This is a genomic window from Marinobacter sp. LM1, assembly GCF_042763285.1.
GTDB lineage: Bacteria > Pseudomonadota > Gammaproteobacteria > Pseudomonadales > Oleiphilaceae > Marinobacter > Marinobacter nauticus.
This window is the reverse complement of the sequence record NZ_CP114373.1, coordinates 2,528,816-2,586,486: the sequence shown is the minus strand read 5'-3', so window position 1 is coordinate 2,586,486 and position 57,671 is coordinate 2,528,816. Positions and strand designations below refer to the sequence as shown.

The window sequence follows — 57,671 nt, the reverse complement described above, 5'->3', positions numbered from 1 at the left end:
ACGGCCAGGGCGAAGCCGGCGGTAACAGCGGCATCAATGGCGTTGCCCCCGTTTTGCAATACCTTCAGGGCAACCTCTGTGGCCAGGGTGTGGCTGGTGGCAACCATTCCCTGGGAGCCCTGTACCGGATGGAAACGTTCCCCTTCCAGAATGGCCTGTTCGTTGGCGCTTGTGTTGAAGGCAAACAGGAAAAGCATCAGCGCGGTTGTCGCTCTCCAGAGCGGTCTGTGGCTGATTTTCGAAGCGGGGCTGTAGATCACTCTGTCCATGGTTGGATTCCTCGTTTCTGGCTGTCAGATAGGCTATCATAGCCGGTCATTTTTACCGGTGCGTACCGACCATCGCCGTGAATGTCCGGTTTGTGGTTTCCTATCGCGCCCGCTTTCCCCGGATTCAAGTTAAGGAAAGGCTTCATGGAGCATACCTATCGTCTTGTTATTTCCTGCCCGGACAGGGTCGGGATTGTTGCCAAGGTGAGTAATTTTCTGTCCACCTATAACGGCTGGATTACCGAGGCGAGCCACCACTCCGATACCCAGGCCGGCTGGTTTTTCATGCGGCATGAAATCAAGGCCGAATCGATACCGTTCGGGCTGGATCAGTTCCGTGCCGCCTTTGAGCCGATTGCCCGCGAGTTCAACATGAACTGGCACATTGCTGATTCCGCGCGCCCCAAGCGGGTTATCCTGATGTGCAGCAAGGAATCACACTGCCTCGCCGATCTGTTGCACCGCTGGCACAGCAAAGAGCTCAACTGCGAGATCGTTGCGGTGATTTCCAACCACGATGATCTGCGCCGCATGGTGGAGTGGCACGAGATTCCTTACCACCATGTGCCGGTGAGCAAAGAGAACAAGGCTGAGGCCTTCGCCCATATCGACGAGCTGTTCCAGCAATACGAAACCGACGTGGTGGTGCTGGCCCGTTACATGCAGATTCTGCCTGCCGAGCTGTGCGGAAAGTACTCCGGCAAGGTGATCAATATTCACCACAGCTTCCTGCCGTCGTTTGCGGGTGCCCGCCCATACCATCAGGCCTACAGCCGGGGTGTGAAGCTGATTGGTGCCACCTGCCACTATGTCACCCAGGATCTGGACGAGGGCCCGATCATCGAGCAGGACGTCATCCGGATCAGTCACAGTGACTCCATCGAAGACATGGTTCGCCTGGGTAAGGATGTGGAGAAAAATGTTCTGGCCCGGGGCCTGCGGTCCCACATTGAAGACCGCGTGATTACCTACGAAAACAAGACCGTGGTGTTTGATTAAGGCTTTACCACAGTTGCCCCCGGTGGGGGCGGTCTGTGGTATGCTTGGCGGCTTGTTGAAGAATAAAGACGGGGCCCGGAAACGGCCCCGGAACGACTTCCAGATAACGCAAAGGAACCTTTCTCGATGGGTGAGTTAGCCAAAGAGATCCTGCCGGTCAATATTGAAGACGAGTTGAAACAGTCCTACCTCGATTACGCCATGAGCGTTATCGTTGGCCGGGCATTACCCGATGTCCGGGACGGCCTGAAGCCGGTACACCGCCGGGTGCTGTTCGCCATGTCCGAGTTGGGTAACGACTGGAACAAGGCCTACAAGAAGTCTGCCCGTGTGGTGGGTGACGTTATCGGTAAATATCACCCCCACGGTGACTCTGCGGTATACGACACCATCGTTCGAATGGCCCAGCCATTCTCCCTGCGCTATCCGCTGGTAGACGGCCAGGGTAACTTCGGTTCCATCGACGGCGACAATGCCGCCGCCATGCGTTACACCGAAATCCGCATGGAGAAGATCGCCCATTCGCTGCTGGCGGATCTCGACAAGGAAACCGTCGATTACGTTGATAACTACGACGGCACCGAGCGTATCCCGGAAGTTCTGCCGACCCGTGTGCCCAATTTGCTGGTAAACGGTTCCTCCGGTATTGCCGTGGGTATGGCCACCAATATTCCGCCCCACAACCTGACGGAAGTGGTGAACGGCTGCCTGGCACTGATCGATAACCCGGATCTCACGGTCGATGAGCTGATGGAATTCATCCCGGGCCCGGACTTCCCCACCCAGGGCATCATCAATGGCCGTGCCGGTATCGTGGAAGCATACCGCACAGGACGTGGCCGCATTTATATCCGTGCCCGCCACGAGATTGAGCAGGACAAGAAGACCGGCCGCGAATCCATCATCATCACCGAGCTGCCTTACCAGCTGAACAAGGCCCGTCTGATCGAGAAGATCGCGGAACTGGTGAAGGAAAAGCGCCTGGAGGGTATCTCCGAGCTGCGTGATGAATCGAACAAGGAAGGTATCCGGGTTGTGATCGAATTGCGCCGGGGCGAGAACCCGGATGTGATCATCAACAATCTGTTCGCCCAGACTCAGCTGGAAACCGTGTTCGGTATCAACATGGTGGCGCTGATCAACGGCGAGCCCAAGACCCTGAACCTGAAAGAAATGCTCGATGCGTTTGTGCGTCATCGTCGGGAGGTGGTCACCCGCCGCACCATTTATGAGCTGCGCAAGGCTCGTGAGCGGGGCCATATTCTGGAAGGTCTCACCGTTGCCCTGGCCAACATTGATGAAATCATCGAGTTGATCAAACAGTCGCCCTCCGCCGCAGAAGCGAAAGAAAAGCTGATGGACAAGGGCTGGGCACCTGGTGACGTACTGGCCATGCTGGAGCGTGCCGGTGAGGATGCTTGTCGTCCGGACGACCTGCCCGAGATCTATGGCCTGCGAGACGGCCTGTACCACCTGTCGCCGGAGCAGGCCCAGGCGATTCTGGATCTGCGACTGCACCGCCTGACCGGTCTGGAAACCGAAAAGCTCCAGAACGAGTACAAGGAAATCCTGGAGAAGATTGCCGATCTGCTGGATATCCTGGGTGATCCCGAGCGTCTGATGCAGGTGATTCGTGACGAACTGGCAGAGATTGTCAGCCAGTATGGCGATGAGCGCCGCACTGAGATCACCAGCTCTCGTCGCGACCTGACCATTGCAGACCTGATCGACGAAGAAGATCTGGTGGTGACTATTTCCCACAGTGGCTATGCCAAGACCCAGGCCGTTGAGGATTACCAGGCCCAGCGCCGTGGTGGCCGGGGTAAAGCGGCAACGTCGATGAAGGACGAAGACTTTATCGAGAAGCTGCTGGTGGCGAATTCCCACGACACCATTCTGTGCTTCTCCAACAAGGGTAAGGTGTACTGGCTGCGGGTGTTCGAGATTCCCCGTGGCAGCCGCGGCTCCCGTGGCCGGCCCATGGTCAACATCCTGCCGCTGGACGAAGGAGAGCGCATTACTACCTTCCTGCCGGTACGTGACTACCCGGAAGACCAGTTTGTGCTGATGGCCACCTCGGCCGGTGTGGTCAAGAAGACACCGCTGCCGAACTTCTCGCGCCCGCGCAGCAGTGGCCTGATTGCCCTGAATCTCGATGAGGGTGACACCCTGATTGGTGCCGCCATTACCGATGGTTCTGCCGAAGTGATGCTGTTTTCCAGTGCCGGTAAAGCGGTGCGCTTCCAGGAAGAGCAGGTTCGCCCGATGAGCCGGACGGCTCGTGGTGTCCGCGGTATCAAAATGCCGGAAGGCCACCATGTCGTGTCCCTGATCATTCCGCAGGAAGGCGGTGTGATTCTGACCGCCAGTGAGCATGGTTACGGCAAGCGCACGGCCATTGATGAATTCCCGGCCTACAGCCGTGGTAGCCAGGGCGTTATCGCCATGCAGTGCTCCGAGCGTAACGGTAATCTGGTGACCGCACTGCAACTGTTTGAAGGCGATCAGATGATGCTGATCTCCGACAAGGGCACCCTGGTGCGAACCCGCACTGATGAGGTGTCGGTGCTGAGCCGGAACACTCAGGGCGTGCGTCTGATCCGTCTGGCCCAGGAAGATGAGCGCCTGGTGGGTGTGGAGCGGATTGCAGAATCCGATGATGAAGAAGAAGTGGAAGGCGAGGAAACAGAAGAATGAGCAGGGCGTTCAATTTCTGTGCTGGTCCGGCCACCTTGCCGGAAGCTGTGCTGAAGCAGGCCCAGAGCGAAATGCTCGATTGGCGTGGCACTGGCATGTCAGTGATGGAGATGAGCCATCGCAGCGATGAGTTTGTTGCCATCGCAGAAGCGGCTGAGAAGGATCTCCGTGAATTGGCCGGTATTTCAGATGATTACGCCGTACTCTTCATGCAGGGTGGAGCTTCCAGCCAGTTCTCGACCATCCCGCTGAATCTGCTTGGTGACAAGACCTCGGCCGATTATGTGAACACCGGTATCTGGTCGAAAAAGGCCATTGCCGAAGCCAAGCGCTACGGTAATGTGAATGTGGTTGCGAGCTCTGAAGATAGCGGGTTTACCACCATTCCGGATCAGTCCGCCTGGAACACCAGCGCCGATGCCGCTTACCTGCATTACACGCCGAACGAAACCATCGGTGGTCTGGAATACGATTTTATTCCGGACAGTGGCAATGTGCCGCTGGTGGCGGATATGTCTTCCACCATGCTATCCCGGCCGCTGGATATCAGCAAATTCGGTCTGATCTATGCCGGCGCCCAGAAGAACATCGGCCCCTCGGGCCTGGTGGTGGTAATTATCCGTAAGGATCTCCTGGGTAAGGCCCGGAAAGAGACGCCGACCATGATGAACTATCAGGTCATCTCCGATAACGGCTCCATGTACAACACCCCGGCGACCTATTCCTGGTACCTGTCCGGGCTGGTGTTCAAGTGGCTGAAAGAGCAGGGCGGTGTTCAAGCCATGGGCGAGATGAACGCCCGGAAAGCAAAGAAGCTGTATGGTTTCATTGATGGCAACGATTTCTACGCCAACCCCATTGAACCACGCTTCCGCTCCTGGATGAACGTACCGTTCACTCTGGCCGATGATGCGCTTAATGCTGAATTTCTGAAAGGCGCTGAAGCCCGGCATCTGCTCAACCTGCAGGGCCACCGTTCGGTCGGTGGTATGCGTGCCAGCATCTACAACGCCATGCCGGAAGAAGGTGTCGACGCACTGATCGACTACATGGCGGAATTTGCGAAGGAGCGCGGCTGATCATGACGGATGAGAAGACCCGCCTGGGGGAGCTAAGGGAAGAGATCGACGCCCTCGATCAGCAGATCATGGAGCTGATCAGTGCGCGGGCGAAATGTGCGCAGGAAGTGGCCCATGTCAAAATGGCGGCCAATCCCGGTGAAGATGTGTTCTTTTACCGGCCTGAGCGGGAAGCTCAGGTGCTGCGCCGGATCAAGGAAAAGAACCCGGGGCCTTTGCCCGCTGAAGAAATGGCGCGGCTGTTCCGTGAGATCATGTCGGCTTGCCTGGCGCTGGAAAAGCCCATGCATATTGCCTTCCTGGGCCCGGTTGGCACCTTCACCCAGGCGGCGGCGCTCAAACACTTCGGCCACTCTGTCGTCAGCGTGCCGCTGCCTGCGATTGATGCGGTATTCCGCGAGGTGGAGTCCGGTGCGGCGCATTACGGTGTGGTGCCGGTGGAGAATTCCACTGAGGGTATGATCAATCACACCCTGGATATGTTCATGTCTTCGCCGTTGAAAATCTGCGGTGAGGTTCAGCTTCGCATTCATCATCATCTGCTGGTATCGCCGAAGCACAAAGATGAGGAAATTACCCGCATCTATTCCCATCAACAGTCGTTCGCCCAGTGCAGGCAGTGGCTGGATACACACCGCTATGGCATTGAGCGGATTACCGTTTCCAGCAATGCCGAGGCGGCGCGCCGCGCGGCAGAGGAGCCAGGTGCTGCGGCGATTGCAGGGGATATGGCGGCGGAGCTGTACGGCCTGGAAAAGCTGGCTAACAGCATCGAGGATCGCCCGGACAATACCACCCGCTTCCTGATCATTGGGCGGGAAGAAGTGCCGGCCAGTGGCCATGACAAGTCCTCGATTCTGGTCTCCATGCGCAACAAGCCGGGCGCTCTGTATCAGCTGCTTGAGCCGTTCCATCGCCATGGCATCAGTCTGACACGGATTGAAACGCGGCCTTCGCCCAGTGGCACCTGGGCTTATGTTTTCTACATTGATTTCGAAGGTCACATGCAGGATGACAGGATCAGCAAGGTGCTGGCTGAAATTGATGAAGAGGCCGTGGAGCTGAAGCGCCTGGGGTCCTATCCCATCGGCGTACTTTGATTTCGAATGTCGATCCTGAGGAGAGTTCAATGGCAGTGGATTACCAGAGTCTTGCGGTAAAAGGTGTTCAGGCTCTGTCTCCGTACCAGCCCGGCAAGCCTATTGATGAACTGGCCCGGGAGCTGGGATTGAATGCGTCGGAGATCATCAAGCTGGCCAGCAATGAGAACCCGCTGGGGCCCAGTGAGAAGGCGTTGTCCGCCGCCCGAAATGCCCTCGATGAAATGTGCCTGTACCCGGATGGCAATGGCTTTGATTTGAAGCAGGCTCTGGCCCGTCGCTTTGGCGTAGACATGAGCCAGATTACCCTCGGTAATGGTTCCAACGATGTGCTGGAAGTCATTGCCCGGTGTTTCGCCGACGCTGATAGTGAAGTGGTATTCTCCCAGTATGCCTTCGCGGTTTACCCGCTGGTAACCCAGGCGATTGGCGCCCGAGGTGTGGCGGTGCCTGCAAAAGATTGGGGGCACGATCTGGATGCCATGGCCGATGCGGTGACCGAGCGCACCAAGCTGGTGTTTGTTGCTAATCCGAATAATCCCACCGGTACCGTGCACACCGCCGATGCGATTGAAGCGTTTCTGGATCGTATCCCTGAACAGGTTTTGGTTGTTCTGGATGAAGCCTACTGCGAATACCTTGTTGGTGACGAGTACCCGGATGGTATTCGGCTGCTGGACAAATACCCGAACCTGATTGTCTGCCGCACCTTTTCCAAGGCGTGGGGGCTTGCAGCGTTGCGAGTGGGTTACAGCATCAGTTCTCCCGCCATTGCGGACATCCTGAACCGGGTTCGCCAGCCATTCAATGTCGATACCGTTGCCCTGGCGGCGGCCACAGCAGTTCTTGAGGACGAGGCCTATCTGCAGAAATCCCGGGAGGTGAACGAAGCCGGCCTGCGGCAACTGGCGGAAGGCTTCGATCGCATGGGACTTTCTTACATCCCCTCGGCCGGCAACTTTATTGCCGTGGAAGTGGGTGAGCCCGCCGCCGGTATCTATCAGGCCTTGTTGGCCCATGGCGTGATTGTGCGCCCGGTTGCCGGTTATGGCATGCCCCGCCACCTGCGCGTTTCGGTTGGCCTTCCGCAAGAGAATGAACGTTTTCTCGAGGCGCTGGCTGAGGCATTGGCGTCAGCAGGGTTGGGGGCGTGAAGTGACAGTTCCGAGTGCGCCTTTTCGTAGGGTTGCGGTTATCGGGTTGGGGCTGATCGGTGGATCTCTGGCCAGCGCCATCCGCACGCAACGGCTTGCGGGTACGGTGAGCGGCTTTGATACCCGACAGGATGAACTGGCTCTCGGCGTTGAACTGGGTGTAATTGACGAGGCTGCGGATTCCATTGAGCAGGCCGTAAAGGGCAGTGATCTGGTGGTGTTGGCCGTTCCGGTGCGGGCCACCCGTGCGGTGCTGGAACAAATTCGGCCCGTCATCGAAGAGGGCGCCATTCTTTCTGATGTGGGCAGTACCAAGTCCAGTTTTGTTGCCGATGTGGAGGCGGTATTCGGAGAACTGCCGCCCTGGGTGATACCCGGCCATCCCATCGCCGGTTCCGAAAAGAGCGGTATCCGTGCGGCCCGGCCCGATCTCTTTGCCAATCACAAGGTAATCCTGACGCCGGCGCAAAATGCCGACCAGGACGGCCTGAAGCGTTTGCGGACCGTCTGGGAAGGTGCCGGTGCGACCGTGCTTACCATGTCGGTGGGGTATCACGATGAGGTGCTCGCGGCCACCAGCCATTTACCCCATCTGATCGCTTTTTCGCTGGTAGACACTCTGGCGGGCGAAGATGAGAATATGGATATCTTCCGCTATGCCGCAGGTGGGTTCCGTGATTTTACCCGGATTGCCGCGAGCGATCCGGTGATGTGGCACGACATTTTTCTCTCCAATCGGGATGCCGTGCTCCGGGTAATTGATCATTTTACCGAAGATCTGGATCAGCTCCGTACTGCCATTGCCAATGGTGATGGTCCTACGTTGCTCCGGGTTTTCAGCCGCGCCAAGGCGGCGCGGGAACATTTTTCCAAAATGCTTTCAGGACAGGCGTACGTGACTAACAACAGCGATAAACAGGTGACTTTCCAAATGCAGCCGGGCGGCACCGTGAAAGGTGACATCCGGGTTCCGGGCGACAAATCCATGTCTCACCGTTCCATCATGCTCGGTGCCCTGGCTGAGGGGACAACCGAAGTGAAGGGCTTCCTGGAGGGGGAGGACAGTCTTGCCACCCTGCAGGCGTTCCGGGATATGGGCGTCACCATCGAAGGTCCGGATGACGGTTTTGTGCGCATTCACGGCGTCGGTATGAAAGGCCTGCAGGCGCCCCGTGGCCCGTTGTATCTGGGTAACTCGGGTACGGCCATGCGCCTGTTTGCCGGATTGCTGGCCGCTCAGCCCTTCGATTCTGAGCTCACGGGCGATGCCAGTTTGTCGAAGCGGCCTATGGGGCGCGTGGCAGATCCACTGCGTGCCATGGGAGCGGTCATCGACACCGGTGAGGGTGGTCGGCCGCCGTTGAAGATTCGGGGTGGACATGCACTCACGGGCATTCATTACGAAATGCCGGTGGCCAGTGCCCAGGTGAAATCCTGCCTGCTGCTGGCGGGACTCTACGCTGAGGGTGTTACCTCGGTGACCGAGCCGGCGCCAACCCGGGATCATACCGAGCGCATGCTGGAGGGTTTCGGTTACCACGTTCATCGGGACGGAGCGACCGCCAGTGTCACCGGTGGAGGCAAACTGTCCGCCTGCGCCATTGATGTGCCGGCTGATATTTCCTCCGCGGCGTTTTTCCTGGTGGCGGCCAGTATTGCCGAAGATTCTGACCTGACGCTTCGCCATGTGGGCATGAACCCCACCCGTGTCGGCGTGATCAATATCCTGAACCAGATGGGGGCCAACATTGAAGTGCTCAATGAGAAGGTCATCGGTGGAGAGCCGGTAGCCGATCTTCGGGTGCAGTCAGCCCGTCTGAAGGGCATCGACATTCCGGAAGAGCAGGTGCCGCTGGCCATTGACGAGTTCCCGGTACTGTTTATCGCCGCTGCCTGCGCGGAAGGGCGCACTGTTTTGCGCGGCGCGGAGGAGCTTCGGGTGAAAGAGAGTGACCGTATCCAGGTTATGGCGGACGGTCTTGCCGCTCTGGGTGTGGAAACCACCGTAACACCGGATGGCATCATCATCGATGGCGGCCAGGAAATCGGTGGCGGTACCGTGGAAAGCCATGGTGATCATCGCATTTCCATGTCGTTTGCGGTGGCATCATTGCGCGCAACCGGAGACATCCGGATCAACGATTGCGCCAACGTGGCCACATCGTTCCCGGGCTTTGTTGATCTGGCATTGCAGACAGGTATTCGAATTAACGCAGAAGGTAGTGATTGATGAGTGATAGCAAGGCACCGGTAATTACGGTTGACGGCCCGGGCGGTTCTGGCAAGGGTACCGTTACCCAGATGTTGGCCCGCAAACTGGGCTGGCATCTGCTCGACAGTGGTGCCTTGTATCGGCTGACGGCCCTGGCGGCTGCCCGCCAGGGGGTTGCGCTGGACGACGAGCCGGCACTGGTTCGGGTTGCCGCAGGGCTCGATGTTGCGTTCATGCCGACGCCTCCGGGTGAGCCTGCGAAGGTTCTGTTGGCCGGGGAAGATGTTACCTCCGAAATCCGCACCGAGACCTGCGGTGATAACGCGTCAAAAGTCGCCGTCATGCAACCGGTACGCGATGCCTTGTTGCAGCGCCAGCGGGATTTCCGGGTGGCGCCCGGGCTGGTGGCCGATGGCCGCGATATGGGTACGGTGGTCTTTCCGGATGCACCGGTCAAAATCTTCCTGACCGCCAGTGCCGAGGAGCGGGCCCGCAGGCGCTACAATCAGTTGAAGGAAGCAGGTGTCGATGTTAACATTGACGCCCTTTTAGAGGAGATACGGGTACGTGACGAGCGGGATATGAACCGTTCTGCGGCCCCCCTCAAGCCTGCAGATGATGCGCAAGTCATTGATTCTACGGGTTTGAGTATCGAAGAGGTGTTAGACAGGTGTATGGCCGCAGCAGGTCAGGCCTGACTACACCTTTTTGTCGTTGAAATGCCGGAACAGCGTACTCTGCCAGCCGCTGGCTGATTCCGGACATCGTTAACAGACCGTGTTGCTGGTGACACGGAGCACACTTGCGTTGATCATATAGGGCACATAATGAGCGAGAGCTTTGCGGATCTTTTTGAAGAAAGTCTAAAAGAAATTGACATGCAACCGGGTTCCATCGTCCAGGGAACCGTAGTTGACGTCGACAACGACTGGGTCACCGTTAACGCCGGACTGAAGTCCGAAGGCGTTATCCCCGCCTCCCAGTTCCTGAACGAAAAAGGCGAGTTGGAAGTAGCTGTCGGCGATGTTGTCGATGTGGCTCTCGATGCAGTTGAAGACGGTTTCGGTGAAACCCGTCTGTCCCGTGAAAAGGCCAAGCGCGCTGAAGCGTGGAAGGTTCTCGAGAAGTCCTTCGAAGCTGAAGAAGTGGTCAAGGGTATTATCAATGGCAAGGTCAAAGGTGGTTTCACTGTTGATCTGGCCGGCATCCGTGCCTTCCTGCCGGGTTCCCTGGTAGACGTTCGTCCGGTTCGCGACACTGCGCACCTGGAGAACAAAGAGCTTGAATTCAAGGTTATCAAGCTGGACCAGAAGCGTAACAACGTGGTTGTTTCCCGCCGCGCCGTTCTGGAAGCTGAAAACAGCGAGCAGCGTGAAGCTCTGCTGGAAACCTTGACCGAAGGTCTGGAAATCAAGGGTATCGTCAAGAACCTGACCGACTACGGTGCATTCGTAGACCTGGGCGGTGTTGACGGCCTGCTGCACATCACTGATATGGCCTGGAAGCGCATCAAGCATCCGAGCGAAATCGTGAATGTGGGCGACGAAATCAATGTTAAAGTCCTGAAGTTTGACCGTGAGCGCAACCGTGTGTCTCTGGGTCTGAAGCAGCTGGGCGAAGATCCCTGGGTCGACATCAAAGGTCGTTACCCGGAAGGTTCCAAGGTTACTGCTCGCGTAACCAACCTGACCGACTACGGCTGCTTTGCCGAGCTGGAAGAGGGTGTTGAAGGTCTGGTCCACGTATCCGAAATGGATTGGACCAACAAGAACATCCATCCGTCCAAGGTTGTTCAGGTAGGTGACGAAGTAGAAGTGATGATCCTGGATATTGACGAAGAGCGTCGTCGTATCTCTCTGGGCATCAAGCAGTGCGTTGCCAACCCGTGGGAAGATTTCTCCAGCAACTTCAACAAGGGCGACCGTATCTCCGGCAAGATCAAGTCCATCACGGACTTCGGTATCTTCATCGGCCTGGACGGTGGCATCGATGGTCTGGTTCACCTGTCTGACATCAGCTGGAACGAGACTGGCGAAGAAGCCGTTCGCGAATACAAGAAGGGCGACGAAGTTGAAACCGTTATCCTGTCTGTTGATCCAGAGCGTGAGCGCATCTCCCTGGGCATCAAACAGCTGGAAAGCGATCCGTTTGCCGAGTTCGTTCAGCTGAACGACAAGGGCTCCATCGTTAAGGGCACCGTATCTGCGGTTGACGCTAAAGGCGCCACCATTGCCCTGAACGAAGAAGTTGAAGCGGTACTGAAAGCCTCTGAAATCAGCCGTGACCGCGTAGAAGACGCGCGTAACGTTCTGAAGGAAGGCGAAGAAGTTGAAGCGAAGATCATCAGCATCGATCGCAAAAACCGCGTGATCAACCTGTCTGTCAAGTCCAAAGACGTTGAGGACGACAAACAGGCCCTGGAAAACGTACGCAGTAAGGCTGCAGAATCCTCAGGTGCCACCACTATCGGTGACCTGATCAAGGAGCAGATGCAGCAGCAGAACGCTAACAAGGACTAAGTTTCCGGTTGGTATCAAAAAAACGGGCTCTAAGAGCCCGTTTTTTTTGTGTTTTTTTCTGGTTTGGCTAAACTAGAGGCATTGGAACCCGGTAATTTGCTGCGGAATAATAATGACAGAGGGAAAAGCCTCATGACGAAGTCCGAACTGGTTGAACTGATCGCGTCGAAGCAGACTCAGCTCTCCGTAAAGGATGTTGAGCTCGCGGTGAAAAGCATCATCGAGCATATGTCTCAATCCCTTGCCGATGGCCAGCGAATTGAGATCCGTGGATTTGGCAGTTTTTCCCTGCATCATCGGGCTGCCCGCACCGGTCGTAACCCGAAAACCGGAGACGCCGTGCAACTGCCAGCCAAGTTTGTGCCGCACTTCAAGCCCGGCAAAGAGCTGCGAGAGCAGGTCAACGACAGCATGAAAAAAGGTTTCTGAGGCCCCGAGAAGGCAATTAACACACGAAACCTCACATACCGGGCATCTGACCCGTTGGGAGCGCTTAAGACATGGCAGGACTGCGGAAGATCCTAATTACCTTGCTGGTTCTGGTTCTGATTCTTCTGGCGCTGGTGTTTTCCCTGAATAATCAGATGGCGGTCTCGCTCAACTTCCTGTTGTTCGAAACCCAGCCCCATGGCGTTGCTGTCTGGATCATCATGGCGTTTGTGATTGGTGCGCTGGTTGGGGTGCTTGTGACTACCATGGCTACCGTCCGGACGTCTGTATCGCGCCGTCATCTGCAGAAGCGTCTTGAGCGGACAGAGCACGCACTCGAAAAATCCAGGGCACAAAACGACCGGGCACTTTGATGGACATGCTGTTTCAGTGGCTGCTTCTGACGGCGGCCGTTGCCGCTGGCTGGGCTGTAGGTCGATACGGAAACCGCTCTGGCCGCGCCTCCCGAGCCATTATGGACGAGGATTCCGTTCGGGACCGTCTGCAGTTTCTCTTTACCAACTACTCTGATCAGGCCGTCGATAACTTCGTTCAATCCCTTGCCGTCAACAAAGACACCGTCAGCTTGCATCTCTCCATTGGCAGCCATTTCCGGAACAAGGGAGAGACAGACCGCGCCATTCTGATTCACCAGAATCTTCTTGCCAGGCCTGAGCTGCCGGCCCGTTATTCGCCCCAGGTTACCCAGGAACTGGCAATGGACTATCTGAATGCCGGATTGCTCGACCGGGCCGAAGCACTGTTTCACCAGCTGATGGGCGATCGTGAGTACGGGCGCCGCTCAGCCATTGCGTTGATCGAGCTCTATCAGCAGGAGAGAGAGTGGGAGAAAGCGGCCCAGGTCGCAAAAACCCTCACTCGTAGTGATGCGGATCCTGCTACCTTCAAGGCGCTGGCCTACATTACCTGCGAATTGTCTGATGGCGCCCTGAGCCGTAACGACGACCGCTGGACAGCGCAGAAGCTGGCGAAAGAAGCGCTGGATTACGACCGCTCCTGTGTGCGGGCAACCCTGCTGCTGATGAAGCTCCAGATTCGGCAGGGCAATTTTCGGGAGGCGGCAAACCAGTCCCTGAAAATTTTCGATCAGAATCCGGAGTTCGGTCCGGAAGCGATAGACCGATTGATGAAGCTGGAGCGTGAGCATGGTGATGTTTCACGCCTTTATAAAAAGCTTCGCAAGCTCTATGAGCAGTATCCCAGTACCAGCCTGCTGCTGGCCCTGGTGGAGTCAGTTGAGCGTTCCTCCGGCCGGCCGGCGGCCATTGATCTACTGCGCATGGAGCTGGAGACCAGGCCCTCCGTGCGAGGGCTTTTGCGGTTGGTGGAGATGGCGGGCTATGAAAAAGGCATGACCACTGATGAAGGGCGCCTTGTCAGCAGAATAGGGCACCTGATTCTCGCCAACCGCCCGGTCTATCGTTGCGTAAGCTGCGGATTCTCCGGCCAACAGTTACACTGGCTGTGCCCAAGCTGCAAACAGTGGGAAACCGTGCGTCCCATTCAGGGCGTAGAGGCGGAATAACCTCGCTTTGACCCATCCCGATTACCTTTCTACCCAGGAACCTGAACGTGCAAAACCTGAACGACCCGAAAATCATCGTCGCGCTCGACTTTCCTTCCCAGAATCCCGCCTTGGCCCTGGCAGATCAGCTTGATCCGGCAAAATGCCGCCTGAAAGTGGGCAAGGAACTGTTTACGCGCTCAGGCCCGGATCTGGTAAAAGCGCTCCAGAGTCGCGGGTTTGATATCTTCCTGGATCTGAAGTTTCACGATATTCCCAATACCACCTCGGCTGCTGTGGCTGCCGCTGCAGAGCTGGGCGTGTGGATGGTGAATGTGCATGCCTCAGGGGGCGAGAAGATGATGGTAGCCTGCCGAGAGCGCCTGGAATCGTTCGGCAATGATCGCCCGCTCCTGATCGCGGTTACCGTGTTGACCAGCATGTCTGACGAGGACCTTGCTGGTATCGGTATAGCAAGTTCGGCAGAAGCCCATGTTTCCCGTCTGGCAACCCTGACCAAAAACAGCGGCCTGGACGGCGTGGTTTGCTCGGCTCAGGAAGCCCCGCGTCTGAAAGCGGAGCAGGGCAGTGACTTCCAACTGATCACGCCGGGAATCCGGCCACTAACCGCCGACAAAGGCGACCAGCAACGCATTATGACCCCGACCGATGCCCTTAAGGCTGGATCTGACTACCTGGTGATTGGTCGCCCGATTACCCAGGCGCCGGATCCCTTGGCTGCATTGGAATCCATTCACGCTGAGGTCGTAGCGGTCTAAGTTTCTCCCCCGTTTCGGGTCCTGTCCCTAGCTTTCCGGTTTGGCGGGTAGGGCACGGACGGGTGTCGCTCCCGAAAACCGCTACAAGCACATCCATGTGCGCTTCTCTCCGGCCATCCATGGCCTCCGACATTTTCGGGAGCGACACCCGTCCGTGCCCGGCAGGCGATTATACGAATACGAGGTCTAACGAAAAAAGCCCGCTAATTCAGAGAACTAGCGGGCTTTCGAAATAGTGGCTCCCCGAGCTGGGCTCGAACCAGCGACAAACGGATTAACAGTCCGTTGCTCTACCAACTGAGCTATCGGGGAACGTCGTCGTGTGACGAGGCGCGTATATTATGTTGGCCATACCGCCCCGTCAACCCCTCAGCTTAAAATTTTAGCCAAGAGCCTTCTGCAAACGCTCGACCGCCTTCTGCAGGTTATCCATGCTGGTGGCAAAGCTCAGCCGCATGTGCCCCGGGCAGCCAAACGCAGAGCCCGGAACCAGCGCAACGCCGGCTTCGGTCAGCAGCTTCTCGGCGAATTCCACATCGGTGCTCACGCCGTCAGTGGCATCGATTGCACCCTGGAAGCTCGGGAAGACATAAAACGTGCCGTCGCCGTTCAGGCAGTCCACACCAGGCAGCTTGTTCAGGGCCGCTACCAGCCAGTCGTGGCGTTCCCTGAAAGCCTTGACCATCTCGCCCACGCACGCCTGATCTCCATCCAGAGCGGCTGTTGCGGCGGCCTGGGAGATAGAGCAGGGGTTCGAGGTGCTCTGGGACTGGATCTTCTTCATGGCACCGATGATTTTTGTCGGGCCAGCGGCATAGCCGATGCGCCAGCCAGTCATGGAGTAGGCCTTGGAGACACCGTTCAGTACGAAGGTGCGGTCATACAGCTCCGGGCAGGCGTTCAGGATGTTGCAGAACGGCTTGCCAGTCCACAGGATCGGCTCGTACATGTCGTCGGTGGCAATCATGATGTTCGGGTGCTTCTTCAGCACCTCACCAATGGCCTGCAGCTCTTCGATGGTGTATGCCATGCCGCTGGGGTTGGACGGGCTGTTGATCACGAACAGACGGGTGCGCTCGGTAATGGCGCTTTCCAACTGATCCGGAGTGATCTTGAAGCGGGTCTCTGCGGTGGTTTCGATGATCACCGGCTTGCCTTCGGCCACCAATACCATATCCGGGTAGGAAACCCAGTAGGGCGCGGGAATGATGGCCTCGTCACCTTCGTTCAATGTTGCCAGAGCGAGGTTGAAAAAGCTCTGTTTGCCACCACTGCTTACCAGTATCTGGTTGGCTTCGTATTCCAGGCCGTTGTCCCGTTTGAACTTCGCAATAATCGCTTTCTTCAGTGCGGGCGTACCATCCACGGCGGTGTACTTGGTCTGGCCGTTGTTGATGGCGTCGATAGCCGCCTGTTTGATGTGATCGGGGGTGTCGAAGTCAGGCTCGCCAGCACCGAGGCCAATAATGTCCTGGCCGGCCGCACGGAGTTCAGCGGCTTTATTGGTAACTGCGAGGGTGGGGGAAGGCTTGATCGCCTGTACTCGGCTGGAAAGTTGAAGGTCCAAACTTGAGCTCCTTAAAGCTGCGTCTTATTGGGCTGCGATCGGCCGGGCAACTGGAGCCAAAGTTACTGGCTGATTTTTCACCCAGCCGTCGATCGCACAGATGGTATCATGAAGCTGCCAGAACGCTAAATTTCTTGAGGATGCGACGCAAATATTCCGTCGTTTCCGGTGTCCGGAGGTTAAAACGCCAGATATGGCCAACAAAGCATCCAGTGCGAGGGAAGGGGCTTTTCGCGTCGATTCGCCCTACCAACCTGCAGGTGACCAGCCCAAAGCGATTGCGGGACTGGTTGACGGCATTGAATCCGGGCTTGCCCATCAAACCCTGCTCGGGGTAACCGGTTCTGGCAAGACTTTCACCATTGCCAATGTGGTTCAGCAGGTCCAGCGGCCAACCATCATCATGGCCCATAACAAGACCCTGGCGGCGCAGCTCTATGGCGAGTTCAAGGAGTTCTTCCCCGATAACGCGGTGGAGTACTTCGTCTCCTACTACGATTACTACCAGCCGGAGGCCTACGTACCGTCTTCCGATACCTTTATCGAAAAAGACGCCTCCATCAATGAGCACATTGAGCAGATGCGGCTGTCGGCCACCAAGGCTTTGCTGGAGCGGCCGGATGCCATCATTGTCGCGACGGTTTCTTCCATCTACGGTCTGGGTGATCCGCAATCCTATCTGAAAATGATGCTGCACCTGGACCGGGGTGACCAGATGGATCAACGGTATATCCTGCGGCGGCTGGCCGAACTGCAGTACACCCGCAATGACATCGAGTTCCATCGCGCCAATTATCGGGTGCGGGGCGATGTCATTGATGTCTTCCCGGCAGAATCCCAGAAGGAAGCCATTCGCATCGAACTGTTCGATGATGAAGTGGAGAACCTGAGCTATTTTGACCCGCTTACCGGAGAGGTGCTCAGGCGGGTGCCGCGCGTGACCATTTACCCGAAGTCCCACTATGTCACCCCCCGGCAGACCGTGCTGGATGCGGTCGAGGACATCAAGCAGGAGCTTGATGTTCGGCTGCAGCAGTTGAGGGATAACAACCGGCTGGTGGAAGCTCAGCGGCTGGAGGAGCGTACCCGCTACGACATCGAGATGATGCTGGAGCTCGGTTACTGCAATGGTATCGAGAACTACTCCCGCTATCTCTCCGGGCGTAACCCCGGTGAAGCGCCACCCACGCTGTATGACTACCTGCCACCCAACGCTTTGCTGGTAGTGGACGAGTCCCACGTGACCATTCCGCAGATTGGCGCCATGTACAAAGGGGACCGGTCCCGTAAGGAAACCCTGGTGGAGTACGGTTTCCGTCTGCCATCAGCACTGGATAACCGCCCCATGCGGTTTGAGGAGTGGGAGCGAATTGCGCCCCAGATGATCTTTGTCTCGGCCACCCCGGGGAATTATGAGGCCGAGCATGCTGGCCAGGTGGTGGAGCAGGTGGTACGACCGACCGGACTGCTGGACCCGGAGATTGAGGTTCGGCCCGCGTCTACCCAGGTGGATGATCTGCTGTCTGAGATTCACCAGCGCGTCGGGGTGAATGAGCGGGTGCTGGTCACAACGCTTACCAAGCGTATGGCAGAGGATCTGACCGACTTCCTGATGGAGCACGACATCCGAGTGCGTTATCTGCATTCAGATATCGATACCGTGGAGCGAGTTGAGATTATTCGGGATCTGCGGCGGGGCGAGTTTGACGTGCTGGTGGGCATCAACCTGCTCCGGGAGGGGCTGGATATGCCGGAAGTGTCACTGGTGGCAATACTGGATGCGGATAAAGAAGGCTTCCTGCGCTCAGAGCGTTCGCTCATACAGACCATTGGTCGGGCCGCCCGTAACGTGAACGGCAAGGCCATTCTGTATGGCGACAGGATCACCGGTTCCATGCAGCGGGCCATTGATGAGACCGAGCGTCGTCGTGCCAAGCAGATGGCACACAACGAGGAGCATGGTATTACCCCCATCGGTCTTAACAAGAAGATCGCGGATATTATGGAGGGTGCCGCGGGCGGCGGGGGTCGTGGCCGGCGCAAAGCGGAGCGTCCCGGGCAGAAGGCTGCTGAAGAAGCCGAGGATTATCGCGTAAAGGTAGGCAATCGCTCGCCGGAAGATGTCCTCAAGGAAGTGGCGAAACTGGAAGACGAGATGTACAAAGCCGCCGCGGATCTGGATTTCGAGACCGCGGCGCGCCTGCGGGATCAGATTTCGGAACTGAAGGAAGCGGCCCTGCGGACCGGCTGATCAGTGGCGTTTGGGGCCGACAATCACTGCCGCCTGCAGGGGCTGGTTGCGGCCATAGCGCGACATCTTGTCGAATACCCGTCGGTCGATGGGCAGGTATTGCTTGTCGGCCACGGTTTCCCCTTCCTCGGTATCGATTTCCGGGTCATGCAGGTACACGAAATCCTCGTCGATGGCACATACGGTTACCCAGTGCGGCACCCGGCTCCGGTTCAGTTGCCAGGTGCTGATCAGGATGACAGGGATGCGCCCGTCATGCAGGGCCTTCTCCATTGCCTCCAGGGTTAGCGGGTCGTGATGCAGCTGGATTTCAGTCTGCCCGATATCGTGCAGGAACCCCTCGTGCACCAGTTCCAGTACCCGCTTTTTATCTTCGTTGCGGACCGTATCTTTGAACAGCGCGCCTTCCTGGCTGATCCAGGCACTGGCCTCGAAGCCCCGGTGCCAGGCAGATAGCGCAAGCCCATGGGGGCCACAACCGCCATGCCCGGCCAGCATGAAGATGGTGGTGGCTTCACGCCAGATTTTCAGCTCCTCCAGCGTGCTTACTGGTTGCTGTTCGTCAAGGGCCGCCATCGCCATGATTAATGCAGACGGACCGCAGGTGAACTCGGTGGTCTGGGGGTAATAGGGCACCGGAAGAAATTCGCGAGAGGGCTCGTAGTAGAGAATCCGTCGCTCGAACCGCAAGGCATCGCCGTGATCTTCGTAGTAGTCCCGGTAGGTGCCAAACTGCCGATATCCCAGCCGACGATACAGGGAAATGGCCCCGATGTTGTCTTCACGCACTTCCAGCCGCATGATGATACGGTCTGCCTCAACCGCTTCCTTCTCCGCCTCACGGACCAGTCTTTCACCCACACCGCGGCCGCGGGCAACGGGTGAGACTGCAATCGAGTAAATCCGAGCCAGCCGGGTGGCTGCATTCATCAGCACCAGGCAGTAGCCCACCAGTTCGCCGTTCAATTCGGCGATAACCAGTCGGTCCCTGGGCATCTCCAGAAAGCGGCGGAAGCTGCGCCGGGATATTCTGTCCTCGGTAAAACAGCGGTTCTCCAGCTGAACGAGGGCATCCAGATCACTGGCATGGGCTTGGCGGAGCATTACATCGGTCATGGTCTGGTAAACCCGGTCAACGAGAAAAAGGTAGCGCCTGGCGGGCACGCTCATTGCCGCTATTATGGTAGACAGATGCCATCCCGTCATAGCAGCGGATGATGCGTAAAAGCACGCATCTTCAGGCGATTGTCTGGCAAGGTGATGGGGCGTATTGTTGCCGGAATTATCAGGCTTTACCTTCAGGGAGGAATGCCGCTTTATGTCCCGATTGCTCATCGTTGTAGACCGCGCCAAAGACTGGGCACCGTACTACCCCAGCGACGACGTGCTTACCTTCGATCAATACCTTCAGTTTACCGCCCCGGTTAACAGCCGCGTGCGGGTGATAAACCTGTGTCAGAGTGCCAGGTATCTGAGCCGGGGCTACTACTGTTCGTTGCTTGCGGAAGCGCGCGGGCACCACGTGGTGCCATCGGTTATGACGCTCAACGACCTGAGCCGGAAGGGACTGTTTTCGCTTGAACTCGAAGAGCTGGACAGCAGTGTCATCCAGTGGCTGGAAAAATCAGCCTCCGAAATCGATCCCGCCACCGATGACCGGGACGCCACCCATGAAGTACGAATCCGAACCTATTTTGGCCAGGCCGAACATCCAGACCTGAAGCCCGTGGCCCGTGCCCTGTTCGAGCGGTTTCCGTGCCCGATTCTGGAAGTGGTGTTCCGTCACCGCAAACAATGGCAGATCGAAACCATGAAGCCGGCGGCACCGGCGGATCTTGACGAGCGTGAGCAGGATTTGTTTGCGGCCGCCCTGGATCGCTTCAGCAGCATGATCTGGCGCAAACCGCGCACCCGTCGCCGCTACCGTTTTGATCTGGCTATGCTGGTGAACCCCGAGGAAGAGTTGCCTCCGAGCGATGAGATGGCCCTGAAGCGTTTTGAGCGTGCCGGCAGAAAGCTGGGAATTAACGTGGAGCGCATTACCCGCCGGGATTACATGCGCCTGCCGGAATATGATGGTCTGTTTATTCGTGAAACCACCGCTATTGATCACCACACCTATCGGTTTGCTCGCAAGGCAGAGGCCGAGGGGATGGTGGTAATTGACGACCCGGTGTCGATTCTGCGTTGCACCAACAAGGTGTTTCTGGCGGACCTGCTGAAAAACAACAAGGTGCCAACACCGAAAACGCTGATCCTTTCAAAGGATCAGAAGGATGCGGTACAGCAGGTGAGTAATGAACTGGGCTTTCCTGTGGTCATCAAAATTCCGGATGGCGCCTTTTCCCGTGGTGTGATCAAAGCCAAGGACGAAAAGGAACTTCGGGCAGGGCTGAAAGACCTGTTCAAACAGTCTGCGTTGGTATTGGCTCAGGAGTACTTCTACACGGATTACGATTGGCGCATTGGTGTGCTTGGCGGCCGGGCCATCTATGCCTGTAAATATCTGATGGTGAAAGGTCACTGGCAGATTTACCAGCACGGTGGTGCCACAGTGGAAAGTGGCGGTTTTGAAACCATGCCCACCTACGAGGTGCCTCGCAATGTCATCCAGGCGGCATTGAATTCGACCCGGTTGATCGGTAATGGGCTTTACGGTGTCGACATCAAACAAGCCGGGAATCGGGTGGCGGTGATTGAAGTGAATGACAACCCGAGTATCGACTCGGGTGTGGAAGACAAGTTCCTGGGCGGAGAGCTGTATACCCTGGTGATGCAGGAATTCCTGTCGCGCATGGAGGAGAACCGGCGCCGTTAAACCGGCGCGTCAGTTGGCAGCGACCCAGACCCGGACGCTGCCAAACCAGGGGTAGTCTGCCAGAATCGCTCGAACCTGTTCCGTGGTCAGGTGTGGCCCGGAATGGTTTTCATCCAGGAAGATTTCCAGGTGGATGCGATTCTTGAGGTAATGAAGCCGGAGCCGGCTTTGTGGTGGTAGCTCGCCCAGCTTCTCCGTCAGCAGGCGACGAAGTGCTTCGCGATCGGGTAGCCCCGGGTCTGTGGCGTGGGGCACTTTTTCATCGTTCTCGGCGTCGATATGGAAGTTGATGTCCCGAATGTTCTCCAGGGCATCCCGCATGCCCGTGACCACCTTCATACCAATCTGATGCCCTTCGGAAACGCTGATTTCCGGGCGAACTACCAGGTGTACGTCCAGCAGGATGTCGTGCCCCATCCGCCGGCTGCGCAGTTCATGAACATTTCGCACGCCATCCGTTTCCAGGGCAATGGTTTTCAACATCCGGGTATCATCTTCGGACAGACCTGTATCGACCAGTTCTTTCACGCTGTCCCAGGTGAATTTCCAGCCGATGTGCACAATGATGGCTGCAATGAGGACGGCGGCTACCACGTCGAGCCAGACGAAACCCAGCATGGCACCGATGGTAGATACCAGAACGACCACTGACGAAAATGCATCGGTACGGCTGTGCCAGGCGTTGGCAATGATCAGGTCTGAGCGGATTTTCATGCCAACATGGCGAGTATAACGGTAGATCCATTCCTTGCCTGCTACCGAGGCCGCGGCCGCTACCAGCACTGGCCAGCCCGGAACCAGCTGCGCTTCACCGGAAAGGAGCCTGAGAATGTTCTCCCAGGCCAGGGCCGCGCCCACGGCAATAAGAATGCTGCCCAGTACCAGAGTGCCGAGGGTTTCGATTCGCTGGTGTCCGTATGGGTAATCCGCATCTGGCTCCTTACGGGACAGACGCATGACCGCCAGAACCACCCAATCCGATGCCACATCGGTAAAGGAATGGATACCATCCACCAGTAGCGCCTGGGAATTAAAAAGAGTGCCGCCAATGACTTTTATGATGCCCAGAACGGCATCGAGAATCATGCCAATGATCGTGACCCGGGTCGCCGCATGCTTCTCGGATTCGAGATTATTCTGGCGCTGATGGCTGGGTTGATCAGGCTGTTCCATTGGATTCACTCCGGGCTTTTCGCGATGAGGGCAGTATAACGGGAATAAACGTAGAAATGGGTGGAATTAATGGCCTGGCTGTGATCGATTTATGCACATCATGACGAATTGGTTACCCGTTAGCATTTTGTTACCAAAGCCGTCAAATGTTAATTTTATCTATTTAAGCTATTGATAAATAAAGTGAAAATAACTGATCAAAAAATGATCAATTTGTAGGCTGGCGCAGTTATCAAGGGGTCGGGGCGCTTGCTCGGCAATTTTCAACAGGGTTATCCACAGATTCCGTGGAAAAGCGTCGGGAGGCTATACAGGGCGGGGTTTTCGGGACTAATTGGGGTTTACACAAGATGGTGTGGAAAACTTTCGGTATACTCCTGCCACCCGGAGAAAGGAGTTTGACGATGTACGGCCTTCTGAGAAACCTGCTGTTCCGATTGCCACCGGAGCGGGCCCATAATGTTGCCCTTGGCAGCCTGGATGTTGCTCAAAAACTGGGCATCCTGAATACATTTACCCGACAGCCGGAGCCTTGCCCGGTAAACGTGATGGGCCTGGAATTCCCGAATCCGGTTGGATTGGCTGCTGGGCTGGACAAAAACGCCGACCACATTGATGCTCTTGGTGCTCTCGGTTTCGGGTTTATCGAAGTGGGCACTGTTACGCCTCTGGCACAGCCCGGCAATCCAAAACCCCGAATGTTCCGGTTGCCGGAGCACCAGGCCATCATTAACCGCATGGGGTTCAATAATGAAGGCCTGGAACACCTCATTACCAATGTCCGCCACCGTCGTTACCGGGGCGTACTGGGCATTAATGTCGGTAAGAACAAAGACACCCCGAATGAACAGTCGGAACAGGACTACCGTAAAGGAATAGCGGCTGTTTACCCCTATGCCGACTACATCACGGTCAATGTGTCGTCTCCCAATACGCCGGGCCTCCGGGATCTGCAGTTTGGCGATTCGCTCAAGCAGCTTTTGCACGCCATAAAGGAAGAGCAGGCGGCGTGTGAGCAAAAACATGGCCGCTATGTGCCGGTGGCAGTAAAGATCGCACCGGATATGGACGAGCAGGGCATTCGCTTTGTGGCTGCTGCATTGCTGGAGGCTGGCCTGGATGGAGTGATTGCCACCAACACCACGATCAGCCGGGAGGCGGTGAAGGGGCACGTTCACGAGCAGGAGGCGGGCGGTCTCAGTGGTGCACCGGTACGGGAAGCCTCTGTGAAGGTGATTCAGGGGCTGTATGCGGAGCTGGGCGATCGGCTGCCGATTATTGGCGTGGGCGGCATCACGGATGGCGACAGTGCGGCAGAGAAGATTCGGGCAGGCGCAAAGCTGGTGCAGATCTATACCGGGTTTATTTATCGAGGCCCGTCGTTGATCAACGAAGCTGTGGAAGCAATCCGGAAAGAAATCAGCTGAGGCCAGAAAGAAGGTGGGCCCGCTGAGCGGGCCCTTGCGGGGAATAAACCCCGTAGCGCTTCTTCGCATGGTACGGGGCGGGAGGCCCCGTTTGGGTTGCTCTGGTTACTGCTCTGATTGTGATTTGTGCGTAAAAATTGAAAAAAACAGATCAGGGTTAAACGGGGTTGGCCATTACGTTGCGGTTACGTTGGCCAGTTTATGGATGCCGGAGACGCCGGTCATGCCCTCCCAGTTATCTGTGCGGCCTTCTCGCCACCCGTTCAGCCATTCCTGGCGGACTTCCGGTTGTTCTAACGGGCAGCTGTCTTTGGATTTGCCGGACACGCCAGCGAGATAACCCCGCTTGAATGCACGAGCGTACATGTCTCTCTTCTGTCTTTTCATGCCGTTCCTCACTGATGGATTAACAGAACAAGCGTGTACACATCTGCAGTGACCTTGGCAGTCGGGAGCCTCTCCGGGACAACCCACTATTGCCAGCTCCGGTCAGAGCAGTCAGGATCCTGTTAACGGAGACTTTTATTCGGCCTCCGGAACGACGCGTCAACTACAAGGTAAGACGAACCTCGCGCCGGTGTACACTATTTATTTCATCTATATGGCGCTTCTTTTATATTTTTGTGAAATAACGATGACAGTCGCTAAAAGGCTTTTACTGCCATTCCGGAAACTTACCGGCCCTATTCAGAAAACCAGGAGTTGATCTTGTCCAAGCATGTCTTTTTCGTAACCTGCCCCAAAGGCGTCGAGTACCTCCTGGCCGATGAATTGAAAGAATTCGGCCTGAACCTTGTGCGGAATGCACCCGCTGGTGTCTGGGTTGAGGGCGAGCTGGAGAGTGGCTATCGGGCCTGCCTGTGGTCCCGTCTGGCGAACAGGGTGATTCTGAATGTGGCGGATGTGGATGCCCGGAGCGCCGACGAACTTTATGCCGGTGTCGTGGATCTTGACTGGCAGGCCCATATACCCGCGGGGGGGAGCTTCCGGGTAACGTTTCTTGGCCAGAACGAAGCCATCCGGAACACTCAGTTTGGCGCCCAGAAAGTGAAAGATGGCATTGTTGACAGCATTCGGGGTGCCGGTGCACCCAGGCCCTCGGTTGCGCCGAAAGACCCGGATGTCACGGTATCGGCGCGGTTGAACCGGGGCCGCTTGTCGTTGGGGATTGATCTGAGTGGTCACAGCCTTCATATGCGGGGCTACCGAACCGAAAAGGGTATCGCGCCCTTGAAAGAAAACCTTGCAGCGGCTTTGCTGCTGCGGGCAGGGTGGCCAGAGATTGCCGCTAACGGTGGTGACTTTGTGGACCTGATGTGCGGTTCCGGTACGCTGGTGGTTGAAGCTGCGTTGATGGCGCTGGACATTGCGCCGGGGCGGAAGCAGGAGCGGTTCGGGTTCGAAAAGTGGCCAGGACACCAGCCCGAGCTTTGGCTGTCGCTGCGCCAGGAAGCGGAGCGTCGGGCCCATGAGGGCAAGCAGGGGCGCATTCCCACTTTTTATGGTTTTGATCGGGATGGTCGCGTGATTGCGACTGCGGAGAAGAACATCCTGCGAGCTGGCCTGGAAGGTATCGTTCGTGTAGAAGCCAGGCCGATCTCCGAATTCACTCGCAAGAATGACTGGAGCGATACTGGCCTGGTGCTGACCAACCCGCCCTACGGTGAGCGGTTGAGTGAGCGCAAGGAACTGGCGGCCCTGTACCAGGCCCTTGGAGAGGTTGTGGCCCGGGAGCTCACCGGATGGCGCCTGGGGGTGTTCACCGGTGCGCCGGAGTTCGGAAAATCCCTCGGTTTGCGAAGCTTCAAGCAGTACAAGTTGTTCAATGGCAAGCTGCCGGCGCAGCTGTTGCTGTTCGATGTACAGCCGGAGAATGCCCGCACGCCCCGTGATCCGGCCGCGCCGGGGCAGATTATGCCTCGCATCGCCAACGCCGAACGGGCAGACATGCTGCGTAACCGTCTCAAGAAGAATCTGAAAACGATTGGCCAGTGGGCCAGGAAGCAGAACATTGGCTGTTACCGCCTATACGATGCCGATATGCCGGAATATGCCTTGGCGATCGATATCTACGAGGGGCGGGTGCATGTTCAGGAATACCTGGCCCCGAAATCCGTCGACGAAAAGGCAGCCAGAGAGCGCCTTGCCGAAGCCATGGCGGTGATCCCGGAAGTGCTTGAGGTCGCGCCGGAGGATCTGGTGTGCAAGCAACGTCAGCGCCAGACCGGTACCCGGCAATATGAAAAACAGGCGGCGACCGGCGAGTACTTTAACGTGCACGAGCACGGCTGCGCCCTGAAGGTGAACCTGAAAGACTATCTGGATACCGGCCTGTTCCTGGATCATCGCCCGGTACGTTACTGGATCCAGCAACATGCCAGGGGCAAGCGTTTTCTGAACCTGTTCTGTTATACCGGCGCAGCGACCGTGCACGCAGCGGTTGGCGGAGCCAGCCGCACCCTGAGCCTGGACATGTCCAAAACCTACGTCAGCTGGGCTCAGGATAACCTGGCTCTCAACTCGGCAGATCCGCGCAAGCATGTCGTCGAACAGGCAGACTGTCTGGCCTGGCTGGCAGACCGAAAAACCGCGAATCAGACCTTTGATCTGATTTTCATGGACCCGCCCACCTTCTCAAACTCAGCCCGGATGGCTGGCGTTCTCGATATTCAGCGCGATCATGCCGATCTGGTGCGGCAGTGCATGGCACGACTGTCCAGTGATGGCCTGCTGATTTTCTCCAATAACTTCCGTAAGTTCAGGCTGGATGAGGCGCTGGAGTCAGAGTTTGAAGTGAAAGAGGTGAGTGCCAGCACTCTGGACAAGGATTTTCAGCGCAACCCGAAAATCCATCGGTGCTGGCATATCCGGCATCAGAACTCGTAACGGATACCTGAGGAGAACTGGAAGGCATTGGCGCTGGTGTCCGTGTCTTCAAACAGCTTGCCGCCCTCGAAAACCAGGTAGGTGTTATCCATCAGTTCCAGGTCCAGGCCGGCCAGCCAGCTGAAGCTGAAGCTGCTGCTCGGGTAATCGCCCTCGATATCCCGAAACTGGGCATTGGCGTCGGCATCCCGGTTGTCGAGGGTTGCCTCCCCGCTGACATGGGTAAAGCCAGCCTGGGCATAGACATTGCCAAGCTCACCGATGGGGTAGTGCAGGCCCATGTACCAGCTGCCGAAGTAGTCGACGGCCAGGCTCAGGTCGCCACGGGAAATCTCGGCGTCTGCCAAGCCGCCCCCCAGCCTCACCTCTGCATGAATCAGGTCGCTCAGGTGGCCGCCAATCACCAGTGTCGCTGCCTGGCCCCAGCCATCCTCGTCGGATTGCCCGATGGAGCGGTGTTCAATGGCTGTCGCCAACAGTCCGACATAGTGTTTATCGGAGCGAGGGGTCTCCTGGCCAAAGGCGGCGCAAGAAAACAGGCCAAGCGCTATCAGGCTGGATGTGAGGAAACGGGGTGTGACCTTGTTCATTATTATCAGGCTTCCTGTCAGTAACGGTACTGACGCCCGATTCTGCCTTGTGTAACGCAATGTTACGCGGACTCATGTCACAGTTCCCCGTGATCAGGGGCCGGACCTCAATCCTCCAGGTAGCCTTCCTCACGGGCCAGCAACAGCAGGGAATATACGCCGTTTTCCGGCAGCTGCGGTTCAAGCCCTTCATCAAAGAGCAACTGCCGGCGGCGGTCTTCCAGTGCTTCGCTGTCCAGGCCGGTAATCAGCTCGGAAATGGGGGCGATTTCAAACGGGGCCTCCTGGCGAACGGCACTGAAGATCAGGTCTATCAGGATTTCGTCCGGATCCAGTCCATCCACGTATACGGTCTGGTCCGGCAGATCCTCGTGCAGCTCCCTGGCCAGTTCCAGCAGGGGTACCCCCTGTTCTTCCAGATACAGCAGGTCTACATCGCCCAGGTCGCCATCTTCGGGCAACCAGGCATCCTCCGGTGCAATTACCACGGTTTTCATCTGGCCGTCTGCAAGGGACCAGGCGATGGCCGTGGGAAACAGGGCGTCGTCGGTCTGGCAGTATTCGATATCCAGAAAGCGGGGTAGTGACACAGTGAACTCCGGAATCTTCGGTGAGTGCTTATGGCGGTGCGCAGCGTACCCGGTAGGAGCCGGCGCGGCTTCATGCCATACTGTAGCCGCCATTATCATGCAATCAGGAAGATCATGGAACACACTGAATTCAATAAAGACTTGATTGAGTTTTTGAATGCCTCGCCGACTCCGTGGCATGCGGTCAATACCATGAAAACGCGTCTTGAAGCAGCGGGATTTCAACCGCTGGACGAGCGCGAAGAATGGTCGTTGCAGCCAGGGCAGGGCTACTACGTAACCCGTAATGGCTCGTCTATTGTTGCCTTTCGTACCGGCACCAAGGATGTGGTCAGTTCCGGCATCCGGATGGTGGGAGCCCATACCGACAGCCCCTGCCTGAAGGCCAAACCGAACCCTGAGATTCGCCGCAAGGGCTTTTTCCAGTTGGGCGTGGAAGTGTATGGGGGCGTATTGCTGAATCCCTGGTTTGACCGGGATCTGTCTCTGGCCGGCCGCGTGACGGTGCTGGATGACAACGGAAAAGTACGGGACACCCTGGTGAATTTCCGCAAGCCGGTGGCGATCATTCCGAGCCTGGCCATCCATCTGGACCGGGAGGCGAACAGTAGCCGTACCGTTAATGCCCAGACTGATCTTCCGCCGGTGGTCATGCAGGTGCCGGAAACGGATACCACCACCTTTGCCGAGTTGCTGAAACAGCAGATTGCCAAAGAATCCGGACTACAGACCAGCAAGATTCTGGGCTATGAACTGAGTTTCTACGATGCCCAGGGTGCGGCTCTGGTGGGGCTTCGTGAAGAGTTCCTGGCCTCTGCACGGCTTGATAACCTGCTCAGTTGTTATATTGGTCTGCAGGCCTTGCTGGAAACCTCCGGTGATGAGCCGGCACTGCTGGTGTGTAATGACCATGAGGAAGTGGGCAGTATGTCCGCCGAAGGTGCCCAGGGGCCGTTCCTCACGGCAGTGCTGGACCGCTGGTGTGGCGCCGGGAAAAGCCGCGCCATTGCTCGTTCCATGATGATTTCTGCGGACAACGCCCACGGTATTCATCCAAACTACGCAGACCGACATGATGAGAATCATGGGCCATTGTTGAATCAGGGGCCGGTCATCAAGGTAAACCACAATCAGCGTTACGCCACCAACAGTCGTTCCGCTGCCCTGTATCGCCACATCAGCGATGAACTGGGGTTGCCGCACCAGACATTTGTGGTGCGTAGTGACATGGGGTGTGGCAGCACGATCGGGCCGTTGACCGCGGGAAATCTTGGAGTGACCACGCTGGATATCGGCGTACCCCAGTTTGCCATGCACTCGATTCGTGAAATGATCGGTACACGGGATGGTTATACGCTGTTCCAGGTGTTGCGGGAGTTCATGCAGCGGGCCGAGGTTTTCTGAGGCCCAAAAGAAAAGGCCGCTGATATCTGATCAGCGGCCTTTCGGAATAAGTGGCTCCCCGAGCTGGGCTCGAACCAGCGACAAACGGATTAACAGTCCGTTGCTCTACCAACTGAGCTATCGGGGAACAGCATCAATGTGGCGCGCATATTAAGTACTTTAATCAGGTTCGTCAACCCCCTGAAATGAAAGGTCAAAATTTGCACAAAGCTAAGCTTGAAGCCTATCGTCCGCCGGTGTGGTTGCGTAATGGCCACGTCCAGTCGGTATGGCCGACCCTGTTCCGGAAAGTGACCCTGCCGGAACCGGAAACCGACATACTGGCCACCGACGATGACGACGAACTGCATCTGGACTGGTATCGCCAGGGCAGTGACCGGCTGGCGGTGATATCCCATGGGCTGGAAGGCCACAGCCGCCGGCCCTACGTGCTGGGTCTGGCCAGAGCATTGATGGCCGACGGCTGGGATGTGCTGGCATGGAACTTTCGGTCCTGCGGCGGGGTGATGAATCAACAGCCGCGCTTCTATCACAGTGGCGCCACTTCGGATCTGCATGCCGTCGTCAGTCACGCGCTGGGGCGGCGGTATCAGAACCTCTTCCTGTCAGGTTTCAGTATGGGAGGGAATCTCACGCTGCTGTACCTGGGCGAGCAGGGGGAGCGTGTGGACAGCCGTATCAGTGGTGCGGTGGCCTACTCGGTGCCTCTGGACCTGGCGGGCAGCGCGGACGTGCTGGCGCGACCCAGCCGGCGTATTTACATGCAACGGTTTTTGACGGATCTGCACGTCAAGATGCGGGAAAAAGCGGAAAAATTCCCCGATCTGATCGATGTCACGGGTTTCGAGGAAATCCGGAGTTTTCACGAATTCGATAATCGCTACACGGCACCACTGCATGGATTCCAGGACGCGGCCGACTATTGGGCCCGGTGTTCTGCTCTGTTCCGGTTGAGTGATATCCGGGTGCCAGCTCTGGTAGTGAATGCAGCAGATGACCCGTTCCTTTCGGCCCGCTGTTTTCCGGACAGTCGTCAGGTATTGGGACATCACGTCCAGATGGAAATCCCGAAGTGGGGTGGGCATGTGGGGTTTGTCCAACATGCCCGGGACGGTTACTACTGGTCTGAACGCCGAGCTTTAGGGTTTGTCCGGCAGGTAATCTGAGTAGTCAGCTGCTGGCCTGTTTGTTCAGCAGCGGTTCCAACTTTGGCCAGATGTTATCCAGCAGCCGGGGTTGTGCCTCTTCCGTCGGATGAATGCCGTCACCTTGCATCAAGCCGTCCTGATCGTAAATGCCGTCCAGAAAGAAAGGAACCAGGGGCGTATTGTATCGGTCTGAAAGAGTCGGAAAGATATCGGCGAACATGGTGGTGTAGCGCTGGCCGTAGTTTGGCGGGATCTGCATACCCACCAGCAAAGGTGTGGCGCCGATGCCGCGTACCTGCTCGATCATATTGGCCAGATTGGATTCAATCACATTGGGTGGGAACCCCCGCAGGCCGTCATTGCCGCCGAGCTCAATGATTACAATCGTGGGATCGTGGGTTTCCAGCAGACCTGGCAGGCGCCGCAGGCCACCGTCGGTGGTTTCGCCGCCGATACTGGCATTCACCACGGTCCAGTTCAGTTCCCGGCTGTTGATACGGTCCCTCAGCAGCTCCACCCACGCGGTTTCCGAGGGTACGCCGTGGGCGGCGCTCAGGCTGTCACCCACCACCAGCACTGTGTTCTGGCTGGCCAGCGCGGGCAAGGTGAGCAAGAACAGAGCCGATAGTACGATTGATCTGACGTACAGCGATATCGTATGCATAGTAAATTCATATACCCTTTACAGATTCAACGATACAGACAATGGAGTCACCGTGAACCAGATGACGGATCTCAGTAATACCGATAGCAACCCTATGTTGCGGGTGACTGATCTGACCCACCGGGTCAGCCTGGAAACCGATACGCTCACGATCTTGCAGGGGGTCAGTCTGGAAATCAATCGGGGAGAGTCCGTAGCCATCGTTGGTCGCTCCGGTTCCGGTAAAACGACTTTGCTTGGCTTGCTTGCGGGCCTGGATACACCCACGGAAGGCACCGTTGAACTGGATGGTGCGGTCATCAGCAAGCTGAGTGAAGATGAGCGTGCCAAACTGCGGGCCCGTCGGGTCGGATTTGTGTTCCAGTCGTTCCAGTTGCTGCCAGCGTTAACCGCGCTTGAAAATGTCATGCTACCGCTGGAACTGGGTGGCACGGAGGCACCGGAGCAGCGGGCCAGAGAATTGCTTGATCGTGTAGGTTTGGGGGAACGGCTGAACCATACCCCTCGTCAGTTGTCCGGTGGCGAGCAGCAGCGCGTCGCGATTGCGCGGGCCTTTGCCTCCGACCCCGCCATTCTGTTTGCGGATGAGCCCACGGGCAATCTGGACAACCGAACCGGACAGGCGGTGTCTGACCTGCTGATGGATCTGAACCGGGAGCAGGGCACCACACTGGTGATGGTTACCCATGATGAACACCTGGCCGAACGTTGCGGCCGGCAGCTGCACATCGAGGCGGGCATGCTGACTGAGCCGGATCTGGCCGGGGAGCCGGCACACTGATGGGAGCCTCAAAAAAACTCATATCCGTGAGCCGTGACTGGCGCGAACGCGACGTTCGTGTGGTGCTGGTTGCGCTGATTATTGCTGTTGCCACCGTGGCCACGATTGCGCTGTTCGCCAGTCAGCTGCAGCGAACCCTGGTTTCGTCTGCCAGTTCTTTTCTGGCGGCAGATCGGCAACTGGAAGCCGAAAACGGCCGTCCGATCCCGCAGGAATGGTTAGAGAATGCCCAGTCCCGAGGCCTCGAAACCGGGCGCATGGTGGAGTTCTCCACCATGGTCTTCGGCGAAAGCGGGTTTCAGCTGGTCTCGGTCAAAGCCGTGAGCGACGAATATCCGTTGCGCGGCGAAATCGAGATCCAGTCCGGTGCTGCAGAGCCGAGACAGATTGTCAGTCAGGGCCCCGGCCCCGGCCAGGTGTGGGTGAATCCACGGTTGCTGCGTCTGCTCGAACTGGACATCGGCGATACTCTGGAAGTCGGCAATCTTAAACTGGAAATCACCCGCTTATTAATCCGCGAGCCGGACGGCGGCTTCCGGCTGTCATCACTGGCGCCACGGGTGATGATGCATGTGGACGATGTTGCCGGCACCGGTGTGGTCCAGGAAGGTAGCCGCGTGGAATATGTCTACCTGTTTGCCGGCGCCGAAGGTGTGCTTGAAGACTATTACCAGTGGCTGGAACCACAGCTGGAGCCCAGTCACGAGTGGGAAGGGGTCAGAGACGGTGAAACCTTCTCGCGCTCCCTGGAGCGGGCCGAACGCTTCCTGCTGCTGGGTGGCAGTCTTGCGGTGTTGCTGGCGGCGGTAGCCGTGGCGGTGGCCAGCCGGCAATACGCTCTGTCTCAGAGGGACACGGTGGCATTGCTGAAAACCCTTGGATTATCCAGCCGGGGCATTGGTGAGCTCTACCTGCGCCGCCTCACTCTATGGGGTGTTGTTGGCGTGTTGGGTGGTCTGGCAGTGGCGTTACCATTGTTTTGGCTGTTGGTGCGTTTGCTGAGCGACCTGCTGGAACGGCCCGTTGATTTCTACCTGGATCCTTCCGCGTTAACGCCCGCCCTGTTAACGGCACTGGTTTCTCTATTCGCATTTGCCTATCCGCCCATTCGCCGCCTGCGTAATGTTCCCGCCATGCGGGTATTACGCTCCCAGCCCGGCGAAACCGGCCGGGAAGCCATTCCGGATATCCTGCTGGCGGGGGTCGCCGTGTTTGGGTTGGTATGGATGTACGCCGGCGAGCTGATGCTGGTGGCCGCACTTTTGGGCGGGCTGGTACTGCTGCTGGGTGTGCTCGGTCTGCTGGGGTGGGGCATGGTCGCCCTGTTGCGCAGAGTGAAGGGTGGCGGCAACTCCTGGCGCCTGGCCCTGGTGGGCTTATATCGGCACCGACGTGCCAGCATGGCGCAGATGGCGGTTTTTGCCATGACGCTTATGCTGGCTGCTACGCTGGTGTTGGTGCGTTCCTCCCTGCTGGACGACTGGCAGGCTCAGCTGCCGGACGACGCGCCAAACCATTTCCTGATCAACATTGCCCCGGATGCGGTGGATGATGTTGAGGAATTCTGGGCCACTCGCGGCGCGCCCCTGGAGACGCTTTATCCGATGGTTCGCGGTCGCCTGACCGAACTGAACGGCGAGCCGGTGAAAGAAGCGGTCAGCAAGGATGAGCGGGTTGGTGCGCTGAACCGGGAGCTGAATCTGACCTGGATGCCGGAGCTGCCGGAAGACAACCGGATTGTGGATGGCCAGTGGTTCGGGCCGGGCGAAACCGAGGGGGTTTCGGTAGAAGCTGAGCTGGCGGAGAAACTCGGTTTGCAGCTGGGTGATCGGCTGACCTTCACCATCGGCTCCAGCAAGGTGACCGAGCCGGTAACGAGTATTCGTACCGTGCAGTGGGACAGCATGAAACCCAATTTCTACATGGCCTTCCCGCCCGATGGCGGTCTGACTGACATGCCCGCCACCTGGATTACCGCGTTCTATCTGAACCCGGACAATAAACTGGCTCTTAACGACTTCTCGCGCCAGTTCCCGACGGTCTCGGTGCTGGAGATAGACCATATCATTGATCGCATCCAGCAGATTGTGCAGCAGGTAACTCAGGCCATTGAGGCAATCCTGGCGCTGATTCTCGCGGCCGCCCTGGTGGTGATGGCAGCGGTTGTCAGTGCCACCCTGCGGGATCGTCAGAGGGAGGGGGCGTTGCTGCGAACCCTGGGCGGCCAGCAGTCGTTGTTGGCACGCAGTACCATGCTGGAATTCGCACTGTTGGGGTTCTTTGCCGGCACGCTCGGTGTGATTGCGGCGGAAGGGGCGGTATATGCGCTTCAGGCCGGAATGTTCGAGGGCACTTTCCGCTGGCACTGGCAGGTGATGCTGCCAGTACCGCTGATTGCAGCCATTCTGTTGGCGTTGTTTGGCCGCTGGCAATTACGACCAGTGCTTAGCGTATCGCCGATGCTACTGCTTCGTCGCCTCGAGTGATCGGGTTTTAGCGATAGTTTGAGAGAATGGCGTCGAGTTCGCCATTCTCCTGGATATTTGCCAGCTCCTGGTTGAAGGCCTCGGCAAACGCTTTCCAGTCTTTACGCAGCATGATCCGGAAGCCGAACTGGCTGATTCCTTCCACAGAAGAGCGAAAGTGCTCGGTCAGTCCTTCGTTCCTGAGAATCCATTGCCCGACCAACCGATCCGCAAGCGCTGCGTGAAACTGCTCGCCATGCAGCACAAAGGTGAAAATCTCCCGATCTCTGGAGGCGTCAAATCGCTTAATGCGATGATCTTTGAAATAGGGCTCGAGAAAGGGATAGTAGTATCCCAGTGGCGTGACAATCGTCTTGCCGTAGAGGTCTGCGGGGTGTTTGTATTCAAGCTCAGAGCTCTTCGGGAAGAAGAATACTTCCTCCACGTGAACGACCGGGTCGGTAAACAGGAACTTCTCCGGCTCTTCCGTCCACTCTATGGCCCTTGGAGTGCCGTCAATGTAGCCGTCGGCAAGCATAGGGTCTACCCGTTTTCTGGGGATTTTTACCGGTTCCACGTCGTAGCCCAGGCGGGGGACAATCAGGTTTACCACGTCCCACATAATACCGGAGGGCTTGCTGCCATCAACGATCAGATAAGGTGGGTAGCCGTTAGGAGAGATGTTGAAGCGGAACACCCGCTCCTGATTGTCCACTTCGGCAGCGGCATTGCCACTGAAAGTGGTTAGCAGGCTCAACAGGATCGCGGTAAAGGAGAGCTTGAAAAGGAGTTTCTTCATGGCGGAACTCTGGATAGGACAGGCCCATACGCTGGTTAGATCGATACCCGGCCAACTCCCTGCCAGAATGCCCGCTAAATATTACCTTCTTACTATTTTATTTCAATCATTGTGAATCTGACTTTGGGCTAACCCCGGCCAGAGAGGGCCGGGGCGAGATATGCCTCTGAGGTATCAGGCCCAGGCGCGACGAAGCAACGCCATGGCATCTTCGTGGCTCACTTCCCGGGGGTTGAACATGATCGAGCCGTCGTCCAGGGCCAGCTTGGCAATGCTTTCCAGCTGATTTTCCAGTACTTTGCCGGTTTCTTTCAACGTACGGGGCAGTTCGCAGCGCTTGTAGAGGGCATCCCGCAGTTTTCGAATGGCTGAAATACTGGCCTCGGCACGTCGACTCGCAGGGGTGGCCGAGTAGACGTCCGGACCTTCCAGGTACAGCAGTAGCTCGCCCAAAGGCTCCCGAATGCTCTCAAGGTTGAACTCAAGCACATAGGGCAGGTACAGGCTCATGCACAGTCCGTGGGGCAGGTGGCAGATGGCTCCGGTAGCGTGCCCCAGAGAGTGGACCAGGCCCACCATGGAGTTGGAAAAGGCAATGCCCGCCATGGTGGAAGCCTGGGCCAGTTCCAGTCGGCCATCACTGTCTTTCGGATTATCCATGACTGAAAGCAGGGATTGGCTCACCTTCTTGACTGCTGCCGTGGCGTAGGCGTCGCTCAGGGGGTTCTTGGCCATGCAGGTGAACGCTTCTGTAGCGTGGGTGAGAGCGTCCATGGCGGTGGCTGCCGTAATGTGGGGCGGCAGGGTCAGGGTCATACGCGGGTCGATGATGGCGGCGTTAGGCAGCAGGAATGATGAGGTAAACGGAAGTTTTACGCCTTTTTTCTCATCGGTTATGACCGCCACCGAGGTTACCTCTGAACCGGTGCCCGCAGTGGTAGGCACCACAAAGAAAGGCTTGAGCGGGTGCTTGAGAACACCGGCGCCACTGTATTTGGCGATATCATCGCCGCCTTCGGATACCAGAATATTGACCGCCTTGCCGGTATCAATGGCGGAGCCGCCGCCCACGGCAATGATCGAGTCACATTTTTCCTTGCGGTAAACGCTGGCAATGTCTTTCACCACCGACGTGGAGGAATCCGGTGGCACATCATCGTAAATGGATACAATCTCCAGCCCGCTTTCTTCGCAGGCGGCAATCACCGGCTCGAGCAAGCCGGCCGCGCGCACCCCTTTATCGGTCACAATCATGGGCCGTTTGGCTGCCAGGCCAGTCAGTTCATAGGGAATGTGTTCCAGCGCGGCTTTACCGGCAATCACTTTTACCGGGCAGAAGAACTCGTAGTATTTGTTGGTCATTATGCTCTCACTGTCTCGACGAATTGGGTGGCGACTTTCAGATAAATGCGGGCGGCACTGATGAGTTTTTCAGGCAGTTTGATGCTTGCCGGATATTCTTTGACCGCCCTTTCGGCAATTAGTCGGGGCAGGATGAATGATTCCAGTCGGTTGAGAACCCGGGTCATCCGCACCGCGTAACTCACATCCCCATCCACCAGCATGCGGTCGTTGGCAAAGGCAACGGAGGTCTTCTCCTGAAACGACAGTACCAGGAAGGCATGGGCGATATGCTTGAACTGGATCGAGAGGTCAACGGGGCGTGGAGCTTCATCCCCGTGGAAGAGCAATTTACCGTTGCCGGTGTGCTCAACGATGAGTTTTGGCCCGTTGGGCATAACCTGCATCTCGAACAGGAAGCCCTCCGGCAGTTCGCAGGTTTCGTTGCGGGTGGCTTCATCCACCTCGCTGATTGCCTGCATTGCGCGCCCCATCACCTGGAACATGAGCTCAACATAGCTGCGTCGTGCGTGGGACATCATTGGCTGAAGTCGTTTTACGATCATGATCGCCATCCGATTGTTGTTGGTTAATCTGATTTTTAGAGTTATTGCTCTAGAAGTCAATGCAATCGTTGACGCGGTTTTTGTGTCAGGTCAGCAAATGTGACAACCATAAAAAAAACCGGGCGTATTGGCGCCCGGCTTTTTTTGAAACTGCAAAGAGCTATTCGTTGAGTTCGGCCAGCTTGCGCTGAGCTTCAGCCCCCACATCACCACCGGCCTCAGCGGCGGTGGAGTAATAGGCTACTGCCTCCCTGCGTTGGCCCTGTTGCCGCGCGATATCACCTAGTCGGAGATAGGCAATGGAAGTCGGTACCACCTGATTGGCTTTCTCCAGATGGCTTTTTGCCTTGCCAAGGTTGTTCAGCTCCAGTTCGTTCAAACCGCTGTACAGCTGATACTGGAACATCTCCGGATAGAGTGACACGGCCTTGTCGAAATCGGCTTTGGCCTTCTCCGGTTGTTCCATGCCCCGATAGATTCGGCCGCGCAGCGCAAAGAACATAGCTTCTCGTGGTTCCAGCTTGATGGCCTTGTTTACCTGATCGAGAGCCGCTTCATACTTGCCTTCTGAGGCCAGCTTCATGGCTTCATCGTGAGCATCGTAGGCTGGCTGAAGTTCCTTGAGCTTGGCGATACGACGCTGGTAAACATCCCGGCCGCGATAACCGCCGGAACCGATGTTCTGAACCAGTTCCTGGTTTTCCTGAACCCGTTTTGCAGAGGGCGGGTGTGTAGCGAACAGGCCATCCAGCCATCCGCTCTGGCGCCCTTCCGATAACTTCAGAAACAGCTGTTGCAGCTCCACGGCGGCTTGCGGATCATAGCCGGCTTCTTTCATATATCGGATACCGTAGGCATCGGATTCCAGTTCATCCCCCTGGCTGTATTGGGCCAGTGCCAGCTGTGCGCCCAGAGCCGCACCGCCCATGATCAGCCCGGCCCACTCATTATCGGAAAGAGCGAACCCCAGCCCGGCCACTCCGGCACTGATCAGCATGCTCTGTTGCATGCGCTGTACGCTGTGGCGAGCCGCGGCATGGACAATCTCATGGCCCAGTACGGATGCCAGCTGTGCCTCATCCTCCAGCTCTACCAGCAGGCCCCGGTTGATGGCTATCTTGCCGCCGGGCAGGGCCCAGGCATTGGGCACGCTGTTGTTGAGCACGACAAATTCATAGGGAAGGTCTGGTCGGTCACTCACGCGAGCCAGCTTCTGGCCAACATCACGCACATAAATGGACAGCTCCGGATCAATATAGAAGCGGCCGCCCTGAGTCTGTTGCGTGGGTGTGTACTGCTCCGCGCCCAGGGCCAGTTCCTGATTTTCGGAAATCAGCGAAAGCTGCTTCTCCCCGGTTACCGGGTTCACCGAGCATCCACCCAGCCCGGTCAGGACGAGGGCGATTGCCGCTATTGCTAGATATCTGGTCAGCATTCCGGGTCTCACTTATGGCTCCTTAGCATTGGGGTAAGTTTATAGCACAGACCGGTTTCCGTCGTCGGTCCCGCCCAGCCGACAGTGGCCGGAGCGCGCCCCTTGGCGTATCATAACGGAAGTTATCGCCCCATTTATCTCCCCAATCCAGGCTTTTTAACCACCCAATGAGCTACTATCTGGAATTTTTGGCACTGATCTGGTTTTTTGTCTGCTGGGGAGGGTATACCTGGTATTCGCGCAATCGCGCCAATTCGCGCTCGTGCCTGTCGAACACCCTGGATTTATACCGGGAAGACTGGATGCGGGTCATGCTCAAGCGTGAAAACCGCATTTCAGACGCCTCGGTTGTCGGCAACCTGGAACGCAATGGTGCGTTTTTTGCCTCCAGCTGTCTGTTGATTCTCGCCGGTATTATCACCGCCCTGGGGTATACCCGCGAGGCCATGGAGATTTTCGCCACCATGCCATTTTCCGCCGTACCCAGCCGGGAAATCTGGGAATTGCGATTGGTGGTGTTGCTGGTGGTCTTCATTTACGCGTTTTTCAAGTTCACCTGGTCCATGAGAATGTACAACTTCGTGGCCGTCATGATTGGCAGTGCGCCGCTGCCAGACGACAGCAAGACCAGTCCAGCAGCGCGAGAGGCCTTTGCCCGCAGCGCCGGCAACATCTGTAACCTGGCCGGCGACGCCTTTAACCTTGGCTTGCGTTCTTACTACTATGCCCTGGCTGTGGTGGCCTGGTTCATTCATCCGGTGGCCTTTATGGCCGCCTCAACCCTGGTGGTGTACGTACTCTACCGCCGGGAATTCCACTCAGACGCATTATCCGCCCTGCGGGACGGCAAGGTCTTCGAAGAGGCCATACCCGCCCGTGCCGACGCGGACGTGAAATCCAAGAGCTGATCTGCAGGACAGTCCTGAATGAATGATGAAACCCGAATAAACCGCGTTAACCGGTTTATCAGCACACTCAACCAGGCAAGGGAACTGGGTTTGAACGCAACGGATGCGGGTGAAGGTTACCTGGTCATGGAATTACCTTACAGCGACAAGATTATTGGCAACCCGGACACCGGCGTTATCCACGGTGGCGCCATCACCACCCTGATGGATACTGCCTCCGGTTCGGTGATGATCTGTGGTCTGGACGAATTTGAACTCTGCCCGACCCTGGATCTCCGGGTGGATTACATGCGCCCGGCGGAGCCCCGAAAGCCGGTGTACGCCAGGGCGGAGACCTACAAGATCACCCGGAACATTATCTTTACCCGTTGCGAGGCCTATCAGGAAGGGGGTGAGACCATCGCCAACTGTGTGGGTACCTTCATGCGCATTGGCAAAGAAGCCACGCCGAAATCCTATCGAGACCTGATCACCGGAGGTGAAGAATGACCGACCCGGAAATTCTGCGCTATACCCAGGAAACCGGCGACTTCTCCCGCATGATGGAAAGCATCCCGTACGCCAGCTGGATTGGCCTGCAGTGTGACCGTTTTGGGGATGATCTGATCTTTCGCCTGCCCGCAAAAGAAGAGAACCTGGGCAATCCGATCCTGCCGGCCATTCATGGTGGTGTGATTGGTGGGTTTATGGAAATGTCTGCGGCGATCTACCTGATTATGTCCCAGGACACCTTCCGCATGCCCCGGATCGTGGATTTCTCCCTCGACTACCTTCGGGCCGGCCTGAACCGGGAAACCTACGCTGAGTGCCGGCTTACCCGCCAGGGTAACCGCGTGGCCAACGTGATGATCTCGGCCTGGCAGAAGTCCCGCTCCCAGCCCATCGCCACCGCCCGTGCTCACTTCCTGCTCGAAGACTGATTTTGGGTGCTCGCGGGGGTTGAAATACTCCGGCCAACCCCCACTCTCTTGCTCATCGAACTGTTTCTTTATTTGTGACACAGCAGGAGACCAAACCAGCCATGACGGTAGAAGCCAACAAAGAGATCCTGGGATTCCAGACCGAAGTGAAGCAACTGCTTCACCTGATGATCCACTCTCTGTACTCGAACAAAGAGATCTTCCTTCGTGAGCTCATCTCAAACGCCTCAGACGCCGAAGACAAACTGCGCTTCGCCGCCCTGAAAGACGACAAACTCTACGAAAGCGATTCCGACCTCAGAATCCGCCTGGACTACGACAAAGACGCCGGAACCATCACCATCGCCGACAACGGCATCGGCATGAACCGCGACGATGTGATTGCCAACCTGGGCACCATCGCCAAGTCCGGCACCGCCGAGTTCCTCAAGCAGCTGTCTGGCGACGAGAAAAAAGACAGCAAGCTGATCGGTCAGTTCGGTGTTGGTTTCTACTCCGCGTTCATCGTGGCGGACAAAGTGGAAGTGTTCACCCGCAAGGCGGGCGAGCCTGCCGACAACGGCGTGCACTGGGAATCCAAGGGCGATGGCGAGTTCACCATCGAGCCGGCGACACGTGAGCAGCGTGGTACCGAAATCGTGCTGCATCTGAAAGCCGAGGATAAAGAGTTTGCCGATGGCTGGAAACTGCGCAGCCTGGTGAAAAAGTATTCTGATCACATTTCGTTCCCGGTGGTGATGAAGTCCGAATCCGAGGAAGAGGACAAAAAGGGCGAAGAAGAGACGGTGAACGATGCCACCGCCCTGTGGACGCTGCCTCGTACCGAGATCAAAGACGAAGAGTACAAGGAATTCTACAAACACATCGCCCACGATTTTGAAGACCCGCTGACCTGGTCTCACAACAAGGTCGAAGGCAAGCTGGACTACACCAGCCTGCTGTACATCCCCAAGCGCGCGCCGTTCGACCTGTACAACCGGGAAGCGCCCCGTGGCTTGAAACTGTACGTGCAGCGCGTGTTCATCATGGACGACGCAGAACAGTTCCTGCCGCTGTACCTGCGGTTCGCCAAGGGCGTGATCGATTCCAACGATCTGTCCCTGAACGTATCGCGGGAAATCCTGCAGAACGACAGCACCGTGGAGAGCATCCGCACCGCCATGACCAAACGGGTGCTGGACATGCTGTCCAAGCTGGCCAAGAAAGACGGCGATGAATACCAGGGCTTCTGGGATGAGTTTGGCACCGTGCTGAAAGAAGGTCCGGCAGAGGACTTCAGCAACCGCGAAAAAATTGCGGGACTGTTGCGCTTTGCCACCACCCATACCGGCGAAGCCACCCAGAACGTCTCTCTGGATGATTACATCAGCCGGATGAAGGAAGGCCAGAACAAGATCTACTACATCACCGGCGACAACTTTGCCGCCGCCAAGAGCAGCCCGCACCTTGAAGTGTTCCGCAAGAAAGGGATCGAGGTACTCATCCTCTCTGACCGCATCGACGAATGGATGATGGGCTATCTGAGCGAATACGACGGCAAGCAGTTCCAGGACGTGGCCCGTGGTGATCTCGACCTGGGTGAAGTGGAAACCGAGGAAGACAAGAAGCACCAGGAAGAAGCCGCCAAAGAGCACAAGGATCTGCTGGAGCGCATCAAGACCGCTCTGGAAGACCAGGTGCAGGAAGTACGGGTAACCAACCGACTGACCGATTCACCGGCCTGCCTGGTGGTGGGGCAGTTCGATATGGGCGCCCAGATGAAGAAGATCATGGAAGCTGCCGGCCAGAAAGTGCCGGAGAGCAAGCCGATCTTTGAAATCAACGTGGATCATCCGCTGGTGCAGCGACTGGAAACAGAGCAGGGCGAACAGCGCTTCAGGGAGCTTTCTGCCGTTCTGTTCGACCAGGCCACTCTGGCCAGCGGCGAACAGTTGAAAGACCCGGGCGCCTACGTAAGCCGCCTGAACCGTCTGCTGCTTGAACTGGCCAACTGAGCCAGGCATCGCCAATGCAGCAGATCATTGTGGACATCAGCATCAGCCCTGATGAGTGGATCAAGCTTTATCAGGGCGTGGCGACCGATGTTCACACCAGGGCCCGGGACGGACGTTCTGTCCGCTTCCCGGCCCGTATCCTCTCCCGTTTTTTCCTCAACGACGGCGTACGTGGCAGCTTCCGTATCCTGTTTGACGATGCCGGAAAGTTCACCTCTATCGAACGCCTTTAGGTGATAAATAAAAACTCTCGTAAATTTATTTTTAATTAATTGTTTCTCTTGATGGCGTCGGCGGTAAGGTAACGGTGTTCTCGTTAACACAGGAGTTGCCCTATGTCAGCGTTGTCCTATCTCACATCGGTAGCATGGAGTGACTCTCTGGGAATTCTGGCGGATTACTGCGGGAATTATGCGATTGCCCAGTGAGTTACAGATTTGCCAGTGAAGCGGGAGAGTCGATAGTCCTTCACTATTCTGGCGGTAGGAAACATTCAAGCAGCCAACTGTGAATGATCTATATTGATAGTTGCTCTTGAATAATAAACGCCTTTTTGCCAATGACGCAGAAGCAGGAGAGTACGATGAGTGAGACGAATTCTGGTGGTAAGTGCCCGGTTATGCACGGTGCTAATTCAACTGAAAATCGCGATGTCATGAACTGGTGGCCGGAGGCGCTGAACCTCGACATCCTGCACCAGCACGATCGCAAGACCAATCCCCTGGGCGAAGACTTTGACTATCGCGAAGAAGTCAAAAAGCTCGACTTCGAAGCCGTCAAAAAAGACCTGCACGCCCTGATGACAGACAGCCAGGACTGGTGGCCGGCAGACTGGGGCCACTACGGCGGCTTGATGATCCGTATGTCCTGGCACGCAGCGGGCACCTACCGTATCCAGGATGGCCGTGGCGGCGGTGGCACCGGTAACCAGCGCTTTGCGCCGCTGAACTCCTGGCCCGATAACGTCAGCCTTGATAAGGCCCGCCGCCTGCTGTGGCCGATCAAGAAAAAGTACGGCAACAAGCTGAGCTGGGCCGACCTGATCATCCTGGCCGGTACCGTGGCCTATGAGTCCATGGGACTGCCGTCATACGGTTTCTCCTTTGGCCGCGAGGACATCTGGCACCCGGAAAAAGATATTTACTGGGGTAACGAGAAAGAGTGGCTGGCTCCCTCTGACGAGCGCTACGGCGACGTAGAAAAGCCTGACACCATGGAAAATCCGCTGGCAGCGGTTCAGATGGGCCTGATCTATGTGAACCCGGAAGGCGTGAACGGCCAGCCGGACCCGATCAAGACCGGTGAGCAGGTGCGCGTCACCTTCGCCCGTATGGCGATGGATGATGAAGAAACCGCAGCCCTGACGGCTGGTGGCCACACTGTTGGTAAGTGTCACGGTAACGGTGACGCAGGTGCCCTCGGGCCCGAGCCGGAAGCGGCTGATGTGGAAGAGCAGGGCTTTGGCTGGAGTAACCCGAACATGAAGGGTAAAGCTGCCAATGCCGTGACTTCTGGTATTGAGGGGGCCTGGACGACTCATCCGACCAAGTTTGATATGGGATACTTTGACCTTCTGTTCGGCTACGAGTGGGAGCTCAAGAAGAGCCCGGCCGGTGCCTGGCAATGGGAACCCATCAACATGAAGGAAGAGGACAAGCCGCTGGATGCCAGCGATCCGTCCAAGCGCCACAACCCGATCATGACTGATGCCGACATGGCCATGAAGATGGATCCGAAGTACCGTGCAATCTGTGAGAAGTTCATGGCAGATCCGGAATACTTCAAGGACTGCTTCGCCCGTGCCTGGTTCAAGCTGACTCACCGGGATCTCGGCCCCAAGGCCCGTTACATTGGCCCGGAAGCCCCGGCAGAAGACCTGATCTGGCAGGATCCGGTACCGGCTGGCAGCACCGACTACTGCGAAGAAGTGGTCAAAGAGAAGATTGCGGACAGTGGCCTGAGCATCAGTGAGATGGTCAGCACCGCCTGGGACAGCGCCCGTACCTTCCGCGGCTCTGATATGCGTGGTGGCGCCAACGGTGCGCGGATCCGCCTGGCACCTCAGAAAGACTGGGAAGGCAACGAGCCTGCTCGTCTGAGCAAAGTGCTGAAGGTTTACGAGCAGATCTCTGCTGAAACCGGTGCCAGCGTGGCCGATGTGATCGTCCTGGCCGGTAGCGTGGGTATCGAGAAAGCAGCGAAATCGGCCGGTTACGAGGTTCGCGTGCCCTTCCTGAAGGGGCGTGGCGATGCAACCGATGAGATGACCGATGCCCCGTCTTTCGAGTACCTGGAGCCGGTAGCCGATGGCTTCCGGAACTGGCAGAAGAAAGACTACATCGTGAAGCCGGAAGAGCTGCTGCTCGACCGCGCCCAGCTGATGGGTCTGACTGCACCGGAAATGACGGTACTGATCGGCGGTATGCGGGTGCTGGGCACCAACCATGGCGGTACCAAGCATGGTGTGTTCACAGACCGCGAAGGCCAGCTTACGAACGACTTCTTCGTGAACCTGACCGACATGGCTTACAGCTGGAAGCCAGTGGGTAACGGTACGTACGAGATCCGCGATCGCAAGACTGACCAGACCAAGTGGACCGCTAGCCGGGTAGACCTGGTGTTCGGCTCCAACTCCATCCTGCGTTCCTACGCAGAGGTGTACGCCCAGGACGACAACGGCGAGAAGTTCGTGAAGGACTTTATCGCTGCCTGGACCAAGGTCATGAACAACGACCGTTTTGACGTACAGGCATAATCTGCCGGTAACGTTGTGAGAAGCCCCCAGCCGGGCATCCTGTTTCGGGATGCCCGGCTACCTATTTTCTCCCGAATTCCTTACAATCGGCTCCGCCTGATTTTTGATCAGCCGCACTCTGATTCACTCCTCTCAGTTTCTGGAGCCTTCATGCGAATCATCCTTGCCCCGATGGAAGGGCTGGTCGACGCACCTATCCGTGAAACCTTGACCAAGGTCGGCGGGATTGACCGGTGCGTGACGGAATTTATTCGCGTGACCCACGGCATGTTGCCGCCCCGGATTTTCTACAAGTACGCTCCGGAGCTATACAACGGTGCGCTCACCGAGGTAGGTACACCCGTGGCCGTCCAACTGCTGGGCTCCAACGCCGACATGATGGGCCGTCACGGTGCCAAGGCTGCGGAGCTGGGAGCAGGACAGGTGGACATCAACTTCGGCTGCCCGGCCAAGACCGTGAACAAACACAAAGGTGGTTGCGTGCTAATGCGCGAGCCCGAGCTGATGTATGAAATCACCGCGGCCGTTCGTAAAGCCGTGCCTGCGGATATTCCGGTAACGGCCAAGATGCGATTGGGTTACGACGACCGTTCCATGGGCGTGGCCTGTGGCCAGGCTCTGGAAGCGGCCGGTGCTTCTGAGATTGTCATTCACGCTCGCAGTAAGGTAGATGGCTACAAGCCGCCCGCCTACTGGGAAGAAATCGCCAGGGTACGCGAAGCCGTGAACAGCCATGTGATTGCCAATGGCGAAATCTGGACCGTGGACGATTACTGGCGCTGCCGGAAAGTCTCCGGCTGCGACGATGTAATGATCGGCCGTGGCCTGATCGCCAGGCCAGACCTGGCGGCCCAGATCAAGGCCTCCCAGAGCGGTGAAACACGGGACCCCATGAGCTGGGCAGAGGCTGTCGTGTTGGTGCGGGAATACGCGGCCGCCCTGCAAACCCGCCTGGAAGACAAATATGTGACCGGCCGGATCAAGCAATGGCTCAATTACCTGCGCCAGGGTTTTGAAGAGGCCGAGGCGCTGTGGCCCCAGGCCCGTAAAATCCGGGGAGTAGCGCCGATGCTGGCCTGTCTGGATCAGACGTTAGATCTGCCGCAGCGCCACACCAACGCAGCCTAATTATCAGCTTCCATTGAGCCTGGCCCGTTTTTTCATGGCCGCCTGTGCTGCCCCTGCATTCTCCAGCTTTCCGGCCCAGGCTTTCTGGGCAGGTTCCTGCAGAGCCCGGCCATAGGAGAAACTCAGCTCCCAGGGATGGTAGCCCATGCTGTTCAAAGCATTGAGGTTTTCGGTGGATTCTTCCGGCGTTTGGCCTCCGGAAAGGAAGAAAATCCCCGGCACAGCCGGCGGCACCACTCGCCGGAAAACGCTGAGCGTCGCTTCGGCAACCTGTTCAGGTGTGGCTTTGCCGGATTCCTTGCCCGGTATCACCATGCTGGGCTTCAGCACCATGCATTCCAGGTTCACCCGGTGCCGATGCAGGGCCTTGAACACTTCCAGCAATACGTCTTCGCTAACTTCTGCAGCCCGCTCAATGGTGTGATTTCCGTCAATCAGTACCTCCGGCTCAACAATCGGCACAATACCCATCGACTGGCACACGGCGGCATAGCGGGCCAGCACCTCGGCATTGGATCGAGGGCAGGGTATCCGAGATATGGAACACATCCCGCCACTTGGCGAAGCGGGCACCCATGGCCTTGTAGTGCTCAAGCCGGGCAGCCAGGCCATCCAGCCCGTAGGTAATCTCGTCACCAGGAGCATTCACCAGAGGCCCCTTGCCCTGATCGACCTTGATACCCGGCACCATGCCCTGGCTGGCAAGGAGCTTGGGAATAGCAACGTCTTCCAGGCTCAGTTGTTCCAGGGTCTCTTCGTAAAGAATCACGCCACTGATGTGGTCGCCAAGTCCGGGCGTGGAGAAATAATGCTTCGGTATTCGCGCCGCGTGGCTTCCGTGGATTCAACGCCTACGGCTTTGAAGCGTTTGGCAATGGTCGGTGAGCTTTCGTCTGCGGCCAGAATACCTTTGCCCGGTTGCACCAGATCGGCAATGGTGGCGTTGAGTTCTTCCTGAATGGTCATGGAGCCTCCCTGAATCGGACTGGGGTTTGAGGATTCGACACAGCATGAGTTTAGCCGGTTATTTTGTGCCTGCTATTTGATCTGAGCTAAAGCAGCTGAGCGCTCCATCTTCTAAACTGATTGCATAACAAAACAACAAGGATGCCCGCGCCATGAAAACGGTCGTTAGTGTCAGCCAGGGATCATCGGAATACGATTACGAACTGGAAACCACATTCCTGGAACAGCCTTTCCGGATTATTCGGGTAGGCACGGATGGCAACCTGGAGCGTGCTGAGGCGGTGCTGGATTCCGTTTGCGGGGAGGCCGATGCCATTGGCCTGAGCATGATTCATGATCACTACCAGGTGGGCCGTGAACAGCTGGAACATCCCGATACGGCTCGCCTTGAGGCCTGTATTCCGGACAAACCGGTGACGACCGGTGCCGGCCTCCGGGGTATCTTACAGGAATGGGCGGTACGCCATACGCAGACTGAGCTGGGGCACTTTTTTGACAACGCCCGGGTACTGTTTCTGAACGGCCAGGCCGGCTACCGAATTGCCAAGGCGTTGTCTGAACACACCGACAACCTGTTTTTTGCCGATCCCTATCTGGATTTCGGCGTACCGAGATTGCTTACCTCCCTGCGCCAGCTGGAAACCTATACCTCGTTAACAGCCCCGGTGACCTTCCGCCCGGCAGCGGTCAAGCTCATTGAAGCGCTTCACAAAACACCGATTTACCGCATGGGCGAGAAGCTCATTCGTGGCTCGTTGCATGAGTCGGTAAAGGACTCCCATGTGATTGTGGGAGCCATGGGCGATCTGGAGGCCTTCTCGGAGAAAGAGCTGGACGGTAAAACCGTGATCACCTCCCGGGTCACCGAATCCGCCCTGGACTGGTTTCGCTCCCGCAAGGTGGCCATGGTGGTGGACTACAGCCCCTGGTTGGAAGGTCGACCCGTGGGCGTGAATGTGATGGAGGCGATGATCAGCGCGGCGATGTCCCGCACGCCGGAGCAGCTGGGCGCAGACGACTTCCTGGATGTTATTCAGACCCTGGGAATTGAGCCGCGGATTCTTTACCCCAACGGTTATCGGCGGGTAAACCGCTTCGCCTTCGTGATTCATCCGTTGTCTCAGCAGTACCTGACCAAAACCCCACCACTGGACTGGATTGCCAATGTCTCTCCACCCACCGTGATGAACCTGGTGGAGAAGGCTGTGGCTTACACACCGCCTTTCATTTATTCCAAGGTGAGCGGCATCAAATCCCCCACCGGAGATGAAGCCGAGGGATGGCTCATCACCGTAGGCGGCACACCCAGGGAAATCATGGCCCACGGCCCGGAGTTTACCTACAGCCGGTTGTTGGCGGCGGCAAAACTGGCCAAGAAACTTGGGGCCCAGATTATGGGGCTGGGTGCCTTCACCAAAGTGGTGGGGGACGCCGGCATTACTGTGGCCAAACGCGCACCTTTACCGATCACCACGGGTAACAGCTACAGTGCCTCCGGCGCGCTCTGGGCCGCCCACGATGCCGCCAAAAAAGTCGGCCGCGTGAGTATTGGTAAGAGCGGCAAAATGGCGGGTAAGGCGATGGTAGTCGGGGCCACAGGCGCCATCGGTTCCGTGTGCGCGCGCCTGCTGGCCAAAGCCGTGGATGAAATCCACATGGTTGCTCCGGAGGCGGCGAAGTTACTGGCACTGAAGGAAAGCATCGAACTGGAAACACCGGGGGCCATCGTTCACGTCTCTGCCACCATGGATCGGGATCTTTCAGAAATGGATATGGTGGTTACCGCTACGTCCGGGGCCGGTAAACGCATCCTGGATATCATGCAGGTAAAGCCAGGCTGTGTGATCACCGACGTGGCGCGGCCGTTGGATATTCCGGCGGAAGATGTGGCGAAGCGGCCGGATGTGCTGGTGATCGAATCCGGGGAAATCCAGCTACCGGGAGACGTACGCATGAAGGACATCGGCTTGCCCCGGGGCATCGCCTACGCCTGTCTGGCGGAGACGATTGTGCTGGCGCTGGAAGCAAGATTCGAGAACTTCACTCTCGGCCGAAATATTGAATGGGAGAAGGTGCGGGAGATCTACAAGCTCGGGCTCAAGCACGGCATGGAGCTGGCCGCCATATCTGGCGTGAATGGTGTGTTTACCGAGGAGGACTTTGAGCGGGTGCGGACTCTGGCCGAAGAGCCCGCTTGAATCCAGGTCAGGCGTCGAGTTTTTTGCGCATCAGATAACGCAGAAACTGGGCGCCACGCACCGTGACTCGCTGCTCATCCACCACCTCAAAACCGTGGCGCTCGAAGAAGGGCCGGGCGACCACGCTGGCCTCGGTCTTGAGTTCTGTTACGCCCAGCTCTTTGAGCTGCTGTTCTGCCTCGTGATAAAGGGCAGAAGCAATGCCGCGACGGGCGTAGTTGGGAGCGGTGAATACCAGATCGATATGGCCATCTTTTTCATAGGAAATGAAACCGGCGAGATCTGAGCCTTCTTCTGCCACCAGGGTCTCCAGAGACTCCAGGCGCTCGCGCCAGGTATCCAGATGGGGTGTGCGTGAAGCCCATGCATAGCGCTGGGTTTCGTCGTAGGCGCCTGCCGTGAGCTCGTGCACGGAATCGGTGAACAGGCGAACCACCGGGCTCAGATCCTGAATCCGGTATTTACGAATGGTGATCGAAGTTACGGTACTCATGTCGGTTCAGTGTGCACCTGTGTTGGAAAGCAGGTTGATAACCAATACGCCAGCTACAATCAGCAGCATACCGACAACCGCAGGAAAATCCAGCTTTTGACCGAGCAGTAACCAACCAATGAGCGAAATTAATACAATGCCCAGCCCGGCCCAGACGGCATAGGCAATCCCCACTGGAATCACCTTGATGGCCAGCGCCAGAAAATAGAAGGCCACACTGTACCCGATCACCACCACAACACTTGGCAGCAGGCGGGTGAATCCGTCACTGGATTTCAGTGCCGAGGTCGCAATCACTTCAGCCACAATGGCCAGGCCGAGAAGTAGCCAGCTTTTCATAGAACGTGTTAATACCATCACCAAGTGAATGAGGAGCTAAACTGTGGCGGCTGAAACGGCTCGCTGGTCACGCTAAAGCGTGCGCCACGGCTTGTTCAGCGTGGATGCGGGTGGTGTCGTAAAGCGGAATGGCAGTATCAGCCTGCTGCATCAACAAGCCGATTTCGGTACAACCCAGTATTACGCCTTGCGCTCCTCGTGCGGCCAGTAAGTCCAGCACCTGCAGATAGCCCTGTTTAGAAGGCTGGCCGATAATACCACGGCATAGCTCGTCATAAATGACCGTATGCACCAATGCCCTCTGGGCATCATCCGGCACCAGTACGCGAATGCCCCGGTTCTCCAGGCGTTCCTTGTAGAACGCCTGTTCCATCGTAAACTTCGTACCCAGAAGGCCAACACAATCGATGCCGTCGCGATGAAGCGCATCAGCTGTCGCATCGGCAATGTGAAGCATGGTCAGGCCAGAAGCCTTCTCAATACTATCTGCCACTTTGTGCATGGTGTTCGTGCATAACACAATGAAATCCGCACCTGCCGCGGCCAACGCCTTGCCGGCCGCACCAAGAATTTCTCCGGTCGCCGCCCAGTCCCCCTGATGTTGCAGGGCTTCGATCTCGGCAAAATCCAAACTGTAGAGAACCAGTCGCGCTGAGTGCAGCCCGCCCAGCTCGTTTCGCACTCTCTGGTTGATCAACTGATAGTAGGTTTGGCTGGATTCCCAGCTCATTCCACCGATGAGACCTATGGTTTTCATAGTAGTGGCTTCTTCCTTTGAAATAATTGAACCAGGCAAGCCTGCCTGGAATCCGTGCGGCTTCCGTCGAGTTCCCTGAGTCTAGGGGAAACCCCGATGGTATTGTTTTACACATAACGCTGTATAGAGGCTCCGGCACCGGAATCAAATTTGACGTTACCTGAGGTGTAAATCGCTTGACCAAATAGATGTCCACCCAATAACATTCATAAAAAATGAATGTTAAATCCAGTAGCAAACCGAGGTATCCAGATGGCCCTGTCATTCGTGAATATTTTCAAGAAAGAAGACGCAGAAACTGAAAGCAATGGCGTTGAACACGTCGAGGCAAGTGGTATTGCGGAGACGCAGAACGACGAGCCAAAAAAGGGTGGGCACGGCGAGGGCGGTACCTGCTGCGGCTCTTGCTCGTAAGCCTGAGCTTTAAGTTAACCCCGGGCTAGTGTCCCGTCTGGCTAATTCCTTAATCTACTGCTTGCCTCTGAGGCCTCTGACCAAGGCGCCAGTCTGCAGATGTGGTGGTTCCACATCAAGGACTGGCAACACAGGGCTCAGAGTCCTCAGAGACAAGCCCTCCGGGAGCTTCTGAAAAAACGAAGAACGTCGTTCTGCTGGCTCGATTTGGAACCACCAAACCTTCACCAGCACGCCTAGCTCTTCGGTTTTTCAGAAGCTCAGTAGGTTAAGGAATTAGCCAGACGGGACACTAGGGCTCGGGGTTAGTTTCGATCCTTTAACACTGAATAAATCTGATACGCCGCGTGTTCTGAATCTTCAGAAGGCGCCTTTCGGTTTTTTTCCCAAGAAGCCAGCAAATTCAGAACCCGCTTTTCGTCATTACTGCGGAATCCAGGCCAGTACACGTAGGGCACAAGATTCGGGCGGCTGATGAAAAACAGCGCGGTTTCCTCCGGTTTCTCTTCAATATCGCCCCGTAGCCCCAGGGTGAAACGTTGTCCATCGCTTCCGGTGAGCGACACCAGCAAGGAGTTGTTGTCATCGACGCGCCGGGCATTACTCACGGTGATGGGTGGTTCCAGGCTGGGCACAGAGGTTATGGCGTACTGAAAAACAATCAGAGCCAGAAGCAGGACAAGAAGCACCGCCAAAGCGATCGATTTAACCATGAAGAATTTCCGTTAAGCGGAGCGGGGCGCGAACATGATAATGGCCATGCCAATAAGCGCGACGCCGGATCCAACCAGATCCCAGGTTGTGGGTCGAATACCATCAACGGCCCAGAGCCAGAGAATGGCGGTAAAAATATACACTCCACCGTAGGCAGCATATACCCGGCCGGCTGCCGTCGGGTGCAGCGACAGTAACCAGGCAAATGCCGCCAGGCTCAGGGCGCCGGGTAGCAGCAGCCAGATGGATTTACCCTCCCGCAGCCAGAGGTAGGGCAAGTAGCAGCCAATTATTTCAGCCAGCGCCGTAATGATAAAAAGACCGACAGTTTTCAGTTCTGGCAAGGGTGAAACCTCGAATCCTCTTGAATCTGACGTAATGGCAACGTCGCAAGGGTACCAAGTGAGAAGCCGTAAGGCATCACTAGGGGGCAAAAGCCGGAATAACGTGTTCTTCAATCAGCTGAAACTGGCGGCGCAGCAAACTTGAACCCGGTGAAGGCGGAGACGGGTTTGACGTCATTACAATCGTTAGCTCCAGGGAAGGAAGTACGTAGAGCAACTGGCCACCATAACCTCGGCCGTAATAGCCGATTTCGCCTGCCAGCGGGCGGATAAACCAGCCGTAACCGTAGGGATCATCAGTGTAGGCTGACTCGCCCCGGGCGGTCCAGGATTCGCTTACCCAATCTTCCGGGAACAGGCGTTCATTACCCACACTTCCGTCATTGCGATACAGTTCGCCGATCTTCGCGAGATCGCGCGGAGACAGGCGCATATTGTTGCCGCCGAAATAGATTCCCTGTGGTTCCCTGTCCCAGGGTGGAATAGACACACCAAGTGGTTTTCCCAACCAATCCCGAGCCACTTGCAGCGTGCTTCTGCCTGTGCTGACCGTAAGCGCTGCCGAGAGAAGGTGGCTGCTACCGGTGGAATACAGCATACGCCCGCCAGGCTCATCAACAAAAGGGCGGGTCAGCACGTGATTTACCCAGTTGTCGCTGGTTACCCAGGGCCCGTAGTTGGCGCCAGAAGTCCGTTGCAGTCCCGCTTGCAGAGACAGCAAATGGCCCAGTGTAATCTGTTCCACTCCGTCGGTCGCTGAGGCCGGGACACGTTCGCCCAGTGTTTCGATCACCGTCTGCTCAGTGCCTTCAAACACATCCTTTTTAATACCGATACCTACAAGGGCAGCAAGAACAGTTTTCGACAACGACTTAATGTTGGTGGGTGTGTCCAGGCCCTGGTTTTTCAAATCCAGCGCCAACACTTCCTGGCCCTTATGAACGGCAATCAGGGTATGCAGACGATCAATGCGGGCAGCCTCGTGCTCAACGCGGGCCTGCCAAGAATCGGGCTGTGCGCGACTAAACGCGGGCAAGGCCATTACCAATGTGATGATCCAGATCGAAAAGCGGTGCATAGGATTCCGGCTCGATTGCTTTAGGTGAATGCAAGTATTCGGACTTCACTTACACCTTACGCCCGGAATCCGTCACAGGCTCAACGGCATTTGATCCTGTTCTCAGGAATCGTCAGCCTTCACCAGGCGCACCGCAACATCGAGATACTGCGTATCGTTATTCTGGTTCTGCTCTGAACCGAACAGATTTAGCCAGTGACCATCCTTCAAAGACACCTTTCCAGTGGCAGCGCTGTTTTGCTGCCCGGTCTCATATTCGCCGGCAAAGGTGAACGTGAAATCCCCGGGGGATTCCGGCAGGGCTCTTAGTTCAAAGTCCAGTGTTATTTCAGGTGACGACACAAAGCCCTTGCCGTCAGGGTCTACGTCAACTTTCAGTAGACGCGATTGTTCCAGAAACGCCGGGCGTAATTCGGTGGGAGCCTGGCCTGGTTCTGTGGCCTGGCATTCGCAATAGCGAACCTCCAATACCATCGGGCTGTTTTTGAGGTAGTGTTCGGGAGACGGGCCGCCGGCCTGGGTGATGCCTGGAAGCAGGCACAGCGTTGTAAGGCCGAGCAAACCGAATTTGAGTGATGCGATCCTTTGCATGATTGAGCTCCTTTCAAGGTTTAACCATAGATGTTCAAGCTATTCTGTTTTAAATTCCGCCGCAAGTTACGTCGGCCGATTAGAAAAGCCTGCACATTAGCATGCATCGTTTGCAAGCAGACTGGCCACGAATCAAAACGCCTGATTCAGCTTCCTGCGTGCCTCCGCTAACTGGCTCACCGCGAGCCCGTAGGGTTTCAACTCTACGGCTCGCTCCAGGTTATGCACGGCTTCCCGGTAACGTTTCTGGCCAAGTAAAAATGAACCGTAATTGCCCCAGGCGTAGGCATAGTCAGGGTCCAGCTCGATCATTTTGCGATGCAGCCGATCCCGCTCCTCGAGGTTCTTAGTGGCCTTGGCCAACCGCATGCGCTCATGAAGCAACAGGCGTTTCTGATACTTCTGGGATGCTCTGCTCTCGATTTCTTTGAAACCCTCTGCGGCGAATTTTTCGTCTTTGTGGTGTATCGCGATAACCGTCCGCAGGTACCAGGGGTAGAAGCTCTGTTCATTCAGTGAGTCTGCGGTATTCAAATGATCCCAGGCCGTACGCAGTTCGCCTTGAATAATGAGCACCATGGCCAACTGAACGTGTGCCATGGCCAGGTTCGGCCCATTACGAACTGCGCGTTCTGCCTGTTGCCTTGCGGTGCTGACGGCGCTTTCTTCGTAGGCCCGGCGATCGTGTCGTTGCCCAACCTTGTAGCCGCTCACCAGAGTCAGGCGGGATTGGGCAACCGCCACCCATGGCTCGTCGCCGTCCAACACATTGGCGCGCTGAATCAGGTAACTGGCTTCATCTCGTTGATCGAGATCGAGAGGGTCGCGCTCGATCAGGAAATACGCTTGCCTGGCCATTTCGACGGCGGTGGCGGCTTGAGTCAGTGCCGAGAGACACGTGAGGATAATAAGCGCGCCGGCGCTTCTGATTCCCTTCATGAGATACAACTCCTGATTTGCTGATCTGACCTGGTCGGGAGGCTGCCAATGAACCTGATAACAGGCTACGAAAAATAAGCGGGGAGATTCCAGTCCTCATGCCTCATTTTCAGTGATTACACCTGGCCCGGCGTGATGCGCGCAATCGTACGAAACTCCCGGGTCATATGGGCCTGGTCACTGAAGCCGAACTGGTGAGCGACTTCGGCCAGGTTAACCTGGCCATGCTCACGAATGTAATTGATGGCCCGTTTCACCCGAAGAATGCGCTGGTACTGTTTGGGCGTCATTTCCATCCAGTGTTTGAAAAGGCGTTCCACATGGCGCTGACTGATTTCCAGGTGTTGCGTGAGCGAGCCCGGTTCCGCATCGTCTCTTATACAGTCCAGAGCCTGCTGCAGAGCGCCGGGAATGAGCCGGGTTAGCCGGAAGTTGTTCTCAGCCCAGCTCTGCATCGTGCTCACGCGGCTTACGTTGTTGCAACAGGTTTTAAGGCGGGAAAAGAGCGGAATGAGACCGGGCAATTGCCCCGGGTCGCCGGTCAGTACCGTGGGCCGGCCAAAGTGCTGGCGGATCAGGCCATAGCCGATGGCAGGCTGAAAGCGAATCCCCGCGAGCTCTGATCCCGGCGCCAGTGATACCCGGGCGGCCACCTTCTCAACCGGCAACACAACAACCCCTTCAGGAATTGTTGTACCCCCAATTCGTACGTCCCCTGCGAGATTAAACCAGATGCTGCTGCACGCCTCAGAATGCAGCAGCTTTACCACCGGTTCTGCTGCCGATTCAGAGACGGTCGCAGACCAAAGCCCCTGAACAAAGGCCGACAGCGGGCCCGATGGACAGGACAACTGAAAGTCGAATGCAGGTTTGCGAAGGTTACTGGGGTTTATAACTGCCTACCTCTGGCTTGAAGGTTTTGACGATCCGGTTCCAGCTGTTTATGGCGTTCACCGCGACGGTTACATCAACCAGCCCTTTTTCGCCAAAGGCCGTTGCCGCTTTGTCATAGCAGTGGTCGTCCACCGGCTTGCCTTGAATAAGGTGCTCCGCCCACTCAAGAGCCGCGCGCTCTAAGGCTGAGTACATCGGCATATCCCGCCACGCACTCAAGCCAATCAAACGTTCAACCGTTTCGCCCTGGGCCAGGGCATCCTTGCTGTGCATATCCACACAAAAGGCGCACTGGTTAATCTGCGATACCCGTAGCTTCAGCAGCTCCCACAACGCCGTGCTCAGGATGTTGGATTCGCTGAACTGCTCTTTCAGATAGGCTTCCTGATCCAACAGGATCTGCATGGCTTTGGGTGCCAGGCTGATATAGTTCGCGCGTGCCGTCATCGTTCATCTCCTCCAATGATGTTGGAGTTTCACAATACTGACTGCGGGCGAGCCGGTATTGAAGATTCTCGACACGACGCCACTCACTGGCGTTTGATGCACAGCTTGACGTAAAGGCAATAACTTGCAAATAACAGAATCGGCACTGCGTACCAGAGATAGGAGATTTCACCCGCGCCAGAGCGGTAGAGACCAATCACAATTACCGCGCTGATCAGACAGCTTGCAGGCGCTGCATACAGGGCCGAGTTAAGGACCGAGAAATCGAACGGGGTGGGGCGGTGGGTGTTACCTACGGCGCTGAAACCGAATACACCCAGCAGAAACAGCATGTAGGCCAGAAGCACCTGGCCGATTGTGCCGGCAATTACCCATCCGAGAGTCATGGAAAGTCCTTTTTATCCGCTGATTAAGCAGAGCAGTCTACAACGTGCCAATGGCGCTGCGGAGGTTCTGTTTTGCTTGATCTTCGTATCTTTCTTGAAACAGCTCAAGGTTGTAAATGCTGCCACTACTCAGAAAGGACCGAAGCAGCTCCTTTCGCTTCTTGCGGTAGATAAACCCGGGCACCAGCCTGTATTCCTTGCGTACGTTACGCTCAAACTGATCGTACACCTCAGGCGGGGCGCCCAGAATGGCAAGATCGATATCTACAATCAGCTGCTCGTCCGGCGTCTTTACGTTGCCATTGTGCAGGGTGGCCATGATGAGGTTGCGCACGCGCTCGATGCCTGCCTTACCGTAACTGTGAGCAGTCAGGAACGCCTGTGCCCAGTTTGCGCTGTCCAGCTCGTTAGTCTTCGACAGGGGCTTGTAGACGGCATCGTGGAACCAGATGGCCAGCTCCAGCTCTTCCGGTTTTTCAGCGATTTCCTTTACGCCGTCAAAGTGGGTAAGCATGGCATCAATGTGATTGACGGTATGGTAGAACCGGTGCTTCTCTGAGTAGGCGGCATGGAGTGCGTGATAACACTCTTCTGAAGGCGGGAGCCCCAGAGCGCTCATCAGGGTTTGCCATCGTGTTTGGTTCATTGCTTTAGCCACGTTTGCCCGGAAAGATCACCCGATAAACGGCTCGCCATACCACTGAATCCAGCGGAGCATACCGCAACGCCTGAGCGACCG

Annotated in this window: 54 protein-coding genes, 2 tRNA genes and 1 pseudogene (2 of these 57 running past the window's edge); 29 read left to right on the top strand and 28 right to left on the bottom strand. The window is 56.9% G+C overall.

The annotated features are described in order from the left end of the window. Positions 1-269, bottom strand: the beginning of a protein-coding gene (gene ggt, locus OZ656_RS12155) for a gamma-glutamyltransferase (RefSeq protein ID WP_199451789.1). 1,492 nt of this gene lie to the left of the window's left edge; the window shows 269 of its 1,761 coding nt (coding positions 1-269); it begins with the start codon at positions 267-269; the stop codon falls past the left edge of the window. Positions 270-413: 144 nt separating this feature from the next. Here ggt and purU point away from each other — a divergent pair, with 144 nt between their 5' ends. The 12 genes from purU to pyrF all read left to right on the top strand — a co-directional run bounded on the left by purU (position 414) and on the right by pyrF (position 14,762). Next, positions 414-1,268, top strand: coding sequence for a formyltetrahydrofolate deformylase (gene purU / locus OZ656_RS12150; protein WP_011784530.1), 855 nt, complete (start codon positions 414-416; stop codon positions 1,266-1,268). 126 nt (positions 1,269-1,394) lie between these two features. Next, positions 1,395-3,965, top strand: coding sequence for a DNA gyrase subunit A (gene gyrA / locus OZ656_RS12145; protein ID WP_199451790.1), 2,571 nt, complete (start codon positions 1,395-1,397; stop codon positions 3,963-3,965). Beyond that, positions 3,962-5,044 carry a 3-phosphoserine/phosphohydroxythreonine transaminase gene (gene serC, locus OZ656_RS12140; protein ID WP_199451791.1) on the top strand — a complete coding sequence of 361 codons (1,083 nt, stop codon included), beginning with the start codon at positions 3,962-3,964 and terminating at the stop codon, positions 5,042-5,044. Before gyrA ends, serC begins: the two co-directional genes overlap by 4 nt. Before the next feature lie 2 nt (positions 5,045-5,046). After that, a complete protein-coding gene (gene pheA / locus OZ656_RS12135) occupies positions 5,047-6,144 on the top strand; it encodes a prephenate dehydratase (RefSeq protein ID WP_379944530.1) in 1,098 nt (365 codons plus the stop codon). 29 nt (positions 6,145-6,173) lie between these two features. After that, on the top strand, positions 6,174-7,298 hold the full coding sequence (gene hisC / locus OZ656_RS12130) for a histidinol-phosphate transaminase (RefSeq protein WP_379944529.1): 1,125 nt from the start codon (positions 6,174-6,176) through the stop codon (positions 7,296-7,298). A gap of 1 nt (position 7,299) precedes the next feature. After that, complete coding sequence (locus OZ656_RS12125; RefSeq protein WP_379944528.1) at positions 7,300-9,528, top strand: bifunctional prephenate dehydrogenase/3-phosphoshikimate 1-carboxyvinyltransferase; 2,229 nt, start codon at positions 7,300-7,302, stop codon at positions 9,526-9,528. Then, complete coding sequence (gene cmk, locus OZ656_RS12120) at positions 9,528-10,208, top strand: (d)CMP kinase (RefSeq protein ID WP_023011099.1); 681 nt, start codon at positions 9,528-9,530, stop codon at positions 10,206-10,208. The genes OZ656_RS12125 and cmk overlap by 1 nt, the downstream gene beginning before the upstream one ends. Before the next feature lie 129 nt (positions 10,209-10,337). Continuing rightward, on the top strand, positions 10,338-12,029 hold the full coding sequence (gene rpsA, locus OZ656_RS12115; RefSeq protein WP_011784537.1) for a 30S ribosomal protein S1: 1,692 nt from the start codon (positions 10,338-10,340) through the stop codon (positions 12,027-12,029). A gap of 132 nt (positions 12,030-12,161) precedes the next feature. Next, complete coding sequence (locus tag OZ656_RS12110) at positions 12,162-12,458, top strand: integration host factor subunit beta (RefSeq protein ID WP_011784538.1); 297 nt, start codon at positions 12,162-12,164, stop codon at positions 12,456-12,458. A 71-nt stretch (positions 12,459-12,529) separates the two neighbouring features. After that, positions 12,530-12,832: a LapA family protein gene (locus OZ656_RS12105; protein WP_011784539.1), complete on the top strand. Its 303-nt coding sequence runs from the start codon at positions 12,530-12,532 to the stop codon at positions 12,830-12,832. Next, entirely contained in the window at positions 12,832-14,004 is a 1,173-nt protein-coding gene (gene lapB, locus OZ656_RS12100; RefSeq protein WP_011784540.1) for a lipopolysaccharide assembly protein LapB, read from the top strand. Before OZ656_RS12105 ends, lapB begins: the two co-directional genes overlap by 1 nt. Positions 14,005-14,051: 47 nt before the next feature. Further along, a complete protein-coding gene (gene pyrF / locus OZ656_RS12095) occupies positions 14,052-14,762 on the top strand; it encodes an orotidine-5'-phosphate decarboxylase (protein WP_011784541.1) in 711 nt (236 codons plus the stop codon). Positions 14,763-14,998: 236 nt separating this feature from the next. On the opposite strand, the gene OZ656_RS12090 is transcribed toward pyrF, so the two are convergent. Together OZ656_RS12090 and OZ656_RS12085 are read right to left on the bottom strand one after the other, a co-directional pair. Further along, positions 14,999-15,074 (bottom strand) — tRNA-Asn (locus tag OZ656_RS12090). Positions 15,075-15,144: 70 nt separating this feature from the next. Next, positions 15,145-16,329 (bottom strand): pyridoxal phosphate-dependent aminotransferase, encoded by a 1,185-nt coding sequence (locus tag OZ656_RS12085; RefSeq protein ID WP_278350861.1) that lies wholly within the window; start codon positions 16,327-16,329, stop codon positions 15,145-15,147. A 193-nt stretch (positions 16,330-16,522) separates the two neighbouring features. Between OZ656_RS12085 and uvrB the strand changes: the two genes are divergently transcribed. Further along, complete coding sequence (uvrB, locus tag OZ656_RS12080; RefSeq protein WP_011784543.1) at positions 16,523-18,580, top strand: excinuclease ABC subunit UvrB; 2,058 nt, start codon at positions 16,523-16,525, stop codon at positions 18,578-18,580. Here uvrB and rimI read toward each other — a convergent pair whose 3' ends face one another. Then, positions 18,581-19,696 (bottom strand): ribosomal protein S18-alanine N-acetyltransferase, encoded by a 1,116-nt coding sequence (gene rimI, locus OZ656_RS12075; protein WP_011784544.1) that lies wholly within the window; start codon positions 19,694-19,696, stop codon positions 18,581-18,583. A 202-nt stretch (positions 19,697-19,898) separates the two neighbouring features. Between rimI and OZ656_RS12070 the strand changes: the two genes are divergently transcribed. Beyond that, entirely contained in the window at positions 19,899-21,398 is a 1,500-nt protein-coding gene (locus tag OZ656_RS12070) for a RimK family protein (RefSeq protein WP_011784545.1), read from the top strand. Between the two features lie 9 nt (positions 21,399-21,407). Here OZ656_RS12070 and OZ656_RS12065 read toward each other — a convergent pair whose 3' ends face one another. After that, the gene (locus OZ656_RS12065; protein WP_011784546.1) at positions 21,408-22,571 is read right to left on the bottom strand and encodes a cation diffusion facilitator family transporter; all 1,164 of its coding nucleotides are present in this window, start codon (positions 22,569-22,571) and stop codon (positions 21,408-21,410) included. Between the two features lie 404 nt (positions 22,572-22,975). Between OZ656_RS12065 and OZ656_RS12060 the strand changes: the two genes are divergently transcribed. Further along, a complete protein-coding gene (locus OZ656_RS12060; RefSeq protein WP_011784547.1) occupies positions 22,976-23,998 on the top strand; it encodes a quinone-dependent dihydroorotate dehydrogenase in 1,023 nt (340 codons plus the stop codon). A gap of 174 nt (positions 23,999-24,172) precedes the next feature. On the opposite strand, the gene rmf is transcribed toward OZ656_RS12060, so the two are convergent. Then, the gene (rmf, locus tag OZ656_RS12055) at positions 24,173-24,385 is read right to left on the bottom strand and encodes a ribosome modulation factor (protein WP_011784548.1); all 213 of its coding nucleotides are present in this window, start codon (positions 24,383-24,385) and stop codon (positions 24,173-24,175) included. Between the two features lie 321 nt (positions 24,386-24,706). Between rmf and rlmKL the strand changes: the two genes are divergently transcribed. Continuing rightward, positions 24,707-26,884, top strand: coding sequence for a bifunctional 23S rRNA (guanine(2069)-N(7))-methyltransferase RlmK/23S rRNA (guanine(2445)-N(2))-methyltransferase RlmL (gene rlmKL / locus OZ656_RS12050; RefSeq protein ID WP_286714959.1), 2,178 nt, complete (start codon positions 24,707-24,709; stop codon positions 26,882-26,884). On the opposite strand, the gene OZ656_RS12045 is transcribed toward rlmKL, so the two are convergent. Next, complete coding sequence (locus tag OZ656_RS12045) at positions 26,872-27,474, bottom strand: outer membrane beta-barrel protein (RefSeq protein WP_022992549.1); 603 nt, start codon at positions 27,472-27,474, stop codon at positions 26,872-26,874. The genes rlmKL and OZ656_RS12045 overlap by 13 nt on opposite strands. Positions 27,475-27,581: 107 nt before the next feature. After that, the gene (locus tag OZ656_RS12040; RefSeq protein WP_014421807.1) at positions 27,582-28,064 is read right to left on the bottom strand and encodes a hypothetical protein; all 483 of its coding nucleotides are present in this window, start codon (positions 28,062-28,064) and stop codon (positions 27,582-27,584) included. Positions 28,065-28,178: 114 nt separating this feature from the next. Between OZ656_RS12040 and OZ656_RS12035 the strand changes: the two genes are divergently transcribed. Further along, on the top strand, positions 28,179-29,468 hold the full coding sequence (locus tag OZ656_RS12035) for a M18 family aminopeptidase (protein ID WP_379944527.1): 1,290 nt from the start codon (positions 28,179-28,181) through the stop codon (positions 29,466-29,468). Between the two features lie 51 nt (positions 29,469-29,519). Here the strand turns inward: OZ656_RS12035 and OZ656_RS12030 are convergent. Beyond that, positions 29,520-29,595: transfer RNA gene (locus OZ656_RS12030), tRNA-Asn, on the bottom strand. Between the two features lie 73 nt (positions 29,596-29,668). Between OZ656_RS12030 and OZ656_RS12025 the strand changes: the two genes are divergently transcribed. Beyond that, the gene (locus tag OZ656_RS12025) at positions 29,669-30,634 is read left to right on the top strand and encodes an alpha/beta fold hydrolase (RefSeq protein ID WP_341456429.1); all 966 of its coding nucleotides are present in this window, start codon (positions 29,669-29,671) and stop codon (positions 30,632-30,634) included. A 4-nt stretch (positions 30,635-30,638) separates the two neighbouring features. Here the strand turns inward: OZ656_RS12025 and OZ656_RS12020 are convergent, their stop codons facing one another. Further along, positions 30,639-31,280 (bottom strand): arylesterase, encoded by a 642-nt coding sequence (locus OZ656_RS12020; protein WP_278350867.1) that lies wholly within the window; start codon positions 31,278-31,280, stop codon positions 30,639-30,641. Positions 31,281-31,341: 61 nt separating this feature from the next. Here OZ656_RS12020 and OZ656_RS12015 point away from each other — a divergent pair, with 61 nt between their 5' ends. Together OZ656_RS12015 and OZ656_RS12010 are read left to right on the top strand one after the other, a co-directional pair. Then, a complete protein-coding gene (locus OZ656_RS12015) occupies positions 31,342-32,061 on the top strand; it encodes an ABC transporter ATP-binding protein (RefSeq protein ID WP_141067716.1) in 720 nt (239 codons plus the stop codon). Continuing rightward, a complete protein-coding gene (locus OZ656_RS12010; RefSeq protein ID WP_379944526.1) occupies positions 32,061-34,547 on the top strand; it encodes an ABC transporter permease in 2,487 nt (828 codons plus the stop codon). Before OZ656_RS12015 ends, OZ656_RS12010 begins: the two co-directional genes overlap by 1 nt. Before the next feature lie 7 nt (positions 34,548-34,554). On the opposite strand, the gene OZ656_RS12005 is transcribed toward OZ656_RS12010, so the two are convergent. From OZ656_RS12005 to OZ656_RS11990, 4 genes are all read right to left on the bottom strand, one after another. After that, on the bottom strand, positions 34,555-35,325 hold the full coding sequence (locus OZ656_RS12005) for a substrate-binding periplasmic protein (protein ID WP_379944525.1): 771 nt from the start codon (positions 35,323-35,325) through the stop codon (positions 34,555-34,557). 174 nt (positions 35,326-35,499) lie between these two features. Then, positions 35,500-36,687, bottom strand: coding sequence for an iron-containing alcohol dehydrogenase (locus OZ656_RS12000; RefSeq protein WP_379944524.1), 1,188 nt, complete (start codon positions 36,685-36,687; stop codon positions 35,500-35,502). Next, positions 36,687-37,232: a hypothetical protein gene (locus OZ656_RS11995; RefSeq protein WP_379944523.1), complete on the bottom strand. Its 546-nt coding sequence runs from the start codon at positions 37,230-37,232 to the stop codon at positions 36,687-36,689. Before OZ656_RS11995 ends, OZ656_RS12000 begins: the two co-directional genes overlap by 1 nt. A 160-nt stretch (positions 37,233-37,392) precedes the next feature. After that, positions 37,393-38,667: a M48 family metalloprotease gene (locus OZ656_RS11990; protein ID WP_379944522.1), complete on the bottom strand. Its 1,275-nt coding sequence runs from the start codon at positions 38,665-38,667 to the stop codon at positions 37,393-37,395. Positions 38,668-38,834: 167 nt separating this feature from the next. On the opposite strand from OZ656_RS11990, the gene OZ656_RS11985 reads away from it, so the two are divergent. From OZ656_RS11985 to OZ656_RS11955, 7 genes are all read left to right on the top strand, one after another. Next, positions 38,835-39,575 carry a DUF599 domain-containing protein gene (locus tag OZ656_RS11985; protein WP_153741075.1) on the top strand — a complete coding sequence of 247 codons (741 nt, stop codon included), beginning with the start codon at positions 38,835-38,837 and terminating at the stop codon, positions 39,573-39,575. A gap of 18 nt (positions 39,576-39,593) precedes the next feature. Then, positions 39,594-40,064, top strand: coding sequence for a PaaI family thioesterase (locus OZ656_RS11980; RefSeq protein WP_153741076.1), 471 nt, complete (start codon positions 39,594-39,596; stop codon positions 40,062-40,064). After that, a complete protein-coding gene (locus OZ656_RS11975; RefSeq protein ID WP_011784563.1) occupies positions 40,061-40,495 on the top strand; it encodes a PaaI family thioesterase in 435 nt (144 codons plus the stop codon). The genes OZ656_RS11980 and OZ656_RS11975 overlap by 4 nt, the downstream gene beginning before the upstream one ends. 101 nt (positions 40,496-40,596) lie before the next feature. Then, on the top strand, positions 40,597-42,489 hold the full coding sequence (gene htpG, locus OZ656_RS11970) for a molecular chaperone HtpG (RefSeq protein WP_278350869.1): 1,893 nt from the start codon (positions 40,597-40,599) through the stop codon (positions 42,487-42,489). A 14-nt stretch (positions 42,490-42,503) separates the two neighbouring features. Continuing rightward, positions 42,504-42,722, top strand: coding sequence for a DUF2835 domain-containing protein (locus OZ656_RS11965; protein ID WP_014421794.1), 219 nt, complete (start codon positions 42,504-42,506; stop codon positions 42,720-42,722). A gap of 350 nt (positions 42,723-43,072) precedes the next feature. Continuing rightward, complete coding sequence (katG, locus tag OZ656_RS11960) at positions 43,073-45,244, top strand: catalase/peroxidase HPI (protein WP_273031551.1); 2,172 nt, start codon at positions 43,073-43,075, stop codon at positions 45,242-45,244. Between the two features lie 150 nt (positions 45,245-45,394). Continuing rightward, positions 45,395-46,372: a tRNA-dihydrouridine synthase gene (locus OZ656_RS11955; RefSeq protein ID WP_278350871.1), complete on the top strand. Its 978-nt coding sequence runs from the start codon at positions 45,395-45,397 to the stop codon at positions 46,370-46,372. Positions 46,373-46,375: 3 nt separating this feature from the next. Here the strand turns inward: OZ656_RS11955 and OZ656_RS11950 are convergent. Beyond that, positions 46,376-47,338 (bottom strand): annotated as a pseudogene (locus OZ656_RS11950) (class I fructose-bisphosphate aldolase). A 152-nt stretch (positions 47,339-47,490) separates the two neighbouring features. On the opposite strand from OZ656_RS11950, the gene OZ656_RS11945 reads away from it, so the two are divergent. Then, a complete protein-coding gene (locus OZ656_RS11945; protein ID WP_278350872.1) occupies positions 47,491-49,536 on the top strand; it encodes a dehydrogenase in 2,046 nt (681 codons plus the stop codon). Positions 49,537-49,543: 7 nt separating this feature from the next. On the opposite strand, the gene OZ656_RS11940 is transcribed toward OZ656_RS11945, so the two are convergent. The 3 genes from OZ656_RS11940 to OZ656_RS11930 all read right to left on the bottom strand — a co-directional run bounded on the left by OZ656_RS11940 (position 49,544) and on the right by OZ656_RS11930 (position 51,125). Then, positions 49,544-50,029, bottom strand: a complete 486-nt coding sequence (locus OZ656_RS11940) for a GNAT family N-acetyltransferase (protein WP_014421789.1) — start codon at positions 50,027-50,029, stop codon at positions 49,544-49,546. A 6-nt stretch (positions 50,030-50,035) separates the two neighbouring features. Next, complete coding sequence (locus tag OZ656_RS11935; protein ID WP_113879638.1) at positions 50,036-50,368, bottom strand: SMR family transporter; 333 nt, start codon at positions 50,366-50,368, stop codon at positions 50,036-50,038. Between the two features lie 67 nt (positions 50,369-50,435). Beyond that, on the bottom strand, positions 50,436-51,125 hold the full coding sequence (locus OZ656_RS11930; RefSeq protein WP_278350873.1) for an aspartate/glutamate racemase family protein: 690 nt from the start codon (positions 51,123-51,125) through the stop codon (positions 50,436-50,438). A gap of 252 nt (positions 51,126-51,377) precedes the next feature. Here OZ656_RS11930 and OZ656_RS11925 point away from each other — a divergent pair, with 252 nt between their 5' ends. Beyond that, entirely contained in the window at positions 51,378-51,539 is a 162-nt protein-coding gene (locus tag OZ656_RS11925; protein WP_022992530.1) for a CCGSCS motif protein, read from the top strand. Between the two features lie 305 nt (positions 51,540-51,844). Here OZ656_RS11925 and OZ656_RS11920 read toward each other — a convergent pair whose 3' ends face one another. From OZ656_RS11920 to OZ656_RS11875, 10 genes are all read right to left on the bottom strand, one after another. Next, positions 51,845-52,252, bottom strand: coding sequence for a hypothetical protein (locus OZ656_RS11920; RefSeq protein ID WP_278350874.1), 408 nt, complete (start codon positions 52,250-52,252; stop codon positions 51,845-51,847). Positions 52,253-52,264: 12 nt separating this feature from the next. Then, positions 52,265-52,597: a YnfA family protein gene (locus OZ656_RS11915; RefSeq protein ID WP_278350875.1), complete on the bottom strand. Its 333-nt coding sequence runs from the start codon at positions 52,595-52,597 to the stop codon at positions 52,265-52,267. Positions 52,598-52,676: 79 nt separating this feature from the next. Further along, a complete protein-coding gene (locus OZ656_RS11910) occupies positions 52,677-53,675 on the bottom strand; it encodes a serine hydrolase (protein ID WP_278350876.1) in 999 nt (332 codons plus the stop codon). 102 nt (positions 53,676-53,777) lie between these two features. Next, on the bottom strand, positions 53,778-54,266 hold the full coding sequence (locus OZ656_RS11905; RefSeq protein WP_278350877.1) for a hypothetical protein: 489 nt from the start codon (positions 54,264-54,266) through the stop codon (positions 53,778-53,780). Between the two features lie 132 nt (positions 54,267-54,398). After that, positions 54,399-55,205: a tetratricopeptide repeat protein gene (locus OZ656_RS11900; protein ID WP_278350878.1), complete on the bottom strand. Its 807-nt coding sequence runs from the start codon at positions 55,203-55,205 to the stop codon at positions 54,399-54,401. 116 nt (positions 55,206-55,321) lie between these two features. Further along, positions 55,322-55,876: a helix-turn-helix domain-containing protein gene (locus OZ656_RS11895; RefSeq protein WP_379944521.1), complete on the bottom strand. Its 555-nt coding sequence runs from the start codon at positions 55,874-55,876 to the stop codon at positions 55,322-55,324. A gap of 208 nt (positions 55,877-56,084) precedes the next feature. Beyond that, positions 56,085-56,546 carry a carboxymuconolactone decarboxylase family protein gene (locus OZ656_RS11890; RefSeq protein WP_303292734.1) on the bottom strand — a complete coding sequence of 154 codons (462 nt, stop codon included), beginning with the start codon at positions 56,544-56,546 and terminating at the stop codon, positions 56,085-56,087. An 83-nt stretch (positions 56,547-56,629) separates the two neighbouring features. After that, positions 56,630-56,932, bottom strand: a complete 303-nt coding sequence (locus OZ656_RS11885; RefSeq protein ID WP_303292733.1) for a hypothetical protein — start codon at positions 56,930-56,932, stop codon at positions 56,630-56,632. Between the two features lie 37 nt (positions 56,933-56,969). Beyond that, a complete protein-coding gene (locus OZ656_RS11880) occupies positions 56,970-57,578 on the bottom strand; it encodes a hypothetical protein (protein WP_303292732.1) in 609 nt (202 codons plus the stop codon). Positions 57,579-57,582: 4 nt separating this feature from the next. Beyond that, positions 57,583-57,671, bottom strand: the final stretch of a protein-coding gene (locus OZ656_RS11875; RefSeq protein WP_303292731.1) for a glycosyltransferase. It continues 805 nt past the right edge of the window; the window shows 89 of its 894 coding nt (coding positions 806-894); its start codon lies beyond the right edge, outside the window; the stop codon is at positions 57,583-57,585.

Coding starts and splice junctions, on each gene's coding strand:
- cmk (WP_023011099.1), top strand. CDS start 9,528: ATGAGTGATAGCAAGGCACCGGTAATTACGGTTGACGGCCCGGGCGGT.
- OZ656_RS11940 (WP_014421789.1), bottom strand. CDS start 50,029: ATGAGTACCGTAACTTCGATCACCATTCGTAAATACCGGATTCAGGAT.
- OZ656_RS11900 (WP_278350878.1), bottom strand. CDS start 55,205: ATGAAGGGAATCAGAAGCGCCGGCGCGCTTATTATCCTCACGTGTCTC.
- OZ656_RS12035 (WP_379944527.1), top strand. CDS start 28,179: ATGGAACACACTGAATTCAATAAAGACTTGATTGAGTTTTTGAATGCC.
- OZ656_RS11905 (WP_278350877.1), bottom strand. CDS start 54,266: ATGCAAAGGATCGCATCACTCAAATTCGGTTTGCTCGGCCTTACAACG.
- htpG (WP_278350869.1), top strand. CDS start 40,597: ATGACGGTAGAAGCCAACAAAGAGATCCTGGGATTCCAGACCGAAGTG.
- OZ656_RS12000 (WP_379944524.1), bottom strand. CDS start 36,687: ATGACCAACAAATACTACGAGTTCTTCTGCCCGGTAAAAGTGATTGCC.
- OZ656_RS11990 (WP_379944522.1), bottom strand. CDS start 38,667: ATGCTGACCAGATATCTAGCAATAGCGGCAATCGCCCTCGTCCTGACC.
- rmf (WP_011784548.1), bottom strand. CDS start 24,385: ATGAAAAGACAGAAGAGAGACATGTACGCTCGTGCATTCAAGCGGGGT.
- OZ656_RS11935 (WP_113879638.1), bottom strand. CDS start 50,368: ATGAAAAGCTGGCTACTTCTCGGCCTGGCCATTGTGGCTGAAGTGATT.
- OZ656_RS12110 (WP_011784538.1), top strand. CDS start 12,162: ATGACGAAGTCCGAACTGGTTGAACTGATCGCGTCGAAGCAGACTCAG.
- OZ656_RS11975 (WP_011784563.1), top strand. CDS start 40,061: ATGACCGACCCGGAAATTCTGCGCTATACCCAGGAAACCGGCGACTTC.
- OZ656_RS12015 (WP_141067716.1), top strand. CDS start 31,342: ATGACGGATCTCAGTAATACCGATAGCAACCCTATGTTGCGGGTGACT.
- hisC (WP_379944529.1), top strand. CDS start 6,174: ATGGCAGTGGATTACCAGAGTCTTGCGGTAAAAGGTGTTCAGGCTCTG.
- OZ656_RS12010 (WP_379944526.1), top strand. CDS start 32,061: ATGGGAGCCTCAAAAAAACTCATATCCGTGAGCCGTGACTGGCGCGAA.
- gyrA (WP_199451790.1), top strand. CDS start 1,395: ATGGGTGAGTTAGCCAAAGAGATCCTGCCGGTCAATATTGAAGACGAG.
- OZ656_RS11980 (WP_153741076.1), top strand. CDS start 39,594: ATGAATGATGAAACCCGAATAAACCGCGTTAACCGGTTTATCAGCACA.
- lapB (WP_011784540.1), top strand. CDS start 12,832: ATGGACATGCTGTTTCAGTGGCTGCTTCTGACGGCGGCCGTTGCCGCT.
- pheA (WP_379944530.1), top strand. CDS start 5,047: ATGACGGATGAGAAGACCCGCCTGGGGGAGCTAAGGGAAGAGATCGAC.
- OZ656_RS12060 (WP_011784547.1), top strand. CDS start 22,976: ATGTACGGCCTTCTGAGAAACCTGCTGTTCCGATTGCCACCGGAGCGG.
- OZ656_RS11945 (WP_278350872.1), top strand. CDS start 47,491: ATGAAAACGGTCGTTAGTGTCAGCCAGGGATCATCGGAATACGATTAC.
- OZ656_RS11890 (WP_303292734.1), bottom strand. CDS start 56,546: ATGACGGCACGCGCGAACTATATCAGCCTGGCACCCAAAGCCATGCAG.
- rimI (WP_011784544.1), bottom strand. CDS start 19,696: ATGACCGATGTAATGCTCCGCCAAGCCCATGCCAGTGATCTGGATGCC.
- purU (WP_011784530.1), top strand. CDS start 414: ATGGAGCATACCTATCGTCTTGTTATTTCCTGCCCGGACAGGGTCGGG.
- OZ656_RS11910 (WP_278350876.1), bottom strand. CDS start 53,675: ATGCACCGCTTTTCGATCTGGATCATCACATTGGTAATGGCCTTGCCC.
- katG (WP_273031551.1), top strand. CDS start 43,073: ATGAGTGAGACGAATTCTGGTGGTAAGTGCCCGGTTATGCACGGTGCT.
- OZ656_RS12070 (WP_011784545.1), top strand. CDS start 19,899: ATGTCCCGATTGCTCATCGTTGTAGACCGCGCCAAAGACTGGGCACCG.
- OZ656_RS12105 (WP_011784539.1), top strand. CDS start 12,530: ATGGCAGGACTGCGGAAGATCCTAATTACCTTGCTGGTTCTGGTTCTG.
- OZ656_RS11925 (WP_022992530.1), top strand. CDS start 51,378: ATGGCCCTGTCATTCGTGAATATTTTCAAGAAAGAAGACGCAGAAACT.
- serC (WP_199451791.1), top strand. CDS start 3,962: ATGAGCAGGGCGTTCAATTTCTGTGCTGGTCCGGCCACCTTGCCGGAA.
- OZ656_RS11965 (WP_014421794.1), top strand. CDS start 42,504: ATGCAGCAGATCATTGTGGACATCAGCATCAGCCCTGATGAGTGGATC.
- OZ656_RS11930 (WP_278350873.1), bottom strand. CDS start 51,125: ATGAAAACCATAGGTCTCATCGGTGGAATGAGCTGGGAATCCAGCCAA.
- OZ656_RS12005 (WP_379944525.1), bottom strand. CDS start 35,325: ATGAAGAAACTCCTTTTCAAGCTCTCCTTTACCGCGATCCTGTTGAGC.
- uvrB (WP_011784543.1), top strand. CDS start 16,523: ATGGCCAACAAAGCATCCAGTGCGAGGGAAGGGGCTTTTCGCGTCGAT.
- rpsA (WP_011784537.1), top strand. CDS start 10,338: ATGAGCGAGAGCTTTGCGGATCTTTTTGAAGAAAGTCTAAAAGAAATT.
- OZ656_RS11985 (WP_153741075.1), top strand. CDS start 38,835: ATGAGCTACTATCTGGAATTTTTGGCACTGATCTGGTTTTTTGTCTGC.
- OZ656_RS12065 (WP_011784546.1), bottom strand. CDS start 22,571: ATGGAACAGCCTGATCAACCCAGCCATCAGCGCCAGAATAATCTCGAA.
- OZ656_RS11995 (WP_379944523.1), bottom strand. CDS start 37,232: ATGATCGTAAAACGACTTCAGCCAATGATGTCCCACGCACGACGCAGC.
- OZ656_RS12045 (WP_022992549.1), bottom strand. CDS start 27,474: ATGAACAAGGTCACACCCCGTTTCCTCACATCCAGCCTGATAGCGCTT.
- OZ656_RS11880 (WP_303292732.1), bottom strand. CDS start 57,578: ATGAACCAAACACGATGGCAAACCCTGATGAGCGCTCTGGGGCTCCCG.
- OZ656_RS11955 (WP_278350871.1), top strand. CDS start 45,395: ATGCGAATCATCCTTGCCCCGATGGAAGGGCTGGTCGACGCACCTATC.
- OZ656_RS12020 (WP_278350867.1), bottom strand. CDS start 31,280: ATGCATACGATATCGCTGTACGTCAGATCAATCGTACTATCGGCTCTG.
- OZ656_RS11885 (WP_303292733.1), bottom strand. CDS start 56,932: ATGACTCTCGGATGGGTAATTGCCGGCACAATCGGCCAGGTGCTTCTG.
- OZ656_RS11920 (WP_278350874.1), bottom strand. CDS start 52,252: ATGGTTAAATCGATCGCTTTGGCGGTGCTTCTTGTCCTGCTTCTGGCT.